This window comes from Lysinibacillus sp. PWR01 (assembly GCF_043359455.1).
Lineage (GTDB): Bacteria > Bacillota > Bacilli > Bacillales_A > Planococcaceae > Lysinibacillus > Lysinibacillus fusiformis_F.
The window spans coordinates 1-41,061 of record NZ_JBHERJ010000082.1 but is presented as its reverse complement, the minus strand read 5'-3'; the positions used below and the strand labels follow the sequence as shown (position 1 = coordinate 41,061).

Annotated in this window: 41 protein-coding genes; 28 read left to right on the top strand and 13 right to left on the bottom strand. The window is 37.1% G+C overall.

Annotation, left to right across the window (positions count from 1 at the left end; translation table 11 throughout):
- Nucleotides 1-36: 36 nt before the first annotated feature.
- Entirely contained in the window at nucleotides 37-633 is a 597-nt protein-coding gene (locus tag ACEVFT_RS18505; protein ID WP_393950969.1) for a class I SAM-dependent methyltransferase, read from the bottom strand.
- A gap of 255 nt (nucleotides 634-888) precedes the next feature.
- On the bottom strand, nucleotides 889-2,358 hold the full coding sequence (locus ACEVFT_RS18500) for an aminotransferase class I/II-fold pyridoxal phosphate-dependent enzyme (RefSeq protein ID WP_205441695.1): 1,470 nt from the start codon (nucleotides 2,356-2,358) through the stop codon (nucleotides 889-891).
- A 145-nt stretch (nucleotides 2,359-2,503) separates the two neighbouring features.
- Between ACEVFT_RS18500 and ACEVFT_RS18495 the strand changes: the two genes are divergently transcribed.
- Together ACEVFT_RS18495 and ACEVFT_RS18490 are read left to right on the top strand one after the other, a co-directional pair.
- Complete coding sequence (locus tag ACEVFT_RS18495; protein ID WP_393950968.1) at nucleotides 2,504-3,463, top strand: NAD(P)H-dependent flavin oxidoreductase; 960 nt, start codon at nucleotides 2,504-2,506, stop codon at nucleotides 3,461-3,463.
- 20 nt (nucleotides 3,464-3,483) lie between these two features.
- Entirely contained in the window at nucleotides 3,484-3,771 is a 288-nt protein-coding gene (locus ACEVFT_RS18490) for a UPF0223 family protein (protein ID WP_205441699.1), read from the top strand.
- A gap of 124 nt (nucleotides 3,772-3,895) precedes the next feature.
- On the opposite strand, the gene ACEVFT_RS18485 is transcribed toward ACEVFT_RS18490, so the two are convergent.
- Entirely contained in the window at nucleotides 3,896-4,522 is a 627-nt protein-coding gene (locus ACEVFT_RS18485) for a YktB family protein (protein ID WP_393950967.1), read from the bottom strand.
- Nucleotides 4,523-4,647: 125 nt separating this feature from the next.
- Here ACEVFT_RS18485 and ACEVFT_RS18480 point away from each other — a divergent pair, with 125 nt between their 5' ends.
- Both ACEVFT_RS18480 and ACEVFT_RS18475 read left to right on the top strand, forming a co-directional pair.
- A complete protein-coding gene (locus ACEVFT_RS18480) occupies nucleotides 4,648-4,845 on the top strand; it encodes a hypothetical protein (protein WP_205441703.1) in 198 nt (65 codons plus the stop codon).
- A 214-nt stretch (nucleotides 4,846-5,059) separates the two neighbouring features.
- The gene (locus ACEVFT_RS18475; RefSeq protein WP_205441705.1) at nucleotides 5,060-5,854 is read left to right on the top strand and encodes an inositol monophosphatase family protein; all 795 of its coding nucleotides are present in this window, start codon (nucleotides 5,060-5,062) and stop codon (nucleotides 5,852-5,854) included.
- A gap of 42 nt (nucleotides 5,855-5,896) precedes the next feature.
- On the opposite strand, the gene ACEVFT_RS18470 is transcribed toward ACEVFT_RS18475, so the two are convergent.
- Nucleotides 5,897-6,082 (bottom strand): DUF5325 family protein, encoded by a 186-nt coding sequence (locus tag ACEVFT_RS18470; RefSeq protein ID WP_205441707.1) that lies wholly within the window; start codon nucleotides 6,080-6,082, stop codon nucleotides 5,897-5,899.
- Nucleotides 6,083-6,220: 138 nt separating this feature from the next.
- On the opposite strand from ACEVFT_RS18470, the gene typA reads away from it, so the two are divergent.
- From typA to ACEVFT_RS18445, 5 genes are all read left to right on the top strand, one after another.
- Nucleotides 6,221-8,065, top strand: coding sequence for a translational GTPase TypA (typA, locus tag ACEVFT_RS18465; protein WP_205441715.1), 1,845 nt, complete (start codon nucleotides 6,221-6,223; stop codon nucleotides 8,063-8,065).
- A gap of 30 nt (nucleotides 8,066-8,095) precedes the next feature.
- Nucleotides 8,096-8,494 (top strand): YlaH-like family protein, encoded by a 399-nt coding sequence (locus ACEVFT_RS18460; RefSeq protein ID WP_393950966.1) that lies wholly within the window; start codon nucleotides 8,096-8,098, stop codon nucleotides 8,492-8,494.
- Nucleotides 8,495-8,776: 282 nt separating this feature from the next.
- A complete protein-coding gene (locus tag ACEVFT_RS18455) occupies nucleotides 8,777-9,769 on the top strand; it encodes an ABC transporter substrate-binding protein (protein WP_205441717.1) in 993 nt (330 codons plus the stop codon).
- A gap of 1 nt (nucleotide 9,770) precedes the next feature.
- Nucleotides 9,771-10,538 (top strand): ABC transporter ATP-binding protein, encoded by a 768-nt coding sequence (locus tag ACEVFT_RS18450; protein WP_205441719.1) that lies wholly within the window; start codon nucleotides 9,771-9,773, stop codon nucleotides 10,536-10,538.
- Nucleotides 10,531-11,325 (top strand): ABC transporter permease, encoded by a 795-nt coding sequence (locus tag ACEVFT_RS18445; protein ID WP_342442621.1) that lies wholly within the window; start codon nucleotides 10,531-10,533, stop codon nucleotides 11,323-11,325. The genes ACEVFT_RS18450 and ACEVFT_RS18445 overlap by 8 nt, the downstream gene beginning before the upstream one ends.
- An 87-nt stretch (nucleotides 11,326-11,412) precedes the next feature.
- Here ACEVFT_RS18445 and ACEVFT_RS18440 read toward each other — a convergent pair whose 3' ends face one another.
- From ACEVFT_RS18440 to ACEVFT_RS18430, 3 genes are read right to left on the bottom strand one after another with little or no spacing between them, the layout of a single operon-like run.
- Nucleotides 11,413-12,933 carry an ABC transporter ATP-binding protein gene (locus ACEVFT_RS18440; protein ID WP_393950965.1) on the bottom strand — a complete coding sequence of 507 codons (1,521 nt, stop codon included), beginning with the start codon at nucleotides 12,931-12,933 and terminating at the stop codon, nucleotides 11,413-11,415.
- The gene (locus ACEVFT_RS18435; protein WP_393950964.1) at nucleotides 12,906-13,574 is read right to left on the bottom strand and encodes an energy-coupling factor transporter transmembrane component T; all 669 of its coding nucleotides are present in this window, start codon (nucleotides 13,572-13,574) and stop codon (nucleotides 12,906-12,908) included. Before ACEVFT_RS18435 ends, ACEVFT_RS18440 begins: the two co-directional genes overlap by 28 nt.
- Before the next feature lie 12 nt (nucleotides 13,575-13,586).
- On the bottom strand, nucleotides 13,587-14,195 hold the full coding sequence (locus ACEVFT_RS18430; protein ID WP_205441725.1) for an MptD family putative ECF transporter S component: 609 nt from the start codon (nucleotides 14,193-14,195) through the stop codon (nucleotides 13,587-13,589).
- Between the two features lie 178 nt (nucleotides 14,196-14,373).
- On the opposite strand from ACEVFT_RS18430, the gene ACEVFT_RS18425 reads away from it, so the two are divergent.
- The 3 genes from ACEVFT_RS18425 to ACEVFT_RS18415 all read left to right on the top strand — a co-directional run bounded on the left by ACEVFT_RS18425 (nucleotide 14,374) and on the right by ACEVFT_RS18415 (nucleotide 18,970).
- Nucleotides 14,374-15,351 (top strand): helix-turn-helix domain-containing protein, encoded by a 978-nt coding sequence (locus tag ACEVFT_RS18425; protein WP_393950963.1) that lies wholly within the window; start codon nucleotides 14,374-14,376, stop codon nucleotides 15,349-15,351.
- 153 nt (nucleotides 15,352-15,504) lie between these two features.
- A complete protein-coding gene (locus ACEVFT_RS18420) occupies nucleotides 15,505-17,250 on the top strand; it encodes an ABC transporter ATP-binding protein (RefSeq protein ID WP_393950962.1) in 1,746 nt (581 codons plus the stop codon).
- Nucleotides 17,243-18,970 carry an ABC transporter ATP-binding protein gene (locus ACEVFT_RS18415; RefSeq protein WP_393950961.1) on the top strand — a complete coding sequence of 576 codons (1,728 nt, stop codon included), beginning with the start codon at nucleotides 17,243-17,245 and terminating at the stop codon, nucleotides 18,968-18,970. Before ACEVFT_RS18420 ends, ACEVFT_RS18415 begins: the two co-directional genes overlap by 8 nt.
- Nucleotides 18,971-19,160: 190 nt before the next feature.
- Here the strand turns inward: ACEVFT_RS18415 and ACEVFT_RS18410 are convergent, their stop codons facing one another.
- Both ACEVFT_RS18410 and ACEVFT_RS18405 read right to left on the bottom strand, forming a co-directional pair.
- A complete protein-coding gene (locus ACEVFT_RS18410) occupies nucleotides 19,161-19,364 on the bottom strand; it encodes a YlaI family protein (protein WP_048394712.1) in 204 nt (67 codons plus the stop codon).
- 11 nt (nucleotides 19,365-19,375) lie between these two features.
- The gene (locus tag ACEVFT_RS18405) at nucleotides 19,376-19,876 is read right to left on the bottom strand and encodes a peptidyl-prolyl cis-trans isomerase (RefSeq protein ID WP_205441738.1); all 501 of its coding nucleotides are present in this window, start codon (nucleotides 19,874-19,876) and stop codon (nucleotides 19,376-19,378) included.
- 182 nt (nucleotides 19,877-20,058) lie between these two features.
- Between ACEVFT_RS18405 and ACEVFT_RS18400 the strand changes: the two genes are divergently transcribed.
- The 5 genes from ACEVFT_RS18400 to ACEVFT_RS18380 all read left to right on the top strand — a co-directional run bounded on the left by ACEVFT_RS18400 (nucleotide 20,059) and on the right by ACEVFT_RS18380 (nucleotide 25,965).
- Nucleotides 20,059-20,340, top strand: coding sequence for an Fpa/YlaN family protein (locus ACEVFT_RS18400; RefSeq protein WP_036125355.1), 282 nt, complete (start codon nucleotides 20,059-20,061; stop codon nucleotides 20,338-20,340).
- Between the two features lie 60 nt (nucleotides 20,341-20,400).
- Nucleotides 20,401-21,582: an FtsW/RodA/SpoVE family cell cycle protein gene (locus ACEVFT_RS18395; RefSeq protein ID WP_205441740.1), complete on the top strand. Its 1,182-nt coding sequence runs from the start codon at nucleotides 20,401-20,403 to the stop codon at nucleotides 21,580-21,582.
- 12 nt (nucleotides 21,583-21,594) lie between these two features.
- Nucleotides 21,595-25,029 (top strand): pyruvate carboxylase, encoded by a 3,435-nt coding sequence (gene pyc / locus ACEVFT_RS18390; RefSeq protein ID WP_205441742.1) that lies wholly within the window; start codon nucleotides 21,595-21,597, stop codon nucleotides 25,027-25,029.
- Between the two features lie 134 nt (nucleotides 25,030-25,163).
- Nucleotides 25,164-25,784, top strand: a complete 621-nt coding sequence (locus tag ACEVFT_RS18385; protein ID WP_393950960.1) for a TetR/AcrR family transcriptional regulator — start codon at nucleotides 25,164-25,166, stop codon at nucleotides 25,782-25,784.
- Complete coding sequence (locus ACEVFT_RS18380) at nucleotides 25,777-25,965, top strand: hypothetical protein (RefSeq protein WP_342442630.1); 189 nt, start codon at nucleotides 25,777-25,779, stop codon at nucleotides 25,963-25,965. Before ACEVFT_RS18385 ends, ACEVFT_RS18380 begins: the two co-directional genes overlap by 8 nt.
- 23 nt (nucleotides 25,966-25,988) lie before the next feature.
- On the opposite strand, the gene ACEVFT_RS18375 is transcribed toward ACEVFT_RS18380, so the two are convergent.
- Nucleotides 25,989-26,939 (bottom strand): COX15/CtaA family protein, encoded by a 951-nt coding sequence (locus ACEVFT_RS18375; protein WP_393950959.1) that lies wholly within the window; start codon nucleotides 26,937-26,939, stop codon nucleotides 25,989-25,991.
- 336 nt (nucleotides 26,940-27,275) lie between these two features.
- Between ACEVFT_RS18375 and cyoE the strand changes: the two genes are divergently transcribed.
- The 7 genes from cyoE (at nucleotide 27,276) to ACEVFT_RS18340 (ending at nucleotide 33,881) form a co-directional block, all read left to right on the top strand.
- Nucleotides 27,276-28,193: a heme o synthase gene (gene cyoE, locus ACEVFT_RS18370; RefSeq protein ID WP_393950958.1), complete on the top strand. Its 918-nt coding sequence runs from the start codon at nucleotides 27,276-27,278 to the stop codon at nucleotides 28,191-28,193.
- Nucleotides 28,194-28,292: 99 nt separating this feature from the next.
- Nucleotides 28,293-29,381 (top strand): cytochrome c oxidase subunit II, encoded by a 1,089-nt coding sequence (coxB, locus tag ACEVFT_RS18365; RefSeq protein WP_131521646.1) that lies wholly within the window; start codon nucleotides 28,293-28,295, stop codon nucleotides 29,379-29,381.
- Nucleotides 29,382-29,421: 40 nt separating this feature from the next.
- Nucleotides 29,422-31,305: a cytochrome c oxidase subunit I gene (gene ctaD, locus ACEVFT_RS18360; RefSeq protein WP_205441752.1), complete on the top strand. Its 1,884-nt coding sequence runs from the start codon at nucleotides 29,422-29,424 to the stop codon at nucleotides 31,303-31,305.
- Nucleotides 31,305-31,931, top strand: coding sequence for a cytochrome c oxidase subunit 3 (locus ACEVFT_RS18355; protein WP_004224788.1), 627 nt, complete (start codon nucleotides 31,305-31,307; stop codon nucleotides 31,929-31,931). The genes ctaD and ACEVFT_RS18355 overlap by 1 nt, the downstream gene beginning before the upstream one ends.
- Nucleotides 31,931-32,275: a cytochrome C oxidase subunit IV family protein gene (locus tag ACEVFT_RS18350; protein ID WP_205441754.1), complete on the top strand. Its 345-nt coding sequence runs from the start codon at nucleotides 31,931-31,933 to the stop codon at nucleotides 32,273-32,275. Before ACEVFT_RS18355 ends, ACEVFT_RS18350 begins: the two co-directional genes overlap by 1 nt.
- Before the next feature lie 180 nt (nucleotides 32,276-32,455).
- Nucleotides 32,456-33,379 carry a cytochrome c oxidase assembly factor CtaG gene (ctaG, locus tag ACEVFT_RS18345; protein ID WP_205441756.1) on the top strand — a complete coding sequence of 308 codons (924 nt, stop codon included), beginning with the start codon at nucleotides 32,456-32,458 and terminating at the stop codon, nucleotides 33,377-33,379.
- A gap of 40 nt (nucleotides 33,380-33,419) precedes the next feature.
- Nucleotides 33,420-33,881: a DUF420 domain-containing protein gene (locus ACEVFT_RS18340; protein ID WP_205441758.1), complete on the top strand. Its 462-nt coding sequence runs from the start codon at nucleotides 33,420-33,422 to the stop codon at nucleotides 33,879-33,881.
- Nucleotides 33,882-33,895: 14 nt separating this feature from the next.
- On the opposite strand, the gene ytvI is transcribed toward ACEVFT_RS18340, so the two are convergent.
- Both ytvI and ACEVFT_RS18330 read right to left on the bottom strand, forming a co-directional pair.
- Nucleotides 33,896-34,957 carry a sporulation integral membrane protein YtvI gene (gene ytvI / locus ACEVFT_RS18335; protein ID WP_393950957.1) on the bottom strand — a complete coding sequence of 354 codons (1,062 nt, stop codon included), beginning with the start codon at nucleotides 34,955-34,957 and terminating at the stop codon, nucleotides 33,896-33,898.
- Between the two features lie 146 nt (nucleotides 34,958-35,103).
- Nucleotides 35,104-35,505 carry a YugN family protein gene (locus ACEVFT_RS18330; protein ID WP_205441762.1) on the bottom strand — a complete coding sequence of 134 codons (402 nt, stop codon included), beginning with the start codon at nucleotides 35,503-35,505 and terminating at the stop codon, nucleotides 35,104-35,106.
- Nucleotides 35,506-35,652: 147 nt separating this feature from the next.
- Here ACEVFT_RS18330 and ACEVFT_RS18325 point away from each other — a divergent pair, with 147 nt between their 5' ends.
- Together ACEVFT_RS18325 and ACEVFT_RS18320 are read left to right on the top strand one after the other, a co-directional pair.
- Nucleotides 35,653-36,807: a CAP domain-containing protein gene (locus tag ACEVFT_RS18325; protein WP_393950956.1), complete on the top strand. Its 1,155-nt coding sequence runs from the start codon at nucleotides 35,653-35,655 to the stop codon at nucleotides 36,805-36,807.
- 151 nt (nucleotides 36,808-36,958) lie between these two features.
- Nucleotides 36,959-38,431, top strand: coding sequence for a UDP-N-acetylmuramoyl-L-alanyl-D-glutamate--2,6-diaminopimelate ligase (locus ACEVFT_RS18320; protein ID WP_205441766.1), 1,473 nt, complete (start codon nucleotides 36,959-36,961; stop codon nucleotides 38,429-38,431).
- On the opposite strand, the gene ACEVFT_RS18315 is transcribed toward ACEVFT_RS18320, so the two are convergent.
- On the bottom strand, nucleotides 38,412-38,912 hold the full coding sequence (locus tag ACEVFT_RS18315) for a PaaI family thioesterase (RefSeq protein ID WP_205441768.1): 501 nt from the start codon (nucleotides 38,910-38,912) through the stop codon (nucleotides 38,412-38,414). The two genes, ACEVFT_RS18320 and ACEVFT_RS18315, sit on opposite strands and share 20 nt — an antisense overlap.
- Nucleotides 38,913-38,999: 87 nt before the next feature.
- Here ACEVFT_RS18315 and ACEVFT_RS18310 point away from each other — a divergent pair, with 87 nt between their 5' ends.
- Nucleotides 39,000-39,446: a YlbF/YmcA family competence regulator gene (locus tag ACEVFT_RS18310; protein WP_004224800.1), complete on the top strand. Its 447-nt coding sequence runs from the start codon at nucleotides 39,000-39,002 to the stop codon at nucleotides 39,444-39,446.
- Nucleotides 39,447-39,553: 107 nt separating this feature from the next.
- Nucleotides 39,554-40,606, top strand: coding sequence for a tartrate dehydrogenase (locus tag ACEVFT_RS18305; protein ID WP_393950955.1), 1,053 nt, complete (start codon nucleotides 39,554-39,556; stop codon nucleotides 40,604-40,606).
- Nucleotides 40,607-41,061 lie beyond the last annotated feature (455 nt).

Genomic DNA, 41,061 nt, shown 5'->3' with positions numbered 1-41,061 from the left:
AAGGAGTTGTCTCAAAAACTATTTGAGACAACTCCTTTAGCTTTTTTCAATAATCAATTGAATGGTGTGGGCTAGTCCTGTGTGGAGCGTTCCTTCATGTCGAATTTGTTCACCTGTAAAAAAATGGATTATTTTATATGTTTGACACCATTCAAGGACATTTAAAGGGTTATATAAAAAATCAAGCTGCTGTGGACCACCTGAGGCATACGGGAGTTGATAAATGGAATATAACTCCATCATGATTCGTCCTCCTGGTTTGACTGAATCGATAATTTTTTGTATAACAGTTCGTTGTTGCATGACTGGAAAATGTCCAAATACCATAATAGCTGCATCATATTTATTCACAGGAAGCTCATCCAGCAATAAATCGGCTAGCACAGTTTGAACTGTAACATCGTGTTTTAATGCTAATTGTTCAGTTTTTTGAAGACCACTTTGTGCATAATCATAGGCAGTGACAGTATGTCCCTCTGAGGCTAAAAAAACAGCATTACGTCCTTCACCTTCTGCATAAGCAGCGATAGTAGGGTAATCCTTCAAATAATATACATAATCTTGAATAAAGTCATTTGGATGTTCTCCATAAACATATTCTGTACCTTGAAAACGTTGATCCCATGTATTCATTTAGCTCACTCCCTTTTCTTTATTGTAGATAATAGTAGAGATATTGTAAAAGCAACTAATCGTTGTGAAAATGAAATAAATAAATTCTCACATACTATTCAATTACTATCTATTATGTAATGGAGAGAATAACCTCAATTCACACAGAACGAAAAGGTTTTTTGTGAGTATAATTTCCATATTCAGATCTACTCTCTTCTATGTTTTATAAATGAAAAAGCTAGCCCTTTTTATTGAAGAGCTAGCTTGGATTTTTTAGAAAATTGGCTTACGTTCTTTGATAACACGAATTGTTTTTAATGTTGTATCTTCGGGTCCTTGAACTGGTAAACCTGCTTCAATATTCATTTGAATATAATGAATATTTTCTTGTGTAATTATTTCCCCGGGAATAAAAATAGGAATTCCAGGAGGGTATACCATAATAAATTCTGCACAAATACAGTTATCTGCTTCTGCAAGAGGCACGACTTCTGTATCTGCATAAAAAGCATCACGTGGTGACATGGCAAGTGCTGGAATTTCTGGTACATTCACTACAGCCTCTGTTATAGCTGCTTCAGAATCAAATGCTTTTGACATACGAGTTAGTGCATTCACTAAAAGATTAATTTCCTTTTTTGTATCTCCTAAAGTCACTAAACATAAGATATTATAAAGGTCAGACAATTCTACTTCAATATTTGCATTATGACGCAACCATTCCTCAGCTCGATGACCAGAGATACCTAAATCTTTCACACTAATAAGAAGTTTTAATGGATCCATATCATAGGTCGCAGATGAGTGTAATTTTTCTTTACCTGCACATTTTAAATGCGGTATTTGATTGATGCGTTTACGAGCATCCTTTGCTAAACGCAGTGCATCGTCGATTAAATCGTATCCATGAATGGCTAGCTGACGTCGAGCTGTGTCAAGCGAAGCAAGTAATGGATAGGATGTCGATGTAGTTGTTAACATAGAAAATACAGCTTGTACACGTTTTGCAGAAACAAGACCTTCACGTACATTTAAAATAGATGTTTGTGTCATGGAGCCACCAAGCTTGTGTACGCTTGTTGCTGCCATGTCAGCACCTGCTTCCATAGCTGAATATGGTAAGTCATCATGGAATTTTATGTGTACACCGTGCGCTTCATCTACTACTACCGGAATATTACGGTCATGAGCAATCTCAACAATACGTTTTAAATCAGCAGTAAAGCCAAAATATGTCGGATTAATCACAAGTACTGCCTTTGTATCTGGATAAGCATTCAACGCTTTTTCAACAGCTTCTGGAGATATGCCATGCGAAATCCCATATTCGCTGTCGACTTCAGGATGAATAAAAATTGGAATGGCACCAGCGAATACGATCGCTGACATAATAGATTTATGAACATTCCGTGGCACTAGAATTTTATCACCTGGACCGACGACGGTCAGAATCATCGTCATGATGGCGCCACTAGTACCTTGAACGGAAAAGAATGTATGATCAGCACCAAAGGCTTCAGCTGCTAGGTTTTGGGCTTCTTTTATAGCACCCTTTGGTGAATGTAAATCGTCTAGTGGAGCAATATTAATTAAATCAATTGATAAAACGTTGTCGCCGACGAATTCTCGGAAAGCAGGATCCATTCCTTGCCCTTTCTTATGGCCTGGAATATGGAACTGAATGGGATGTCTGTTCCGATGTTTTAGTAATACGTCGAACAATGGAGTCTCTAATTGTGACAACGCAGGTACCACCTCACTTTATAATATCTAAGAAAACAAATGAATTATAGCACCTAACGACACGAAAAAATAGGCTTTTCCTAAAAAATAAAAGGATTTTTTTCAGGATATCGAGAAAATAGTATTGAACGAAAGGGGAGGTACTATGAATTGGAATACACGGGTGACGGATCTTTTACAGGTTAAATACCCAATTATTCAAGGAGGATTGGCTTATTTAGCCTACGCTGATTTAGCAGCAGCTGTGTCGAATGCTGGTGGTCTAGGTCAAATAACGGCCATGAGTTTACGAGATCCCGATTTGTTACGAGCAGAGATCCATAAAGTACGAACATTGACTGATAAACCATTTGGTGTGAATTTTGCGATTGGTATGCATGGTACAGGCTATGAGGATATGGTGCGTGTTGCTGTCGAAGAAAAAGTTCCTGTTGTAACAATGACGGGAGGAAATCCAGCACCTATATTTGATTTGCTGGCAGGCACGGACATAAAAAAATTAGTCCTTGTAGCTGCTCGTAGACAAGCTCAAAAGGCTGAGCAGCTAGGAGCAGATGCTGTGATGGTTGTGGGTCAAGAGGGCGGTGGTCATTTGGGACGTGACGATGTAGGTACAATGGTACTTGTTCCTCAAGTAGCTGATAGTGTGAAAATTCCTGTCATTGCTTCTGGAGGAATTGGCGATGGTCGGGGCTGGATGGCGGCTCACGCGCTGGGAGCTGAAGGCATTGAAATGGGCACTCGTTTTATAGCAACACGAGAATGTGTCGATGCTTCAGAGGCTTATAAAGAGGCGCTACTTGCAAGCACAGAGGCCGATACAACCATTATTAAGCGTTCTATTGGTGCACCAGCTCGAGCTTTACGCAATGCATTTACGGCTAAGATATTAGAAATTGAAGAAAAAACACCAACATATGAGGCGTTGAAAGAATATATAAGTGGTTCAGCCAACAAGCGTTTTATTTATGACGGTGATAAGAATCAGGGCTTTGGCTGGGCTGGGCAGGTAACAGGAATGATTCACGATATCCCAACCGTTGAAGACCTCATCAAGCGAATGGTTGCAGAAGCTGAAAGTATACGGTTAAAATGGGGGCAATAACGTAAAGGTGGTTTTGTCGAATGGAATATTCTTATCCGTTTTCAACTGATTGGTCCACAGAGGAGATTGTGGATGTTGTTCAATTCTTCGAGGGGATTGAGAAAGCTTATGAAAAGGGCATCAAGCGTGAAGTCATGCTAGCTAAATATCGACGCTTTAAAGAGATTGTGCCTTCCCAAGCACAGGAAAAGTCAATATTTCGTGAATTTGAAGAGGCAAGTGGCTATATTAGCTATCCTGTCGTAAAGCAAACAAAAGAAGCCGAAGATGGGATGATCATAAAAGTTGCCCCTAGAAACGGTCGATAAAAAAGTGGATGTGAGGTCAACTCACATCCACTTTTTATTTTTTTGTGTTAAAAAACGACATTTTGCATAAACTACATCAATAAAAAACTTTATAAGGTGAACTTAACCACATTTTTTAGTGGGGCTATTTTCCAACAATAACGTTGTAAAGAGGAAGTAAGCTGTTAAATGTGTCTTCTGTTAATTGTTGTAATTCACTTGCTGTTAGTTTTGTTGCTTGCTCTTTTTGAATGTGACGGCCAATTAAGAACTCACCCTTTTTGACATCTCGTAAGCGGATAAGCAGATCTTCAAGCTTGTCTTCTTTTGCCTCTCCGAGAGAAATGGCCTCTGGGGACATATGGTCTCCTGACACAATAAAATCATCTGGAAGCTGCTCAATTAAAGGTTTATGAGCTAGTAAACGCTCAGCCATAACATTTTTTTGTGGCGCTTCATAAATAATAGCTAAAACGATGAATAAATGTGTGTGCCATAGACCAATCTGAAAGTGAGGCAATGATTTATAACCTCTTTTATAGGGGGCGAAGGCAACCCAGCTATCTTTTGGCGGGTTAACAGTTCTTCGAGCATGTTTAGCAACATGTGGGAAGAATTCTTCACCTAATTGGCTGGAGAAATATGCAGAAAAATCTTCTCCTAGCTGATTAAATTTTGGACGTACATCCACATTTAAAGCATCCATTCTTTGTTCTAAACCGTCTATTGTAAAAACCTTAAAATCTTTGTTTGTCCACTTTATTTTTGGCAATTTTATTTTACTCCTTTCGTTTTATAAGGTTTATTTTACGCTGAATTTGGGAAAAAATCTTATAACAAGAACTTTATCAAATTAGAAAAGTTTTTGTAAAAAAATTAAAAAAAGGAAGTGTTTTTATGAAACCGATCGTAAAAATTATACGTAAAGTTGACATTGAAAAGCAATATGAGCATATTTTACAATTAGAATTAGATTATGAATTAGCTTCACTCTTTGCAGCAATGAATGAAAAAAATGACACTGAAATTGAAAAAAGTAAAAAACGTCTGGCAGAAATTCAGATGGAACTTGAAAGTTTTCACGCCTATGCGTAATCAAAATCTAATACCCATTTAAAAAATCACTTGCTGAATATTCCGACAGCAGGTGATTTTTATTGTGACAAAGGGTAAAATAGAAATTATATCATAAGGTAGTACTAGGTTTTATATAGCAAAAAAGTTATGAAGTAGTGAGAAAAGGTATCATGGACATACGGGAGCGAGAAATATAGAAGGCCTTTTCTTATATTCGAAGGGTGGGTTATTAGTGGATTTACAACAAATTGATGAATTTGCAAAAGATATCATTTTTGAAGCTGGGAGACGTATTCGAGAGGCTTTTTCGTATAATCTAGTTATTGAGACAAAATCAGGTGCAAATGACCTTGTTACCAATATTGATCGAGAGACTGAATTATTCTTTATTGAGCAAATTAAAGCTTTTGATCCAACCCACAAAATCTTAGGGGAAGAAGGAATGGGCGAGCAGGTTAAATCGCTTGATGGTGTAGTTTGGATTATTGATCCGATTGATGGCACGATGAATTTCGTCAAACAGCATCGTCATTTTATGATTTCGATAGGTATTTTTGTAAATGGCGTAGGAAAGTTAGGTTACATATTTGATGTCATGCGAGAGGATTTGTTTAATGCCATCGAAGGTCAAGGAGCATGGTATAATGATTCACCATTGCGTAAACTACAGTCTGTTACAATGGAGGAGTCTGTTATTGGGATTAATGCACATTGGGTAGCACCTAATCGACATATTCACCATGAAAAGGTGATAGATATGGTTCGTAAAGTTCGAGGTACACGGTCCTACGGCTCAGCAGCAATGGAAATTGCATTTGTGGTTAGTGGTAAATTAGATGCCTATGTCTCTATGCGTTTAGCACCATGGGATATTGCAGGGGGTACCATCATTGCTCAGGAAGTTGGAGCAGTTGCTACAAATTTACATGGTGAGGGCTTTGATTTCCTTCATCAGGATACGTTTATTATCGCCAATCCGGCTATTCATAAAGAATTATTAGAAAAATATATAGTGCCATATGAATAAAAAGGAGCCGTCTATTTACTAGACAGCTCCTTTTTATGTTGCTTAAAGTAATCCTTGCGCACGTAGTTTACGTTTCATTTTAAAGGCTGTCATGAAAATGACACAAGTAGCCACAATACCAGCTATTGCACCAAATACACTACTAGCTGCCACAGAGTAACCGATAGCACACATTGCTAATACAGCTGCTAATGCGTAGATGGCCATTACGATTTTTGCACGATTCATAGCCTAGCCTCCTATATAAAAAATTTGTCGATCAAATATATTTTTTAGAATGATGGAAATTCTAATAAGGACATTTCTATCCTTCTTGTGCTATAATATCACAGTTAAACATTCGAAAAAAGAATATGGAGTGGAATAATGACAAACTTACGTCAAGATCTTCGCAATATCGCAATTATCGCCCACGTTGACCATGGTAAAACTACCTTAGTCGACCAATTACTAAAACAATCAGGTACATTCCGTTCAAACGAACGTGTTGAAGAACGTGCAATGGACTCTAATGATATTGAACGCGAACGTGGTATTACGATTTTAGCTAAAAATACAGCAGTAAACTATGAGGGAACTCGTATCAACATCCTTGATACGCCTGGACACGCTGACTTCGGTGGTGAGGTAGAACGTATTTTAAAAATGGTAGACGGCGTTTTACTAGTTGTCGATGCGTATGAAGGTTGTATGCCTCAAACACGTTTCGTATTGAAAAAAGCATTGGAACAACGCCTAACACCAATCGTTGTTGTTAATAAAGTAGACAAAGATTCAGCTCGTCCACTAGAAGTAGTAGATGAAGTGCTAGAATTATTTATCGAGCTAGGTGCAGATGATGATCAATTAGACTTCCCTGTAGTTTATGCTTCAGGTGTAAATGGTACAGCTTCTTTGGATGCGGATCCGTCTAAACAAGAAGAAAATATGAAATGTCTATTCGAAAAAATTATCGAGGCTATTCCAGCACCAGTTGATAACTCAGAAGACCCATTACAATTCCAAGTAGCTCTACTTGACTATAATGACTTCGTTGGACGTATCGGAATTGGTCGTGTATTCCGTGGAACAATTTCTGTAGGTCAACAAGTTGCCCTTATGAAATTAGACGGTACAGTGAAAAACTTCCGTGTAACGAAAATCTTTGGTTTCTTCGGTTTAAAACGTGAAGAAGTAGAGACAGCAAAAGCTGGTGATTTAATCGCCGTTTCAGGTATGGAAGATATCAACGTTGGTGAAACAGTTTGTCCTGTTGAGCACCAAGAAGCGCTTACACCATTACGTATCGATGAGCCAACTTTACAAATGACGTTTTTAGTAAACAATTCTCCATTCGCAGGTCGTGAAGGGAAATGGGTTACTTCTCGTAAAGTAGAAGAGCGTTTACGTGCGCAATTACAAACGGACGTATCTTTACGTGTTGAAGATACGGATTCTCCAGATGCTTGGACAGTTTCAGGTCGTGGTGAGCTTCACCTATCAATTCTTATCGAAAATATGCGTCGTGAAGGTTTCGAATTACAAGTATCTAAACCGCAAGTAATCGTGCGTGAAATCGACGGTGTAAAATGTGAACCATTCGAACGCGTTCAAATCGATGTTCCTGAAGAAAATGTTGGTTCAATTATTGAATCGATTGGTACACGTAAAGGTGAAATGCTTGATATGGTGAACAACGGCAGTGGTCAAGTTCGTTTGACGTTCTTAGTACCAGCTCGTGGTTTGATTGGTTATACGACTGAATTTATGTCTATGACAAAAGGTTTCGGTATCATCAATCATACGTTTGATTGCTACCAACCATTACTACCAGGTAAAATTGGCGGACGTCACCAAGGTGTACTAGTTTCAATGGAAACTGGTAAATCAACAACTTATGGGATGATGCAAATTGAAGACCGTGGTACACTGTTCTTAGAGCCAGGTACAGATATTTACGAAGGTATGATCGTTGGAGAAAATACTCGTGACGCTGATATCACTGTAAACATCACAAAAATGAAACAAAAAACAAACATCCGTTCAGCAAATAAAGACCAAACGAATGTTATTAAAAAACCACGTATTTTATCTTTAGAAGAAGCGCTTGAATACCTAGGCGATGATGAGTACTTAGAAATCACACCGGAATCTATTCGTCTGCGTAAAAAAATTCTTGATAAAAATGAACGTGAGAAAGCAGCGAAAAAATTACGTAACGCAGAACAATAATTTTCCGCTGACATGAAAGGAAGAGGAGTCTTGAATATTAAGTCCGCTTTATTGGGTGAACTAAATGTTATTCAAGTTGCTGCACAGACAAGTTCCGATGAAACAACAAGAGTTTATGGAAGAATGGCGGGTATAACTAGATTTTTATACGAAAATTTACCAAGCTATGAAATTGCAGGCTATGTTGTATTTCTTCTTGTATTTGCACTTTCTGCCATTGTCTATAAGTTAGGCTTTGCCAAGAAATTAAAACTATCTCAAAACATTATTATTTATGCGTTCCTATTTTTAGGTTGTATCATGCTTACGTTTTTCGCCCTATTCTTGCCAATGATCGAAGGTTTGATCGTAGCGGCCTTAATTTTAATCGTTTATAAAACAAGATTATGGCGTGAAAAAAGAGAAGAGCAACAAGCCACTAATCAGTAACAATTACGTACTTTGTAATAAGAACTTTTTATCGTGTGATAAACAGTCTTAGCGATTTTTAAGCTAAGGCTGTTTTTTTGTATGTATATCTTCTCCTCAAAATTTGTACGCCTGCTAAAAAAACACTACAAGCATCCATTTTCTCCGTTAGAGGGGAGAGTCTTCTACTTTTTAGCACCAAAATATTACTGCTTCAAATTAAATTGATAGGCACCGAAATCTCCTTATGTGAATAAGTTAATGTCGATAGGCTTATTTTCATCATATCAAGGAGGAAAGGGAATGCGTTGGCTTACAAAAGGTTTATTATTAGGTGTCATTGCTTTGTTACTCCTTTCTTTGACGGCATGTAATAAAGCAGAGCTAGAAAAAGTCAAAGTAGGAGAAGTAACTCGTTCAATTTTCTATGCGCCTCAATATGTAGCGCTTGAGAAGGGATTCTTCGAGGAGGAGGGTCTTTCTGTTGAGCTACAAACGATTGCAGGTGGCGATAAAACGATGACGGCGTTACTGTCAGATGGAATTGATATAGCTTTAGTTGGGTCGGAGACGTCTATTTATGTCACATTACAAGGTGCTAATGATCCCATTCAAAATTTTGCACAGTTAACACAAACGGACGGTACCTTTTTAGTGGCAAGAGATAAGATGGATAATTTTTCGTGGGATCAATTGAAGGGCTCAACATTTTTGGGGCAACGTAAAGGTGGTATGCCACAAATGGCAGGTGAATTCGTGTTGAAAAAACATGGCATTGACCCTGTAAATGATTTAACGCTCATTCAAAATATTGATTTTGCCAACATTGCTACAGCTTTTGCATCAGGTACTGGTGACTATGTACAATTGTTTGAACCTACTGCAAGTGTCTTCGAGAAAGAAGGAAAAGGTTATATTGTAGCATCGTTTGGAACAGAGTCTGGTAATCTCCCTTACACATCCTTTATGTCCAAAAGTAGTTATTTAAAAGATGAAGCTACATCTGTTCAAGCTTTTACAAATGCATTACAACGAGCACAGGATTTTGTACAAAATGAGAGTGCTGCTGAAGTAGCAAAGATTATTCAACCGTATTTTGAAAATGTAGATATAACGATAATTGAAACAGTCATTGAGCGGTATAAAGCACAAGGTTCTTATGCCACTGACCCAATCCTTGATGAAGGGGAGTGGGATAACTTGCAAACAATTATGGAGGAAGCAGGTGAACTTCCTCAACGAGTGGAGTATGAAAAACTTGTGAACACAACCTTTGCCAAAAAGGCTGCTGAGTAATATGGAATTTTTACAGCTGGAGAATATTCACCATAGTTATTTTTCAAGCACACAGGCAAAGGAAGTATTACGTGATATCAGTTTAGCCATTCATGAAGGAGAATTTGTTTCGTTTATTGGGCCGAGTGGCTGCGGTAAAACCACATTATTATCAATCATTGCAGGATTATTCCCTGCAACTGAAGGCAATGTCTATATAGATGGTGAAAAGCTATCAGCAAGTAATCAATCTAGTATTGGCTATATGCTTCAGCAGGACTATTTATTTCCTTGGAAGACCATTGAAGAAAACGTCACAATTGGCTTAAAAATAATGGAGCGTAGCCATAAAACACATAAAGTAACTGCCAATGCGTTGTTACAGGAAGTAGGATTACCTCATGTGGGAAACAATTATCCTCGAGAATTATCTGGAGGTATGAGACAACGTGTAGCACTTGCGCGTACCTTAGCTGTAAATCCTAAAATTTTACTATTAGATGAACCGTTTTCTGCGTTAGATTATCAATCGAAATTAAAGCTTGAGGATTTAGTGGTGGAAACTTTAAAAGCTTATAAAAAGACCGCTATTCTTGTGACACATGATATTGGCGAGGCAATCGCGATGAGTCAGCGTGTATTTCTATTTTCAGCAAACCCAGGGACAGTGCACAAGGTGTTTGAAATACCTAAAGCCCTTAGTGATCTATCACCTTTTGATGTAAGACAGCATCCAGCCTATTCAGATATTTTCCAAACTATTTGGAAGGAGCTGGAGAGCCTTGGATAACACATTATTTAAACAATATCAGCAATTGTTAAAAAAAGAAAAACGCTTCGTTCGATTATATCAGCTTATTATTCTCCTTATTTTCTTTGGGGGATGGGAGCTACTTTCAAGACTAGAATGGATTGATCGTTTAATTTTTAGCTCACCAACTCATGTATGGCATACATTTATTGAAAAAGTCAGTGATGGGTCTTTAACATTGCATGTTAGTGTTACATTAATGGAGACCGTGATTGGCTTTATAGCTGGGACTTTATTAGGAACATTGATAGCTGTTGTCTTGTGGTGGTCTCCACTCCTATCAAAAGTACTCGATCCATATTTAGTGATTTTAAACGCGATGCCAAAAGTTGCACTTGGTCCGATTTTGATTGTTGCGCTAGGTCCAGGTTATTTTTCCATCATAGCCATGGGTGCCTTAATTTCCATCATTATTACAACCATAGTAGTATATACAGCATTTAAAGGTGTCGATCCAAATTATAGTAAAGTGTTACAAACATTTGGGGCAACAAGATGGCAAATCTTTCGTGAGGTCATTTTGCCAGCCTCATTTCCTACGATCATTTCAACCTTGAAAGTGAATGTTGGCTTATCATGGGTAGGGGTTATTGTAGGAGAATTTTTAGTAGCTTCAAAAGGACTCGGTTATTTAATTATCTACGGCTTCCAAGTATTTAATTTTAACCTTGTTCTTATGTCACTTCTAATCATTGCCTTTTTTGCAACCATTATGTATCAAGTGGTGGAGCTGATTGAAAAGATAATCATAAAGAATAAGGCATAAGGTGAAGTGACTCCTAAATTGAAAAAATGAAAGCGAGGTTTATCTCAGCATTGTGAGATTCCTCGCTTTTATCGTTATGGAAAATTGCTATTGCATGATATGTACAGTATCTTCAAAAGATAAGTTCTCTGTTGCAATGTCATTCGTAATTTTTCCAGATTGTAATTTAATAATTCGATCACATGCTCCTGCAACAAGCTCATAATCATGGGTAATAACAAGAATATGGCAGTTTCTTTCCTTAAGTTGCTGAATAATCTCGATTACACGCTGTAGATTAAAACCATCTAATCCTGATGTTGGCTCATCCAAGATGAAAATAGAGGCGTGTTGCATTAAGCCAATTGCCAACACAAGGCGTTGTTTTTCACCGCCTGAAAGTGTTGCAGGATGTTGGTCCTTTAAGTGCCATAGTTTTAATGATTTTAGCAAATCTTCGGCATATTCTAAAGTTTCTTCTCTTAATGGTTTATTTAATAATAGCTCGTTCCATACACTGTCAGTAAATAATTGATAAACTGTATCTTGCATAACTAGCCAAACATCCTCTAAACGCTTCTTTGCATTTTTTACATCACCGTGGATACGGATTTCTCCTTTTTTTTCTTTAATAAGTCCAGCTATAGTACGAGCAAGTGTTGTTTTACCTGCCCCGTTCTGACCAATTAGAGCACATACTTCACCACTTTGTAAATGTAATTGTAGGTAATCCAAAGCCTGAATCTTATTATAGCTAACGCATAAATTCATACTTGTTACGACAGGCTCTTTACCCCTAGAAGGTATAGTTTTTTTATATCCATTTGTAAGTGAGGGAGAACGTAAACCAAATTGCTGCAATTGTTGAGCAGATAATGCTAGTAATTGCTCTGGTCTATATTCCCGCTGAATTTGACCATCTTCCATATAAATAATACGATCCGCTAAAGACATCAGGTAGTACAGACGATGTTCAGCTACAATGATGGTTTTTCCACTTTTTTTTAGGCGGAGTAGTTCATTTTGTAGGATATTAGTTGCCTGTAAATCAAGATTAGCAGAGGGTTCATCCATTACATAAATTAGTGGCTCTATCGCTGTTGCTGCAGCTATGGCTACCTTTTGCTTTTGTCCACTTGAAAGTGAATGCAATGATTGATGTTTTATCGTGTTTAAAGTCATCTGCTCACAGACATCTTCAACTCGTCTAGCAATAGTTTGTTGGTGTATCCCATGATTTTCAAGCTCAAATGCAATCTCATTATAAACATTAGCTGTAAAAAATTGTGCTTTAGGATCTTGAAAGACACTTCCCACCCATTGGCTTAAATGCCACATTGGTAGATCTAAAAGAGATGTATGGTTAATTGTAACCTGTCCATGTAATTGACCATCATAAAAATGTGGTATTAAGCCATTAATAATACGGCTTAATGTTGTTTTTCCTGACCCAGAAGGACCAGTTAAAACGATAAATTCACCTTCATTAATGGTTAAAGATATATTTTTAAGCAAGGGGTTTTCCGAATTATATTGAAAGTTAACATTTGTTAAGGCAATCACTTGTAATTTCCTTTCGTAATGGTTCTTTTGTTTCGTTATTAAATAAATGGAATTAGTACCATGCATAATAGTAGTAGCATGGCAAGGTAATCATAGTAACCAAATTGTATAGCGTACACGCTGCTTTTTTTTGTTGGTGCATCAATTCCCCTTGTAGTAGCTGCAGCACTTAAATCATCTGCTAATTTAATTGTTCTCATGAGTAAAGGGACGATTGTATATTCAAATAATTGCTTTGGCTTTATCCAATTTTTTATCTGCTTATAGGAAATACCTCTGATTTTGGCATGTTCATTGATAATTTTTGATTCCATCCGTAATATAGGAAAAAAGCGTAAAGCAACAGTAAATGTTAGAAGTATGCTATTAGGTATAGCTAACTTTTGTAGACTGGCTAGTAATTTTCCAACAGGTATCGTGCTTAAAGATGAAGCAATGATAAGTGCTGGTAATAATTTGATTGAGATAAATAGTAAAAAGCTAAAGACATTAAAAATAGATTGCGGATTTAATTGGATTAAGTAATAAAATATGCCGATTAAGCCTCCCATGAAAAGCCAAGTAAAAAAATGTGTGTATAAGCCCTGTAATAATAAGGTTATTAATGCAAGTAAAATAAGTAATATCGTACTTTCTACAGTGATAAATAGAGCAATGATACTGCAAAGTAATAACATGAAAAATTGTATACGAGCATCAAACTTCATATGCAATCACCATTAGGACTGATAGCTAATATAGCCGGCCTTTACAAAATGCTTGCTTAAAATACCTTTTGCAATCATACAGCCTAACCAGGATAAGAAAAAGGAAGCGGCAAGCCCAGATGCCATCCAAAGTGGAGAATAAGCATATTCAAGAATACGATCAATGAAGGATTTTGTATATTTCATACTTTCGAAAAACTCAGTTCCTAGTACATAAATCATAACAAAGGCGCCAGAGCCAAATAAAATACCGTAAATTCCATAAGCAACAGCCTGCCTTTTAACTTGACGATATTGTGTACCATCACCACTTAACAGAGTCAATTCACCAACAATACCTGCAACTATAAAGAATGGTAGCATCAGTGGTGCGCCCATCAACGTATAGATAAAGCCTGTAACTGTAGCCATAAGTAATAGAGTACCTTTTTTGCCTACTCGAATTGCCATCAATAAATACACAATACTTGAAAAGAATAAACAAATACCTGACATGTAAGGATAGATGTAAAGCATGATCGGACTTAAAATAATACTAATTACATTATGAATAATGTAAATTAAAATAGTATACAAACCAATTGTAATCAAATCTTTTGCCTGCCATTTGGACGTCTTCATACCTAATAACCTCTCTTCTAAATTATTTTTCTAAATGATAATATTTCTCAATTAAGTAAGCTACCCCATTACATAAGAAAATTGCTCCAAAAGAAAAAATATATATTCATTTTTAAAGTTGGCAGTATGCAGATTCCTTTTATATAATTGAGAGTGATTATCATTTAGGAGGTACGAAATGTGTGAAAATATTTTATCTAAGTGTTACGCTCATTCAACTAACGTCAAGCATATATGTCATACTTGGCTAGGTACACAATATGTCATACAACAGCCCAGTGGTAGTGGATTGTTACAGCGTTGTATGGTAGAGCCAGGAATTGAAATATCTATTTTTCGAGATTGTACGTATAAAGTAGAAGCAGGTAAAGTTCCTTATCATCAATGTCACTTAATTGAAATTACTTCTTTGGTAGAGGGGCTAGGGAAAGTGCGCTGTAGGAATAGTGATGAATGGATGGTTTTTAGCCCACATGATTTACTATTTTTTAATTTTTCAAAACCACTGCCATATTATGATTTTATTTGTGAGAATTTAACAGGTATTTCAGTTTGTATGGATATAGAAGTGATGCGTAAATCTCTATGTAGTGATAATGGAAACATATTAGAGGAATGGAGAAATTTTGTTCAGACCATTTTTTCAGAAAATGGTCATATTTATAAACAAGAAAGTACACCCATTCATCAAATGTTAACGAAACAATTATTAGGAAATTTTGAAGAGAATATGTTAAACCATTTATTAATAAAGACCAAAACATTGGAATTTTTAACACATAGTATTAATCAAAATTCTAGTAGTGTATGTACAAATACATTGGCTTGCTGTCACGATTCAAGAATTCATCAAATAAAGGAACAAATTGACAAGGACTATTGTAAATCTCTTCAAGTAAAAGCTTTAGCTCAGACATATCATATAGCTTTAGCTGATTTACAAGTGGGCTTTAAAAATATCGTTGGTTGCACAGTATACCGTTATATTCAAAAAAGAAGAATGGCAAAGGCTGCAGAACTATTACAAGACACAACTATACCTATATTGGCTATTGCATTAGAGGTTGGTTATGATAATCCGAGCAAGTTTACGACCATTTTTAAACGTACTTATTTAGAGACGCCATTACAGTATCGAAAAAAATTTAAAAAATAACACATGTCTTTGAACAAAACGAAAGCTGTCCATTTTAACTTGTTGTTAAATGGGCAGCTTTTTGGATTGTTTTTTTATTTTTTAGAGTGGTAATCGAAAACCATTATCAATTAGACTATGCATAATACTTTTACATTGGAGGCGCATAACTGTATGCAGAAGAAATCTAATCTCACTTTTCTTTGGCGAGAGGCTAAAGAGGAGCATGGGAAATTATATTTAGCAGCACTATTTAGTGTCCTGAGTACATTACTAACATATGCACCTTTTTTAGTGGGCTATTTTATTTTAAATGAGTTATTACAGCCTGAACCTAATTATGAGCACATTAAAGTATGGTCAATATGGACTGCAGTGATTGTTGTTGTGCGCTTTGTTCTTTTAGGAGTATCAGGAACGTTTTCACATATTGCGGCTTTTAGCGTGCTGTATCAGTTACGGATTAAAACAATCAATCATCTAGCAACTTTGCCTTTAGGCTATTTTTCTAAGAAAAATTCAGGCGAATTAAAGAAATCTATCAATGAGGATATTGAAAAAATAGAAAACTCATTGGCCCATCAATTGCCGGATTTTGCAGCCGCCATAATGGCACCGCTTGTTATTTTTATTTATTTAATGACGATTGACTGGAAGCTGAGCTTAATCCTTTTAATACCATTAGGGTTAAGTTTTTTACTACAAATAATAATGTTTAAAAACTTTGATAGTCGTATGCAAAATTATCATACTCATTTAGAAAATATGAATGCCTCTTTTGTTGAATATATTCGAGGAATGGCTGTTTTTAAAGCGTTTAATATTGCTGGCTCCTCCTTTAAAAAGTTGCGAACAGCGATTGAAGAATACCAATTGATGTGGGCATCTATCAATCGTGAGCAATCTCCTTACTATGCTTTGTTTGTTGTTTTAACAGAATCTGCTTTAGTGTTTATTATTCCTGTTGGAGGCATACGAGTTTTACATGGGACGCTTGAACCTAGTGCCTTTTTGTTAATTGTTGTAATGAGTATGACTTTTTTATCTTCGCTCAAACAATTGCTTGATTTTGGAGGCACATTAGCGATGACATTGGAGGGGGTATCTCGTATTCAGGATATTTGGCTTGTACCTTCTCAGCCACGGGGAGCAATCAGTATACAGTCGAAAGAAGTACGTTCATTATCCTTTCAAAATGTATCATTTAAGTATGATACAAAGTATGTACTAAAAGATATTTCACTCCAGCTTAAAAAGGGACAAAAAATTGCCTTTGTTGGTCCATCAGGTGCAGGTAAAACGACTGCAGCTGAACTGGCAGCTAGATTTTTTGACGCAGAAGAGGGCGAGATTTGTATTAATGGTCAGCCAATACAAACGATTGCTCAACACAACTTAATGAATTTAATATCCTTTGTTTTTCAAGATACTTTTTTATCTGAGGATACAATTTATGAGAATATCATTATGGGTCAAAACTATTCTATAGAGCAAGTAGAGCACGTATGCCGTAATGCAGAAATTCATGATTTTATCGTTTCTTTACCAAACGGCTATCAGACGAAGCTTGGTGAGGCAGGTATCAAAGTTAGTGGAGGACAAAAACAGAGAATTGCGATTGCTAGAGCCCTATTGAAGGACGCTCCTATTGTTATTTTAGATGAAGCAACCTCACATTCAGATATAGAGAACGAAAGGAAAATACAAAGAGCCCTTGATCATTTATTAAAAGAAAAAATGACCATTATTATAGCCCATCGTTTACATACGATTAAAGAAGCAGATATTATTTATGTGTTTGATGAGGGAGAGATTATTGAGTATGGTGCACATGCCCAATTAATGAACAAGCAAGGTAGATATTATCAGATGTGGCAAAGCTATACTAAGTATGAGAAGGGGGTATCACTCAATGTTTAGCAACTTACAGCTCATCTTTAAAGGACAATTGAAGCGCATGTATCTACCTATTGGATTATCTATTTTAGATACATTTGGCACCGCTACTATGTATGGAGCACTGTATTATGTCATTGTAAATATTGTTCAAGGAAGTTTTACCTCTGATGTCTTGAAACTTGCATTCATGATGCTGATAGGCAGCTTTGTCATCCGTGTTGTATTCATTGGTTTTTCTCAATATTTGTATCAGTTAAGAGGTTCCATACTTATTCGTGATGCACGTATCAACGTATCCAACCATTTAAAATCCTTACCTCTAGGTTATTTCTCAAAACAAAGCATTGGCAAACTGATTAATATTTGTACAGGAAATATGAGTGATATCGAACGGGTTATTACGCACTTAATAGGCGATATTTTAAAAATTACAATGATCACTACTTATATTTTAAGTGTATCATTTTTCATTAATCCTCAACTTGCTATGGCACAGCTGATTATGGTGCTGTTATCGATTCCGCTGCTCCTCTTAGCTGGTCACTTAGGGCGTAAAAATGGGGAACATAAAAAAGATATTGTGGCTGAAGTGTTGTCGCGAGTAATGGAATATATTGATGGTATTAAAGTATTTCGAGCTCATAATCAAACAGGCGAGGCTTTTAAACGTTTGCATGATGCTTTAAAAAAATATCGTGATGTTAGTATTAAAGTCGAATTGCAGCTTGTACCCGTTAATTTTTTATTTTTTATAATTATTGACTGTATCGTACCACTTGTTTTCCTAGTAGGCTCCTACAGTCTATTAGGAGGGACAATTGACGCTCAAGCGATGGTTCTTTTCATCATTATTTCGTTAGGTATATCCGCAATGTTTAAACCGTTTAGTCAGTTTTACACTGAAATAAAAATGTTGTCCGTAGCTGTTAATTATGTTGCATCTGTATATAAAAAAGAGATGCCTACTTACGAATTGGAAAATCCCACATTTACAGATTTTGATATAGTTTTTGAAAATGTAAAGTTTTCCTATGAAGAAGGGCAAGCGGTTTTAAATGATATTAGTTTTACGATACCTGCAAAATCTACTGTCGCTTTAATTGGTACTTCTGGTTCTGGTAAAAGCACTATATTAAATGTACTAGCTCGCTTTTGGGATATTGATGCAGGGAAAATTATGATTGGTGGAGAAACGATTTCTCGCATAGCACCTGATTATTTGCTACAAAATATGAGTATTATGTTCCAACATCCATTTTTATTGAACGATTCCATTTACAATAATGTTTTAATTGGTAATTCACAGGCTACACGTAGGGAAGTGGAAATAGCCTGTCAACGAGCTAATTGCCATGATTTCATTATGGCAATGGAACAAGGTTATGAAACAATCGTTGGTGAAGGAGGCTCAACTTTATCTGGAGGCGAAAAACAACGAATCTCTCTAGCAAGAGCGTTTTTAAAAGATGCACCTATTATTTTGTTGGATGAGGCAACGGCATCGCTTGATCCCGATAATGAAATGGAGATAAAGGAGGTCATTGATGAATTAATGCAAGGAAAGACGGTAGTCGTTATTGCACACAAATTAAACACGATTCAAAATGCAGATAAAATTTTATTGTTAAAGGATGGACAGATTGCTGAGCAAGGAACACATGATGAGTTAATTAAATTAGAAGGAGGCTATGCTCAGCTTTATCATGAGCAGCTAGAGGCGAAAGGATGGAAAATTTCTTGATTTATCGTTAAGAATAGTTCATCCTCCAGGTAACACTCATGGTAAGACAGTAGGGGATATCAGCGAAAATAAGTTAACCTGACCTCTTAACTACAAATTAATACTGTTCCTAGTATATATCCTAATCAAGCAAAAAATCATTCCGAGAATACTCATATCTCGGAATGATTTTGTTATTAGCATGATTTATTTAAAATTCTTTATCCATCTGTGGAGAAGTACGATAAAAACGGAAATTGCCTGTTTCCATTCGTGCGACCGTATTTTCAGAAATGCGATCATGACAAATATCGCACATATAGGTATGAATTGGTCGATTACGCAATTTTTTTGCTAAAGGTAAATTATCATCTAAATTATGAATCGTATCGCAAATAACGCATTTAACGCGCATTGCATTCCCTCCTATTCAGCACGAATGGCTGATACGTTTTTAATAGGATTGTCAATATTTGAACCGTCTCTTAGTAATACATGGATAGGCCCATCTTCTAAAAGGGGCTTACCATCTTGGCTATATTTTAAAATAAGTGTATAAGCTTCTTCAATTGTGAATGGATATTCTTGACCATCTTTGCAAGTTAAGACGATTTTTGTCGCTTCTTGTTTAATTTCAGCATTCTTCAAGAAATGACTTAATTCGATACCAAAAGTACCTGTTTCCATTCCTTTACGGTCAAATTTCCGCTCAGATTTTAATGTAGGTGGGAATGTTGCCCCTTCCATAATTTCACGTGACCAGTGAGCTCCTACTTCACGCATATATTTGATGTCGGCATCTTCCTCAATATCTTGAGTAATGAAGTAAGTGTTTAAATCTAATTTACGATCATCGAAAATCCACACAGTAGGATCTAATGTTAGTTGGTATGTGACTGCACCTGTGATAGGAATTATTGTTTCCATAATAGAAATCCTCCTCAAATCTTGTATATCCATGACATAGTATAACGCTAATACCTAGAGATAATAAAGAAATATAATTCCAATTCTCTATTTTCCAACGAAGACACTTGCATTTTTATCGACTAAAAGATAAACTTTATTAAGATAGAATCGAAGAAATATCAGATAATGGGGGCGTCCTCATGGATACGAAATCACAAACTTCTTTTCAAGAGAAGGCTTTGGAGCTATTAGTTGCTGATGCAGATAAGATTGCTCGCCTTATTCGAGTACAAATGGATCATTTAACAATGCCACAATGCCCTTTATATGAGGAAGTATTAGATACACAAATGTTCGGCCTGTCACGTGAAATTGACTTTGCTGTGAAGCTTGGATTGATTGAACGTGATAAGGGCAAAGAAATTCTCGATTCACTCGAGAAGGAACTTTCTGTACTACACGACGCGTATACAGACAAATAAAAAGAAAAACTCAAACGCTTCTTTGCGCTTTGAGTTTTTTTACTAGAACGAGGTTTTCCAATGAGACAATACTTAAAACGTTATGCACAAAATTTTGATTACCCCTTATTTTTTACGGTCCTATTATTAAGTTTATTTGGGTTAATAATGATTTACAGTTCAAGTATGATGGTTGCTATTGCACAGAAAAAACAAGCACCTGATTTTTTTTATCAAAAGCAAGTGACCAATTTAATGGTGGCTTTTCTCGGTTTTATAGTGGCGGCCTTTTTTCCATACAAACATTATGCGAATAAGAACATTATGTTATTGCTAACGGTCGTATTGGCGGTGTTATTCACATGGTTAAAATTGTTTGGTCATGGGGCAGATGAAGTAGGCTCTCAAAGTTGGATTGCTATTCCAGGATTAGGGAATTTTCAGCCTTCAGAGTATGCGAAACTATTTATAATTTTATATTTTGCAGCTGCTTTTTATCGAAAAGCGCAAAAATATACATTTGAAAAGCTACAACCTACTGAAATTTTTTACCCAATTTTTCTATGGATTTTAGTGGTTGCTGGGGTAGCCTTTGAAACAGACTTAGGAGCAGTAATTATTCTATGCGGAATTGCCGTTTCAGTTGTAGCTTCTAGTGGTATTCCGTTTAAAACATTTTGGAAATTTTTTGGTGTGTTAGGTGCATTTGGTACAGCTATTCTTGGTATTCTCTGGTTATTTAAGGGAGAGCTACTAACAGGAAATCGAAAAGGACGGATATTGTCTTACTTAAATCCGTTTGAGTATGAGGATGGTAGTGGTCACCAAGTGGTGAATAGTTATTATGCCATTGGCGGTGGCGGCTTAGAAGGACGTGGCCTTGGTCAATCCATTCAAAAATTAGGATACTTACCTGAACCACAAACAGATTTTATTATGGCAATTATTATGGAAGAGCTAGGGATTTGGGGCGTTTTAATTGTCTTATGTGGTCTAGGATTTATTGTATATAAAGGTTTTTCTATTGCATTACGGACAAAAGATCCATTGGCACGCATGATTGCGGCCGGCATTGCGAGCTGGATAGGCTGGCAATCGTTTATTAATCTTGGGGGTGTAACCGGGTTAATCCCGTTAACCGGTGTAACGTTACCTTTTATAAGCTATGGCGGTACATCTATAATCATTCTATCTTTAGCGATGGGGATATTAATCAATGTTTCTATGTTTGAAAAGGTAGAGAGGAAAAAAACACAATCATAAAGGGGGATACCTATGGAATCAATCAACAAAATTCTCGTAGCCAATCGAGGAGAAATTGCAATTCGTATTTTCCGTGCTTGTACGGAGCTGAATATCCAAACTGTTGCCATCTATTCAAGAGAGGATAGTGGTGCTTTTCATCGCTTTAAAGCAGATGAAGCTTATTTAGTGGGAGCGGGCAAGAAACCAATTGATGCTTATTTAGATATTGAAGGTATTATTGCCATCGCAAAAGATGCAGATGTTGATGCGATTCATCCAGGGTATGGTTTTTTATCTGAAAACGTGGAATTTGCACGTCGCTGTGAGGAAGAGGGCATTGTCTTTATCGGGCCAACTTCTCAGCATTTAGATATGTTTGGAGATAAAGTCAAAGCACGTTCACAAGCCATTGCGGCTGAGATTCCTGTTATACCAGGTACAGACGGCCCTGTAGCTAATCTAGCAGAGGTAGAGACGTTTGCTAGCAATTATGGCTATCCAGTTATGATTAAGGCGGCACTTGGCGGTGGTGGTCGTGGGATGCGTCTTGTCCATACGCCAGAGGATCTTGCTTCTTCTTATGAAAGAGCAAAATCAGAAGCAAAGGCTGCTTTTGGTTCTGATGAAGTGTATGTAGAGAAGGCCATCATAAAACCAAAACATATTGAAGTACAGATTATTGGTGATCAACACGGCAATATTGTGCATTTATATGAGCGTGATTGCTCGATCCAGCGTCGTCACCAAAAAGTGGTGGAAATTGCGCCATCTCATTCGATTTCGGAGGAGTTAAGAAATCGTATTTGTGATGCTGCTGTGAAATTAATGAAGAATGTCTCGTACATAAATGCAGGGACAGTGGAATTTTTAGTCGCAGGAGACGATTTTTATTTCATCGAGGTAAACCCTCGCATTCAAGTAGAACATACGATTACAGAAATGATTACAGGTGTAGATATCGTCCATGCCCAAATTAAGGTAGCGGCAGGCTATGGACTACACAGTGAAGAAATTCATATGCCAAAGCAAGAAGATATGCCAATGATTGGCTATGCCATTCAGGCTCGTGTGACAACAGAAGACCCTGCAAATGACTTTATGCCAGATACAGGAAAATTAATGGTTTACCGTTCTAGTGGCGGTTTTGGAGTACGTTTAGATGCCGGGAATGGATTCCAAGGTGCTGTCGTAACACCTTATTATGATTCTCTATTAGTGAAAATTTCGACATCGGGCATGAACTTTAAAGAAGCTGCTGCGAAAATGGATCGTAATTTGAAAGAATTCCGTATTCGTGGTGTCAAAACGAATATCCCATTTTTAAACAATGTCGTTACACATGAGAAATTTATATCAGGTGCCTTTGATACAAGCTTTATTGATACAACGCCAGAGCTTTTCGAGTTCCCTGTTCGTCAAGACCGTGGGACAAAGCTATTAAGTTATATCGGAAACGTGACATTAAATGGCTTCCCAGGAGTAGAAAAGAAGTCAAAGCCCATTTTTGTGCAGCCGAACCAACCTAAAATCGATCCTTTAATTGTACCACCAGCAGGTACGAAGCAGATTTTAGATACACAAGGGGCAGATGGCTTGGTGCAGTGGATTTTAGCACAAGACGATGTACTACTAACAGATACAACATTCCGTGATGCGCATCAATCATTACTCGCTACACGTGTTCGTTCGCAAGATATGTACCAAATTGCCGATGCGACAGCACGTATGATGCATCAATTATTCTCGCTGGAAATGTGGGGCGGGGCAACATTTGACGTAGCCTATCGTTTCCTGAAAGAGGACCCGTGGGAGCGCCTAGCGAAGCTGCGTGAACAAGTGCCAAATGTGTTATTCCAGATGTTACTACGTGGAGCTAATGCTGTTGGTTATACAAACTATCCTGACAATCTAATTCGTGAATTTATCGCGGAATCAGCTTCATCAGGTATTGATGTATTCCGTATTTTCGATAGCTTAAACTGGATTAAAGGTATGGAAGTAGCGATTGATGCGGTGCGTCAATCAGGAAAAATTGCCGAAGCAGCAATCTGTTATACAGGTGACATTTTGGATGATAGTCGTGCGAAATATTCTGTGCAATATTATAAGGATATGGCGAAGGAGCTAGAGGTAGCAGGTGCACATATTCTAGCTATTAAAGATATGGCTGGTTTACTGAAGCCAGAAGCGGCCTATCGTTTAATTTCCGAGTTAAAAGAGACGACAAGTCTGCCAATTCACTTGCATACGCATGACACAAGTGGCAATGGAATTTACTTATATGCCAAAGCCATTGAAGCTGGTGTAGATATTATCGATACAGCACTTGGGTCTATGGCGGGCTTAACATCTCAGCCAAGTGCAAACTCCTTGTACTATGCGATGAAGGGCAGTAAACGTGAGGTACGTGCGGATATCGATTCTATGGAGAAATTATCGTACTACTGGGAAGATGTTCGTAAATACTATAAAGATTTCGAAAGTGGCATGATCAGCCCACATTCAGAAATTTATGTGCATGAGATGCCTGGTGGACAATATAGTAACTTACAGCAGCAAGCAAAAGCAGTAGGTCTTGGTGATCGTTGGGAAGAAGTGAAGCGTATGTATTCCCGTGTAAATCTACTATTTGGTGATATTGTCAAAGTGACACCATCTTCCAAGGTGGTAGGTGATATGGCTTTATTCATGGTACAAAATGATCTAGACGAAAATACGGTATTAACAAGAGGGCAAACGATTGACTTCCCAGATTCAGTCATTGAATTTTTCCAAGGCTATCTTGGGCAGCCACATGGCGGGTTCCCAGAGGCATTACAACAAGTAGTGCTAAAAGATCGCGAAGCAATTAGCGTTCGTCCGGGAGAATTATTAGAGCCTATTCAGTTTGATCAATTAGAGGCTGTGCTAGAGACGAAATTAAATCGTCCTGTAACGAAAAAGGATGTACTGGCTTATGCTCTCTATCCAAAAGTCTTTGAGGAGTATGCAAAAACGGCAGAATCCTTCGGCAATATTTCGGTTCTCGACACACCAACATTCTTATATGGCTTAAAGCTTGGAGAAATTATTGAAGTCGAAATCGAAAAAGGGAAAACATTGATTATTAAACTCGTATCAATCGGGGAACCGCAACACAATGGAACACGTGTCCTGTACTTTGAGCTCAATGGACAATCGCGTGAATTGGTGATTCAAGACATGACTGTTGAGGTAGATGGCAATCTAGCATTAAAAGCCGATCCAAGCAATCCAAATCAAATCGGTGCTACAATGCCAGGTACTGTGTTGAAAGTCGTTGTTTCTAAAGGTAGTCCAGTTAAACGTGGCGATCACCTATTAATTACAGAAGCGATGAAAATGGAAACAACTGTTCAAGCACCAAAAGACGGCATTGTAAAAGAGGTATATGCAAGTGCAGGAGATGCGATTTCAACAGGGGATTTACTGATTGAAATTGAATAAATAGTCGTGAAAAAAGGTTATTAGATACTTTTATTAGTATCTACATAACCTTTTTTTATTGTGTTTAAGTGATAAATTATATAAGATTTGATTAGTTAATCAAAAAAATGTTCAATCAATCAATTGGAGGTTCTATGGATCGTAATAAAAATACCTTTATTCAGGAAGCAAGAAAGCAGCAAATTATTGAAGCTACGATAACGACCCTTGATGAAATTGGTTATGTGAAGGCGAGTTTAGCACAAATCGCTAAACGTGCTTCTATAAGCACAGCATTAATTTCTTATCATTTTGTAGATCGACAAGATTTAATCAATCAAAGTCTGCAAGCGCTAATTGATCAATCAACAACTTTTATTTTGACAAAAACATATACTGCCAATAATCCTGTTACACAATTAGCAAACTTCATAGAGGCAAGTATTGCTTATCAAGCGACACACCCGAAGGAAAATGCAGCATTATTAGAAATTGTCTTCAATGCTCGGACGGCAGAAGATATCCCTTACTATAAACTGCCAGATGAAGAAGAAGATCCGTTATTGATGGCATTATGTAATATTTTAGAAGAGGGTAAAAAACAGGGGACATTTAGTGTCAGCTCTATCAATGTAATGGCAAAAGTTATTCAAGGAGCTATTGGTGAATACATGCTAATAGGGGGACCGCTTGCTATTGCAGCAGAGGAGTATAGTTACGAAGTAACAAATATTATATGGACAGCAATGAAAGTAGAGGGGCCAAAAAATGCTTAAAGCACTATTTAACTGGATGTTAGTCATTGGTTTAATTCTATTAGGGGGCCGTCTTGTAACGTTAATTTGTCGATATTTCGACATTCCCTTTACAACATTTTTTAAAGATTATGCACTAGTATCCATGATTATTTTAATTGTAGGAATTATAGGGACAGAGGCTATGAAGAAACAAAAATAATCATAGAAAAAAGATTCGACACATCATTGGTGGCGAATCTTTTTTAATGGGCTATTTCTTTTTTCATTATAATTACTTCGAGCAACTAGCATGATCATGTAACATAATAAACCGAATAAAAGGGAAATAAATAATGAATGCAGTAAAGCGACCGTTAAATTCAGTTTAGTTAGGACTACTAACATACCAGCAATCACTTGTAAAACTACTATAGTAAAGGCAATTACCCATCCATAGTAAATAACACGTTGGTTTTTATACTCTTTCACAGCGTGCCAAGTTATGTATGCAATCCAAATGAAAATAATAAGAACAGCTAATCGATGTCCCATTTGCACCCATTCGTACATGTTATTCGGCGGTGCGAAAGGTGTTTCATTATAGCAAAATGGCCAATCAGGACAAATTAAGCTCGAATCTGTATGACGAACTAACGCCCCTGTATAAACGACTAAATAAGAATAAATTGTGACAGCAATTGTATGCCAACGTAACTTTTTACCAATAAATACGTTATCAGCATCAAATTTCCGATCGACTTCAAATACAATCATAGAAAGAAGAAGAACCGCAGCAAAGGAAATAAGAGATATCCCAAAATGAAGTGCTAAGATGAAATCACCTTGCCCCCATAATACTTGAGCTGCTCCAATAAGAGCTTGCGCGATTAAGAAAAACATTGCTAAGAAACCTAATAGCTTTACTTCACGAATATGTCCGAGTTTACGCCATGTCCAAATGGTTAACACAAGAATTGAAATAGATACGACTCCAGTTACAAGACGATGTGAGAATTCAATAAGGACTTCTGGTGTAATCTCCTTTGGAATAAGAGATCCATTACAATCAGGCCAGTTTCGACCACAGCCTAGGCCACTATCTGTTTTTGTAACGAGAGCCCCACCTAATAATATAAGGAGCATCCCTACTGTAGCGGCAACAGCAAACCATTTCAAATACCTGTTGTGTTGCATAAAATGAGTCACCTACTTTATCTATCAACATTACAAGAACGTAATGTTTCTGCTACTAGATAATATCGAAAATACGTATAAAAAACAACTTGTAAAGAGAAGGGACTACTAGATGTCGATTCCATTTCACAAATTGTTCATAATTTCGTGCTTTAACCTTCACAATTCATTTTAGAAAATGTTTTACTATAGATATGTTGTTTTTAATTATATTTCTAGACAAAACTAATTTTTACAACTTCATCTAAATTTCACTTAATGTCTAGAAATCAATCGCAAATTTCGCTATAGTTATTGTTAGCGGAATATGCTTACAAAAATGAAAGGAGAGGTATTATGTCAAACGGTCGTACACTGGCGGCTACTAGAAATACTGGTCCAGAAACAACATCTGTTGTAAAAGATTTCTTAGCACTAATAAAAATTGGAATCGTTAACTCGAATCTTGTCACAACGTTTACAGGGATGTGGCTGGCTTTTCAGTTTACTGGTGGACATTTCTTGCAAGAGCTTGATGTCATATTTTACACCATGCTGGGTGCGGCATTAATCATTGGTGGCTCAGGTGCAATGAATAACTTCATTGATCAGGATATAGATCCTATCATGAAAAGAACAAAAGCAAGACCGACAGTGACAGGCAGATTTAAGCCAAACTTTGTGTTGACCATTGCCCTCTCATTTTTAATTGTAGGTGAAATTTTGTTATTTGCGGCATCGTTTGCAGCCGGCATGTGGGGACTAGTAGGAATATTTGCTTATGTCGTTCTGTATTCAATGTGGTCGAAGAGGAAGCATGTTAGTAACACGGTTGTAGGTAGTATTTCGGGGGCTATTCCTCCTGTTATTGGATTCGCAGCGGTTGAGCCTGCGTTAGGTCCAGGAGCACTAGCTTTATTCCTTATTATGTTTGCATGGCAACCACCACATTTTTATGCGCTTGCTATGAAACGGACTGAGGAATATCGTGCAGCTAAAATACCAATGCTACCTGTTATAAAGGGATTTAAACGTACAAAGTACTCAATGTTATTCTGGATTCTTTTATTATTACCGTTACCTTTCCTTTTAACAGAGCTTGGAATTGGCTTTTTAACTCTTGCTACTGCATTGAACTTGGGTTGGTTAATACTAGCTCTGAAAGGCTTTACAACAAAAGATGATATGAAATGGGCAAATAAAATGTTTATTTATTCGTTGAATCATATGACCATACTATTTGTATCCATCATAATATTTGCGGTGTTTAGCTAAAGTTAGGGATTCTTTCTTTTTATAAGAATTCATATAGACAGAACTGATGTCCTAGGTACACATGAAAATACAACAAAGAAAGAGGGGTTTAATTAAGCTATGATGAAAGGGCTTAAAAAATGGCGTCTTTTTTCACTTCTAGCAGTGATGATGGTTTTCCTTTCAGGTTGTGGTGAAGATTATCTTTCTACACTAAAACCATCTGGAGAAGTAGGTAAACAACAATTGAATTTATTACTGTTAACTACTGTAATTATGACGCTAGTAGTAGTAATAGTATCCGTTATTTATTTACTTGCATTCTTAAAATACCGTCGCTCACGCGTTGGTGAAAATGTTATCCCTAAGCAAGTAGAGGGTAGTCATACTTTAGAAGTGATTTGGACAGTTATTCCGATTATTTTATTATTAATTATCGCTGTACCAGTTGTTACAACTACTTATAAATTTGCAGATGTAGCTGCAATGGATGAAGTAGATGAAGAAGGGAACAAAACAGCCCTAACGATCAATGTAACGGCAAAATTATACTGGTGGGAATTCGAATATCCTAACCAAGGTATCGTAACGGCTCAAGAGCTAGTGGTACCAACAGGTGAAAAAGTTTACTTTAATTTAAAAGCTGCCGATGTTAAGCACTCATTCTGGATTCCTGCTGTAGGCGGTAAAATGGATACAAACGTAGAAAACTTAAACAAATTCTACTTAGTATTCGATAAAGAATCAAAAGATCTTAAAGATGGCGTATTTTATGGAAAATGTGCTGAATTATGTGGACCTTCACATGCATTAATGGACTTTAAAGTAAAAACATTAAGCCCAGATGCATTTGACGCATGGGTTGATGCAATGAAAGCGACAGAAGGACAAACAGCTGACAAAGCTTCAACTGATCTTGGTGAAGCAACTTTTGCTAACAGCTGCTTAGGCTGTCATGCTATCTCTGGTTCTGGAGCAGGTGGTACACCAGGTCCAAACTTAACTACGTTTGGTGACCGTAACCGTGTTGCTGGTTTCTTAGAGCATAATGAAGAAAGCTTAAAAGCTTGGATTAAAAACCCTGAGGAATTTAAACCAGGTAACTTAATGATGAATGCTGAAGGCACTGCGCCTATCTACGGTGATTTATCTGATGAAGAAATTGAAGCTCTTGCAACTTACATCATGGGCTTATCAGTAGAAAAATAATTTTCGTTCTATGTAACAAATTTTGAGGGAGGTAAAAGTTGTGAGCTCATACACACAGAAAAAGGGCTTTGGAGCAGCTGTCTGGGATTACATCACTACTGTTGACCATAAAAAGTTAGCAGTGATGTATTTATTAGCCGGTACATTGTTCTTCGCTATCGCTGGTTTTGAAGCATTATTAATGCGTATTCAATTAATGAAACCAAATAATGATTTCATATCAGCTGGTTTTTTCAATGAATTATTAACGATGCACGGAACAACAATGTTATTCCTAGCTGCTACGCCACTATTATTCGCATTTATGAACATGCTTGTACCATTACAAATTGGTGCGCGTGACGTTGCATTCCCGTTCCTTAACTCATTAGGGTTCTGGTTATTCTTCCTAGGTGCAGTATTCCTTCACCTGTCATTCTTTATGGGTGGCGCTCCTGATGCGGGCTGGACTTCTTATGCATCATTATCTTTATACTCTCCAGGACATGGTATTGATTTCTATGTTCTTGGTTTACAAATTTCAGGGGCAGGTACTTTAATTTCAGGTCTTAACTTTATCGTTACGATTATTACAATGCGTGCTCCAGGTATGACATTTATGCGTATGCCATTATTCACTTGGACTGCTCTTGTATCAAGTGCATTAATTTTATTCGCATTCCCTCCATTAACAATTGGTTTATTAATGATGTTATTTGACCGTATGTTCGGTGGTAACTTCTTTGACCATACAATGGGTGGTAACACAGTAATTTGGGAGCACTTATTCTGGATCTTCGGACACCCAGAGGTTTATATCTTAGTATTACCGGCATTCGGTTTATTCTCTGAGATTATTCCAGCGTTCTCTCGTAAGCGTCTATTTGGATACTCTTCAATGGTATTCGCTACAATTTTAATTGGTTTCTTAGGGTTCATGGTTTGGGCTCACCATATGTTTACAGTTGGTCTTGGGCCAACAGCAAACGCAATCTTCGCTGTTGCAACAATGGCAATTGCGGTTCCAACAGGTATGAAAGTATTCAACTGGATCCTAACTATTTGGGGCGGATCAATTAAAGTTACGACACCAATGCTTTATGCACTTGGTTTCATCCCGTCATTCGTTGCGGGTGGTGTTACAGGGGTAATGCAAGCATCTGCACCTCTTGACTACCAATTACATGATTCTTACTTTATCGTTGCTCACTTCCACTACGTAATCGTTGGTGGTATCGTTACAGCATTATTCGGTTCAGCGCACTTCTACTGGCCAATTTTCTTCAACCGTATGTTAAACGAAACGCTTGGTAAGATTACTTTCTGGGTATTCTTTATCGGATTCCATTTAACATTCTTCCTTCAACATTTCTTAGGTTTGATGGGTATGCCACGTCGTGTATTCACTTACATGGATGGTCAAGGTTGGGATCAATTCAACTATATCTCTACAATCGGTGCATTAATGATGGGTGTAGGGGTTATCTTAATGGTAATCAACTGCTTAATGTCTATTAAGGGCAAACCAGCAGGTCGCGACCCATGGGGTGATGGACGTACTTTAGAATGGTCAATTCCACAACCAATTCCATTCTACAATTTCCGTCAAACACCACTTGTTCGTGGTTTAGATCCATGGTGGATTGAAAAACAAGAAGGTAATAAAGAAGTTACATTTGCTGAGCCACTAGGTGATATCCATATGCCAAATAACTCAGCGATTCCATTCGTTATTTCATTAGGTATGTTTATTGCAGCATTCGGTGCACTTTACAATCCAGATGCAGATAAACCATGGTCAATCTATGTATTAATCATTGGTTTAGCGATTACATTTGGTGCGATGATTGCTCGTTCTGTTAAAGACGATCATGGCTTCCATTTACACAAAGAAGAAATTATTGAAATTGAAGAACATCTTTACGGCAAAGGAGGAAATAAATAATGGATTTCAATACTAAATTTACTCCTCATACTTGGCCAGATCATCCTGAACAAGCTACGATGGAAGGTAAAAATAAAGTCGTTGGTTTCTGGATTTTCCTTGCCTGTGAAGTTGTACTTTTCGCAAGTTTATTCGCTACTTATTTAGCGCTTAAGAACAAAGGGCCAGCTGGCATGGAGTTCACAACTCAAGGTTTATTTGAATTACCATTAGCATTTGCTATGACGATGTTATTATTAACATCATCACTAACATCTGTTTATGCAATTTACCATATGCGTAACTTTAACTTTAAAGGCATGCAAACTTGGTTAGCGATTACATTAGCTTTAGGTCTTGGATTCTTAGCACTTGAAATCTATGAGTTCAACCACTATGTGCACCTTGGTTTTACATTTAACCAATCTGCATTCGCAACAGCGTTTTATTCTTTAGTTGGTACACACGGTTTCCACGTAACTTTAGGACTTGTATGGATTGGAACTTTAATGATCCGTAATGCTAAACGTGGATTAAACCTGTACAATGCACCTAAATTCTTCGTAGCTGCTTTATATTGGCACTTTATTGACGTAGTTTGGGTATTTATCTTTACAGTAGTTTACTTGATGGGAGTGATCGGATAATGTCTTCACACGATACACCTATAGTTGCTAAGACACAAGCACAGTATGAGTATGATCGTCATCATAATGCCGTTCATATGCGTAAACAAGTAATCAACTTTGCGATTATGATTTTCTTTACTTTTATCGCATTCGCAGTAGTTGCAGCTGATTTTTCTAAATACTTAATTATGCCATTCGTATTATTGTTGGCTGGCGTTCAAGTTGTACTTCAACTTTATTCTTTCATGCACTTAGAAGACAAAAAAACTCACTTTGGTGGCGTTATTGGTTTCTTCATGTGGATGGGAATTTTAATCGCATTTACATTCTTCTTAGCATTTTTAACAATCATTTGGTGGTAATCACCGAAAAAGCACGTTCGTTATTTTGTACGAACGTGCTTTTCTTATGTTTTAAAGGTATTTAGGTATCAAATGAAGCAAACAATGTTAAACTTAACATTTGTTCACCTTTCGTTCATTGCAGTATAGCTGTAAGCGTTTTATAATAGGAGTACTGAAGTTTAAAGGAGTGCGTTCTATATGCCACTTAGTATATTTGGTTTTCAAGCATTGTGGAGCCCATATTTAATAGGGGTTCTTGTTTTTATAACAATCATCTATTTTCTAGTCACAACAAAGTGGCGTAAAGATTTTAAAGTAAGTGAACCTTTGAAAAAAAGTGAAGCTATTTATTTTGTGTTAGCTATGATTACCATTTATATTATCAAAGGATCTCCTATTGATTTAATGGCTCATATTATGTTTACCATGCACATGGTGCAAATGGCTATTTTGTTATTGCTAGTACCTATTTTCTTAATTAAAGGAATCCCTTGGTGGGTTTGGAAGGTGGCTATTGAGGCACCGGTTGTTAGAACATTGTTTAAAGTGTTAACATTACCAGTCGTTGCAGTCTTTGTATTTATCGGTCTATTTTCTTTCTATCATTTACCTTCCATATTGGATTACATTAAATTAAATGAAACATTACATGGTACCTATACATTTGTATTATTTCTTTCTGCAGTGTTTATGTACTGGCCTTTAATTCAAAATATGCCAGATAGTGCTCAAATGAAGCCTTTGCATAAATTAGCCTATATTATTGCCAATGCCGTTTTAATTACACCTGCTTGTGGATTAATTATCTTTGCCCCAAATGCAATGTATGAGACATACACAAACGGTGATGCATGGTTAAAGGCAATGGAGCTTTGTGTACCAGCCTCTACGTTGTCAGGCCTATCTTTATCTGGACCAGAGCTATTTACAGACATGAAACCTGTTGCAGATCAGCAATTAGGAGGCGTGTTAATGAAAATCTTACAAGAACTTATTTTTGGTGTATTAATTGGTATAATTTTCACAAGATGGTATCGTTCTGAGCAAAAAGATCCAGATAAAATCACTGCTGATGCTTTAGCTGCCCATCAAAAAAAGTGGGAAAGTCAACAGCAACATTAATTGAAGAATAGAAATTAACTTTGTATAAGGGGTTTTGACAATGGAATTGCAAATTTTGCCTACTATTAGTACATCGTTTATCGTTATTAGTGCTGTACTAGTAGCGATAGGATGGGGCTTAATTATAAAAAGAAATGTAGAGGGGCATAAGAAAGTAATGCTTGCTGCAGGGGTTGCGGCACTTATTTTCTTTATTATCTATGCATCCCGTACCATCTTTATTGGAAATACGGCTTTTGGCGGTGGAGAAGATTTAAAACCATATTATACGTTCTTCTTGATTTTCCATATTATTTTGGCGACATCTGGAGCCGTGTTTGGTATCGTTAGTATTATTTCAGGTTTAAAAACAAACCTAAAACTACACAGACGAATTGGGCCAATTACAAGTATTATTTGGTTCTTTGTTGCCATAACAGGCGTACTCGTTTATTTATTATTGTATATTTTATTTGAACCAGGTGAAACAACATCTGTTATTAAAGCCATTTTAGGGTTTTAAAAAAATCTCCCTCCTTATTTTTGTACAGGAGGGAGATTTTTTATAGTTGGTTGGAATAGTGAGAGCACTACGACAACAAGTAATGGACCAATTAATATTCCAAGAAATCCAAAGATTTTAAAACCAATAAACATGGCAATAAAGGTATTCAAGGAAGAAAGACCAATTTTATCGCCAATAATTTTTGGTTCAATCATTCGTCGGACTAGAAATTGCCCAATGGTTAATAAGATTAAGACAACTGCATATAAATAATCGCCTGCAAAGACTTGATAGATCGACCATGGGACTAATAATATAAATGAATCAAGAAAAGGGATAAAGTCTAAAACAACCAGTAGTATTGCTAGCAGTATAGGAAAAGGTGTTTTTAAAAAATAAAATGCAGCGAATGATATAGCAAAGATACCTATCCCTACAAGGAATTGAGCTTTTAGGAATCCAAATAGGGCTAGCTTAACACGTTGACCAATAAAGATAATTTTTTGATGGTAATGAAAAGGAACGGGCGTTAATAATTTACGATTAATTGTTGGTAATTCTAAAAGTAACATGTACAACACAATCCAATAAACAAAAATATCAAATAGACGTGTGGGAATATATGTTAGTAATGTTGACCAAACATTAACGTTTGTTAAGGATAGGGAAAATTTTTCGATGGAAGCTAAAGCTTTTGCAATTATGAATTGAATTTGTGAAACGAGCTCTACGGGTAAATGATAGGTGTAATTGCTGAGCTTCGATTGCATTTGAATCCATAGAGCAGATAATTGATTAAGATAATCAGGTATATCAATGATAAAGGAAGAAAATTGTTTCCAGCTTATATAGAGGAGAAGTGAACATAATAATAAAGATATACTTAGAAAAAATAGAAAAAAGAAAAAGACAACGATTTTCCGTTTTTTTCGAAACCGTTTGCTCATTCGAACAATAATCGGTTCTAAAAGTAAGGCGGTTAAGTAGGCAAGTAAAATTGGTAACGATATGGAGATGGACCAAAGAATAAGTATACCCATTGCGATAACAATAATGGGATGACGAAAAAAAGGACGATTAAAAAATGACAACATTTTTCTCACCTACATCATGTAATAGATATAGGTAGTATGAGAAGAAAAAAATTTTTTACTCAAAATAAAAAAGACTGGACCACCAGTCTTTTCACAACAATGAAGCTATTTACGCTATACTTGCAGTCACTTTAATGTACGAAAGATTAGCGTGCGTTAACAGGTTCAAAGTTATTTTTATTTGTAGGTTCGATAGAGAATTGATCTAATTCTAATTTAACCTTTTTTAAGATTTCTTCACATTTTTTTACAAGGTGTGCTGGATAAACTTCGTCATCGCCATATTCAACACCGTGTGGATAATAGTATTTACCAAGGACTGGTTTCATTAATGTAAGGATGGCATCGTGTGCACCAACATCACCAGAAATAGCATATGCGAATACGCGTAGGTAATAACGACCTTCACGAGTATCGAATCGTTTATCGAATGTCATACGCTCGTAATCCCAGCCGCCATCACATTCTAAACCATGTTTTTTCATAATGCTGACAATTAGCTCTTGATCAGCTGTTAAATTTTCAAGGTTAGTATTTTCAAAATACATGTATAGTCCTCCTTTAGGTTCTCGTACAAAGTATACGCTCATTTTTATAATAGAGCATATTCGACATTGTTGCAATGACAACATTGTGTCAACCCAATTACAATTGATATAATAACTTACAATAATGGTGATGAAAAGGAGTGCTGTATGAAAGCTTTATTCCGCATTTTAATGGTTGGTGGTGCAATCGCGTTAATTGGCTTTATGTTTTTTAATACCCCGAAGGAAAACGAGCCATTAGAAGGGCCAAATACCAATTCTAATATTATTCCTCAAACCCAGCTAAAGCAGCAACCTGCAATAGGAGCAATGACACGTCCACAAACGGGTATATCTACATTGATAGGAAAAGGCACACAAACTGTTTTAGAAAAATATGGGGAGCCGGCAAGAAAAGAGCCATCCTCATTTGGTTATCAATGGTGGGTCTACAATGAAGATGTTTCAACTTTTTTTATGATTGGTATTAATAATAATATTGTGACACAAATTTACATAGCAGGACAAGAAATTGATGCATTTCCTTTTAAAGTGGGGCAAAAACGTGATGAAATATATAGAATGACAATCATTGACTATGAGGTGGCTGCCACAGTAGGCGAAAATATTTTCATTTTCTCGATGAGTGAAGAAGATATGCAAACAAGGCTGCTTGTCCAATTTGATGGTCTTTACGCACAGCTTTATATAGATAGGGAGACAAGTGAGTTACAGGGGATACGCTATACAGACAGTGAAACACTTGTCCTTCATCAGCCATATGAAATGAGTTATCAAGGAGAGCTTGTTAGACGTACCCCACCTTCCTCATTTTTACAGCAAGAAATTGATGCGGCCAACGCTAAACAGCTAGATGATTTGTTAAATGTTACAAGAGTCCATCATGATTTACTTCCTTTAGAAATGGATGAATCATTGGAGGAAGCGGCAAGAATGCATAGTGAAGATATGAAGGTACAAAATTTTTTAGCACATGAATCTCCGACCTATGGCGATCTAAAAAAACGATTACAAGCGCAAAATATCGATTATAGTGAAGCGAATGAAAACCTGGCCACTGCCTATTTTGATGCGATTGAAGCTATGCATGGCTGGACAAATTCTCCTGAACACAGAAAAGTACTTTTGAATGATAAATACACCCGCGTTGGTTCTGGTGCATTTGTAGATTATTATACGCAAATTTATCTTGAGCCCACTTCACAAGAATTGGATAGTGAAGAGCAAGATAACGAAGAACGGAAAAATGAAGAACAAGATAGTGAAGATTCTACAGAGAAATCAGATCAAACCTCACCATAACAGAAGAATATTCATATGAAGACAAGCTTTCGACAATCGGGCTTGTCTTCATTTTTTATGTGCAGTTTCTCCAGCTCTTAGGCTTCTACATTTTTCGTCACACCGTTACAAACGCCGTCATATGATAGAGAACTGAGAGGGGGAATGAGGTTTGCAATTAGCAGAGCTATTAAAAGACTGGCCATGTAGCGTGACGGGGGGATCTATACGGACAGAAATTACTGGTGTAGAGGACTATGCACAGGCAGTACAACCTGGTGATATCTTCATTGTACGAAAAGGTAAAAAAACATCGGGAAGTCGGTTTGTCAAAGAAGCATTGGCAAGAGGAGCTGCTGCTATCGTTTCAGAAGAAAGCATCTCTTTGCCAATTATCGATAAAGAAATTCCTTTTGTCTGGGTTCCTAATACAGCATTATTTTTATCGTATGCAAGTGCAAAGCTTGCTGCTTTTCCAGCAGAAGCTTTAACTGTTATTGCCATTACAGGTACAAATGGAAAGACTACAGTGAGCCATTTTGTCAGTCAGCTTCTAAATGCTCTACATAAACAAGCAGCAGTTATCGGAACGGTTGGCTTTTTCATCAATGGCGAGAAACAACAAACGGCTTATGAGCAATTAACAACATTGCAAGCTAAAGAATTACACCCCATTCTAAAGCAATGTGTGCGAAAAGGTGTTACGCATGTTGTGCTAGAAGCTTCTTCAATGGGGTTGCAGCAGCATAGACTCGATCATTGTGACATTGACTGTGGTGTATTTTTAAATTTATCAGAAGATCATTTAGAAGATCATGGTGGGTTAGAAGCTTATAAACGTGCTAAGAAACGATTAGCGGATTTATCAAAAAAGCTAGTATTAAATGGAGATGATAACTTTTGCCGTTCTGTAGGCATCTATGATAAGAAAAAATCTTGCTCATTTGGTTTTGATAATCACAATGATTTACATATCCAAATCGTCAGTGAATCAGTTGGAAAAACCGTCCTTTGTCTACAGACTACAGCGAGTGAGCATATTGTGGAAATTCCTTTTGTCGGAAAATATCATGTACAAAATGCTGTGGCTGCCTTAATGGCCGTATGGCGCTCAGGTGTCCCTATGGAAGATATAGTTGGACATCTGTGGACATTAAGGCTACCAGAGGGCAGGCTAGAGAAGATTGAAAATCCATTAGGGATTGATGTATATGTAGATTATGCCCATACAGCAGAAGCTTTACAAGCGGTATTACAAACCTTTGATCGTTCCAAAACAATTTACCTTGTCTTCAGTTGTGGTGGAAATCGTGATAAGGCGAAACGTTTTGCTATGGGAGCAGTAGCAAGTAAATACGCTGATGTTATTTATTTAACAACAGACAATCCACGTGATGAAGATCCAATTGTAATTAATGAAAGTATTATTGCTGGTTTTACAGAGCAACAATATTATGAAATATACTTAGATCGGAAGCTTGCTATCCATCAAGCGTTAGCAAAGGCAGAAAAGGGCGACATTGTTCTTGTTGCCGGAAAAGGGCATGAACAAACTCAGCAAATAAAAAACCAAAAATTCCCTTTTTCCGATCAACAATGCATTAAAGACTATTTTGCAAGTCTAATTATGGACGACGCTGAATAACAAAGAAAGATCCTGTAGCAATGGCAAGCTTGCGACCAGTCTCATCTTCGATATCACATTCCATGACAAGTGTTTGGCGGCCCTTATGAACAAAACGACCACGTGCAATCAATTCTTTATTCGTTGTGGTAGCGATATACGATATATTCATATTCGTAGTAACTACATTATATCCCTCAGGCACAGAGCGTGAAGCAAGCCCTCCCATAGCGGCATCAGCAATCGTTGCAATAATACCCCCATGTGGCACCTTTATCGTATTGTGAATAACAGGTGTAATAGGGATACGTACCTCGCTGACCTCAGGCTCAAACTTTCCTACCATATGTAAAGTAGCATTAATATAACGACGGTGAATGCCTTGCTGTTTCTCCCGTAGTCCATTTAAAAGATGTAATAAAACATCTTCATCTTCCTCGGTACTGTCTTGTAAAATCTCGGCAACTAACTGTTCAATCTGACCTTTAGATGTTGTCATCATTTGGAAAACCTCTTTCATTAAAATTATCAATAATGTAAAATTACCATAAAATCTGTTATGATGGGAAAGAGATTGGGGGAATTAATAATGATGATGACCTCTGACTGGGTAATCATTTTGGATGAGGCGGAAGCGCTTTGTGAGATGATTCTTTCCTCAGAACCTGCGATGGCGCTACAACAAGCGTATGAAGCAGTATATAGTGATGCACAAATTGTTGAAGCTATATATGCATTTAATCGCATGAAAGAGCAGTACGAAGATGTACAACGTTTCGGAAAATATCATCCGGACTACCATACAATTATGAAGTCGATTCGCCAACAGAAAAGGGCCCTCGACTTAAATGAAAAAGTTTCAGCCTTGAAAATTGCTGAAAACGATTTTCAGGATTTACTTGATGAGATTAGCCTATTAATAGGAAAAACAGTCTCTGAAGCGGTAAAAGTTCCTGTAAGTAATCCATTCTTTGCATCTGGTTCATCTTGCGGAGGTGGATGCGGCTCGGGCGGTTCATGCTCTTGCTCAGCATAAATAGGATGTGTATATAACATATCTCTTCTAGACTGTAGACAACTCGAAGGCAACAACTGAGTTAGTTTACAGTCTTTTTTATAATTGAATTGAAGGAGGAAGCATAAATGAAAACATATCGAATTGCTGTGATTCCAGGGGATGGAATAGGAAAAGAGGTTGTACCAGCTGCAATAAAAGTTCTTGATCAAGCAGCGTTATTAGATGGTCGCTTTCAATTTGAATGGACAACTTTTCCCTGGGGCTGTGACTACTATTTAGAGACAGGTAAAATGATGCCTGATAATGGCATTGAGCTGTTAAAACAGTTTGATCAAATTTTTTTAGGGGCAGTGGGAATGTCTGATTTGGTTCCAGATCATGTATCATTATGGGGCCTTCTCATTAAAATTCGACGCGAGCTACAGCAAGCTATTAATGTACGACCTGCGAAGCTATTACAAGGGTTACCATCACCTTTACGACAACCAAATGGCTTTGACTTTATTGTTGTAAGGGAAAATTCTGAAGGGGAGTATGCTGAAAGCGGAGGAAGAATACATAGTGGTCAAGATGAGGTGGCAATCCAAAATGCCGTTTTTACAAGAAAGGGTACAGAACGGGCGATGCGCTATGCATTTGAACTAGCCAAAACACGTCGTGGACATGTAACAAGTGCTACAAAATCAAATGGGATTACATATAGCATGCCTTTTTGGGATGAAGTGTTTGCTCAAGTAGGAAAAGAATATGAAGAGGTAGGTCAAGCATCTAATCATATTGATGCACTAGCGGCATTTTTAGTGATGAAGCCAGAAAACTTTGATGTTATCGTAGCATCCAATTTATTTGGGGATATTTTAACAGAACTAGGCGGTGCCATTATGGGAAGCATCGGTATTGCACCTGCAGCAAATTTAAACATTGAAGGGCATTATCCATCGATGTTTGAGCCAATCCATGGTTCTGCACCAGATATAGCTGGTCAAGGAATTGCCAATCCCATAGGGCAAATTTGGACAGGGAAGATGATGCTTGATTTCCTTGGTTATCAAGATGTGGGAACAAGTATATTAGATGCTATTGAGCAAACATTAGCGCAGGGTATAAAAACGCCTGATTTGGGTGGAACTGCCACACTACAAGAAGTAACTGATGCAATCATAGATTATTTAACATAATGTTTATTGAAATGGGAAGTAATAATGGATCTAACATTTACATGAAAGGGAAGGCACACTTCACGAGTGTCCTTCCCTTTCATGCTGTTGAAAAAAGATGATGTCAACGGCAGAAAAAGCAACTTTGCAAGGTGAGGGGGTTGATTTCCGTTCCTCCAGCGTCCTTTCCAGGGGGCGTCCGAGGAGCCGCTTCACTCACTTCCGTTCGCTCCAGGATCTCCTCTGTGACGCTAAATCCCCTAGGAGTGACGCTGGCTCCACTCCAATCAACCATTCTGCAAAATGTCTTTACTTTTTTCATAATCAAATCGCCTATTATCTGTATTCTTAGAGGGGATAAGCTCTTATTTTCAATGTGGAGAAGTGATGCGTAACAACACCTCTTCATAAAGAGTAGTGAGCACCTTCACTTTATTTGAAAACCTGTGCTAAAAAGTTAGTGGGTTGAAGTGGGA

Coding starts and splice junctions, on each gene's coding strand:
- ACEVFT_RS18405 (WP_205441738.1), bottom strand. CDS start 19,876: ATGGAAACAATAATTCCTATCACAGGTGCAGTCACATACCAACTAACA.
- ACEVFT_RS18400 (WP_036125355.1), top strand. CDS start 20,059: ATGGATACGAAATCACAAACTTCTTTTCAAGAGAAGGCTTTGGAGCTA.
- ACEVFT_RS18380 (WP_342442630.1), top strand. CDS start 25,777: ATGCTTAAAGCACTATTTAACTGGATGTTAGTCATTGGTTTAATTCTA.
- coxB (WP_131521646.1), top strand. CDS start 28,293: ATGATGAAAGGGCTTAAAAAATGGCGTCTTTTTTCACTTCTAGCAGTG.
- ACEVFT_RS18350 (WP_205441754.1), top strand. CDS start 31,931: ATGTCTTCACACGATACACCTATAGTTGCTAAGACACAAGCACAGTAT.
- ACEVFT_RS18305 (WP_393950955.1), top strand. CDS start 39,554: ATGAAAACATATCGAATTGCTGTGATTCCAGGGGATGGAATAGGAAAA.
- typA (WP_205441715.1), top strand. CDS start 6,221: ATGACAAACTTACGTCAAGATCTTCGCAATATCGCAATTATCGCCCAC.
- ACEVFT_RS18505 (WP_393950969.1), bottom strand. CDS start 633: ATGAATACATGGGATCAACGTTTTCAAGGTACAGAATATGTTTATGGA.
- ACEVFT_RS18430 (WP_205441725.1), bottom strand. CDS start 14,195: ATGAAGACGTCCAAATGGCAGGCAAAAGATTTGATTACAATTGGTTTG.
- ACEVFT_RS18410 (WP_048394712.1), bottom strand. CDS start 19,364: ATGCGCGTTAAATGCGTTATTTGCGATACGATTCATAATTTAGATGAT.
- ACEVFT_RS18480 (WP_205441703.1), top strand. CDS start 4,648: ATGAAACCGATCGTAAAAATTATACGTAAAGTTGACATTGAAAAGCAA.
- ACEVFT_RS18330 (WP_205441762.1), bottom strand. CDS start 35,505: ATGTATTTTGAAAATACTAACCTTGAAAATTTAACAGCTGATCAAGAG.
- ACEVFT_RS18435 (WP_393950964.1), bottom strand. CDS start 13,574: ATGAAGTTTGATGCTCGTATACAATTTTTCATGTTATTACTTTGCAGT.
- ACEVFT_RS18455 (WP_205441717.1), top strand. CDS start 8,777: ATGCGTTGGCTTACAAAAGGTTTATTATTAGGTGTCATTGCTTTGTTA.
- ACEVFT_RS18440 (WP_393950965.1), bottom strand. CDS start 12,933: ATGCATGGTACTAATTCCATTTATTTAATAACGAAACAAAAGAACCAT.
- ACEVFT_RS18355 (WP_004224788.1), top strand. CDS start 31,305: ATGGATTTCAATACTAAATTTACTCCTCATACTTGGCCAGATCATCCT.
- ACEVFT_RS18450 (WP_205441719.1), top strand. CDS start 9,771: ATGGAATTTTTACAGCTGGAGAATATTCACCATAGTTATTTTTCAAGC.
- ACEVFT_RS18415 (WP_393950961.1), top strand. CDS start 17,243: ATGTTTAGCAACTTACAGCTCATCTTTAAAGGACAATTGAAGCGCATG.
- ACEVFT_RS18310 (WP_004224800.1), top strand. CDS start 39,000: ATGATGATGACCTCTGACTGGGTAATCATTTTGGATGAGGCGGAAGCG.
- cyoE (WP_393950958.1), top strand. CDS start 27,276: ATGTCAAACGGTCGTACACTGGCGGCTACTAGAAATACTGGTCCAGAA.
- ACEVFT_RS18315 (WP_205441768.1), bottom strand. CDS start 38,912: ATGATGACAACATCTAAAGGTCAGATTGAACAGTTAGTTGCCGAGATT.
- ACEVFT_RS18375 (WP_393950959.1), bottom strand. CDS start 26,939: ATGCAACACAACAGGTATTTGAAATGGTTTGCTGTTGCCGCTACAGTA.
- ACEVFT_RS18395 (WP_205441740.1), top strand. CDS start 20,401: ATGAGACAATACTTAAAACGTTATGCACAAAATTTTGATTACCCCTTA.
- ACEVFT_RS18420 (WP_393950962.1), top strand. CDS start 15,505: ATGCAGAAGAAATCTAATCTCACTTTTCTTTGGCGAGAGGCTAAAGAG.
- ACEVFT_RS18495 (WP_393950968.1), top strand. CDS start 2,504: ATGAATTGGAATACACGGGTGACGGATCTTTTACAGGTTAAATACCCA.
- ACEVFT_RS18425 (WP_393950963.1), top strand. CDS start 14,374: ATGTGTGAAAATATTTTATCTAAGTGTTACGCTCATTCAACTAACGTC.
- ACEVFT_RS18340 (WP_205441758.1), top strand. CDS start 33,420: ATGGAATTGCAAATTTTGCCTACTATTAGTACATCGTTTATCGTTATT.
- ACEVFT_RS18325 (WP_393950956.1), top strand. CDS start 35,653: ATGAAAGCTTTATTCCGCATTTTAATGGTTGGTGGTGCAATCGCGTTA.
- ytvI (WP_393950957.1), bottom strand. CDS start 34,957: ATGTTGTCATTTTTTAATCGTCCTTTTTTTCGTCATCCCATTATTGTT.
- ACEVFT_RS18385 (WP_393950960.1), top strand. CDS start 25,164: ATGGATCGTAATAAAAATACCTTTATTCAGGAAGCAAGAAAGCAGCAA.
- ACEVFT_RS18490 (WP_205441699.1), top strand. CDS start 3,484: ATGGAATATTCTTATCCGTTTTCAACTGATTGGTCCACAGAGGAGATT.
- ctaG (WP_205441756.1), top strand. CDS start 32,456: ATGCCACTTAGTATATTTGGTTTTCAAGCATTGTGGAGCCCATATTTA.
- ACEVFT_RS18470 (WP_205441707.1), bottom strand. CDS start 6,082: ATGAATCGTGCAAAAATCGTAATGGCCATCTACGCATTAGCAGCTGTA.
- pyc (WP_205441742.1), top strand. CDS start 21,595: ATGGAATCAATCAACAAAATTCTCGTAGCCAATCGAGGAGAAATTGCA.